This is a genomic window from Mycobacterium sp. NPDC050853 (assembly GCF_040653875.1).
In the GTDB taxonomy this organism is placed as follows: Bacteria; Actinomycetota; Actinomycetes; order Mycobacteriales; family Mycobacteriaceae; genus Mycobacterium.
Genome location: NZ_JBFAGW010000002.1, coordinates 1 through 57,671, shown reverse-complemented (window position 1 = coordinate 57,671; position 57,671 = coordinate 1). Strand labels below are relative to the sequence as shown.

Sequence of the window (57,671 nt, the reverse complement as noted above, 5' to 3'; positions counted from 1 at the left end):
ACTCAAGGCGCCGTGGCAGGACACGATGAATCGGGTGGTGATCTCGAATTCGCCGTCGGCGTCCACGGCACGTATCCGCCAGAGGTCGTTGATCTCATCGAAGACGACGCCACGGACGGTGGTGTTCAGCCGTGTCTTTTCCCTCAGCCCGAATTTGTCGGCGCAGTCCTGCGCGTATTGCCGAAGTTCACTGCCGGGTGCGAACATTCGGGACCATTTGGGGTTGGGAGCCTCCGCGTAGGAGTACGCCATCGAGGGGATGTCCACCTCAATGCCCGGATACGTATTGTGCCTCCAGGTTCCACCGACCCCGTCGGACTTCTCCAGGATCAGGAAGTTCTCGATACCTTTCTTACGGAGCCGGTTTCCCGCGGCGAGTCCGCCGAACCCGGCCCCGATGACGACCGCGACCAGATCAGGTACCAGCAGATCCTTGTACGCCGGGAGGGTATCGTCGCCTATCGCGCGAGCCGCGGAGAACGTCGTCATCGACCTTCCTTCTGTCCGGGAATGAGCTTCATCAGGTCGGTCATGCCGCCCTTGCTGGCGAAGAAGCGGCCCAAGCCGGGAGCGACCCGATTATTGAGGTACTGCAGGCGCGCCTCCGGTGTTACCGGAACGACCTGCTTGTTTTTCTGGACCGCGCGCACGATCTGCTTGGCCACCTTTTCGGGGCCGTAGCGACGCATCGCATACGCCCTGTCGCCGGCCTGTTGCATGCGACTTTCTTCTTCGGCGCTCACACCTGAAATCTTGCTTGTGGAAATGATGTTGGTGTGCACGATGCCGGGGCAGATGGTGGTCACGCCAATTCCGTGGGTGGCCAGGTCCGCACGTAGGCAGTCGGAGAACATGAAGACCGCCGACTTGCTGGTCGAGTACGCGGAGAACTTCTGTTGCGGCGAATACGCAGCCATGCTCGACAGATTGACGATATGCCCGCCAAGGCCACGCTCGGCCATCTTGGCGCCGAAGGCACGGCTGCCGTTCACCACACCGTAGAGATTGATGTCGATGACGCGCTTGAACTCCGCGGCCGGTGTCTCCAGGAACCCGCCCGCAGCGCCGACGCCGGCGTTGTTGACCAGTATGTCGGGTACGCCGTGGTTGGCGAATACCTCGTCGGCGTGCGCGTTGATGGCCGCTTCGTCGGCGACGTTGAGCTGGTAGGCGTGTGCGATGCCGCCGTCCTGCTCGATCAGTGCCACGGTCTCCTTGGCGCCGTCGAGGTTGATATCCGAGAGCACCACCTCGGCGCCTTGACGGGCGAACTCCCGGGCGGTTTCCCGCCCGATACCGCTACCGCCGCCGGTGATGACCACCAACTGATCCTCGAAAGGCTTGCGGCTCTTGCCCATCTCTGAGCGTCGCAGTGCCCGCGCCGGCGGTTTACCGCTTACCGCGTCGATCAGCTCGACGGTCGCCGCCGCCAGCACCTGCGGGTGCGAGAACGGCAGCCAGTGACCGCCGTCGACCACCCGACGCCAGGTCTGCTTGTTCCAGATGGGCTCGTCGTCGTAGCACGACTGCCTGATGGCAGGATCGCGCTTTCCGACGATGACCTGAACGGGGACGTTCGTGTAGCGATCTTCGGGGTGTAAGACGGCGGGAATGGCGTTCGCCCGATAGACGCGCAACGCCCTGGTGATATCGCTGCTGAAGGTGGGGCCGAGGTGGATCTGTTCAGCCGGTGCGCCTTCCCCTATGGAAAGACCGGTACGCCAACGCTTCTCGTTGACCAGCAGCTTCATGAGCAGGTTGGGGAGACCGGGCGTGCCGAACGCCAGCATGTAGAGAACAGATCCGATCTGGCCCAGTGCCAACGCCAGGTTCTTGGGGGTGGGATGCGCTAGGCGAGCCCGCACCCATTTGCTCATGTGGCTGGCGCACGGCGCGGACACCGACGTGAACGAGGCAAACCGGTGCTCCAGTTCGGGGTCGCAGATGGCCTCCCACGAGGCGGCGCTGCCCCAGTCGTGGGCCAGTACGTGTACCGGCTGGTCGGGACTGACGGCATTGGCCACGGCGACGTAGTCGCTGGCCATTTCGGTGAGCCGGAAATCACGGAAATTCTTGGGATTGGTGGTTTTTCCTGCGCCACGGTTGTCGATGGCCACCAACCGGAAGCGGTCCCGCAACAGAGGGGTCACGCCGTCCCAGAGATGATGCGTGTCGGGCCAGCCGTGCGTCAGCAGGATGGTCTCTCCGGTGGGGTTGCCCTGTACGAAGTAGGCCACGTGGATGTCGCCGTTGCGCACCACATGCTCGGTTATTTCGGTGGTGTCGTCCCCGGCCAATGTGGGTTTGGGATCGATGGTGCTCGTCATGGTGGCTTCCGTTCGCGCTTTCTGTTGTGGTGACTCCCGGTCACCCGGAATGAACAAAAATCACCGAATATCGGTGGGCTGCCTAGAGATCCAGAATCAAACGTCCACCTTCGGCGCGTGAGACACAGATCAGTATGTCTCCGGCGGCGCGTTGCTGGTCGGTCAGGATGGTGTCGCGGTGATCGGGTACGCCGTCAAGCACGCGTACTTTGCAGGTACCGCAGAATCCCTGCCTGCATGAGTAGGCGGTACCGGGGCGGGTGGCCAGTATCGTTTCCAGGGCGCTGCGCTCGGCGGGGACGGAAATGACTGCGCCGCTGCGCTTCAGCTCGACGTCGAAGGGCACCCCATTTTCGATGGGTGGTGCGGCGAATCGCTCGAAATGCAGCTCTGCACCCGGGTATTCGGCGACCGCGTCCCGTACCACCTTGAGCATCGGTCCCGGTCCGCAGCAGTAGACCGCCAGGTTCGAGTGGAGCTCCGGGATCAGGTCTTCGGCGGTGGGCAGCCCGAACTCGTCATCGGTGCGAATGGTGATGCGATCGCCGTAGCGAGCGAGCTCCTCGCGGAACGGAATCGACTCCTTGCTGCGGCCCACATAGGTCATCGTCCAGGGCAGCCACAGGTCGGAGGCGGTGGCCAGCATGGGCAGGATGGGAGTAATACCGATACCGCCCGCGATGAAATGGAACTGGCGTTTGGCCGTATTGAGATGTCCGGAAGTGGCCAGCGGGAAGGCATTTCGTGGCCCGTTTATCTGCAAAGTATCGCCGACTCGGACCTCGTCGTGCAGCTCGACGGAGCCGCCATTGCCGTCGGGGATGCGCCGTACCGCGATCCGGTAGTAGGAGCGATTGCGTGGGTCACCGCATAGCGAGTACTGGCGCAGCGCACCGGAGGGCAGGGTGACATCGAGATGTGCACCAGACCGCCAGCTGGGCAGCTCGCCGCCGTCCGGTGCGGTGAATATCAGGCTCACCACGTTGTCGTCGGCGGCCACCACCGATCGGCTGCGCACCACCAGGTGCAGCGTCCGGTCTATCAGCTCCGGCTCGGGAGGTTTGGGAGTAATCAGTGGCGCCAACCGCAACACGACCGGCATCGCCTTGTCCAGGGCCGTCAACACCGGCGGCGCCACGCGATCCATGAGCCGCATCAGGGTGTCCAGCCTGCCCGGGGCGTGCGGTGGCGACGGATGAGGTCTCGTCATGCGGCGGTGGCGGCTTTGGCCGCCGGAGACTTCGCGAGATAGGCGACAGCCTGCGCTGTGTCGCCGACGGCCTCCGGGGTGAAATCGGGCCGCAGATAGGCCTTGAACGCCTTTCCGAGCAGAGCGAAACTCAGCGTCGCCTCTCGCTTCATGGCGAGTCTTAGTTCTCGTGCAAACTGGCGTGCACCGAACTTAGGTAAAGACGGGTCCGCGCGGGCCAGCAGCCAGCCTCCGGTGACCAGTCCGCCGACAATAGGCACACAGCTGCCAAGGTAGTAGACCATCAGCCGCGTACGGCTGGCCCCGAAGTAACGGGCGAGATTCCAGGCGACGCTGCGGTGCTCGACCTCCTCGGCGCCGTGCCAGCGGAACATGTCGGTGATGACCGGGTCGGCCCCGAACTTCTCGAAGTCGAAGTTGAGTAGCCAATCGCCGGCGGTGGAGGTCAGATGTTCCAGACCGGCGATCATCGTCACGCCCTGGACCATGACGCGGTACTGGAGTTTCGGCGGCAGCGAGTCCATGCGTTTCTGAAATTGTTCGAACAGCTGCTCGGAGTGCTTGATCCACACGCTCAGGTCGATGCCGTGCTGGGTGAAGTACTCACGCAGCGCGTGGTCGTGGGTGTCTGAGTGCATCTTCTCTTGGCCGATGAATCCGATGACGTCTTCCCGCAGGCGTTCGTCCTTGATGTACGGCAGGGCACGGCTGAACACGTCGACAAACATCTGCTCGCCGACCGGGAGCATCAGGTTCAACGCCGAGAGGGCGTAGGAGGCGATCGGTTCGCCCGGAACCCAGGTCAGGGGGGAGTGTGAAAAGTCGAACGTGACGTTGCGAGCGTGCAATGCGACGTGGCCTGCGTCGACGGGCGGAGCCACGTCGGGAGTCTCCATGGAGATCGCAGTGGCGGTCAGTGCCTGTTCCCTCATCCTGTTTCTCCTGGTCAAGAGTCTTTATTCGTGCGGTTTGCTGAGCAAAACGGAGTCTATACGAATAGGCATACTGTTGGTATCGGATACATGAAGTATGACTAATGTGTAGGCGATGGGGAAGTAGTTAGGTGAACCTCCACGGAACCTCCACAAAAGGCTCCAGCGATCGCCACAAGCGTCAAATAGGCTGTTCATGTGCCCAGTCAGCGAAGAATCTTGGTTGTCGATGACGAGCCCACTATCTGTGCGTCCATCTCCGCGCGGCTTCGCGCCGAGGGGTATGCCGTAGATACCGAGGACAACGGCCTCGATGCGGTGCGGCATTGCCGCGAAAACCCGCCGGACCTGATGGTGCTGGACGTCATGTTGCCCGGGCTCGACGGCCTGGAGGTCTGCCGCCAGGTGCAGGCGCACGCGCCGATTCCCGTGCTGATGCTCACCGCGCGCGGCACCGAGACCGACATGCTGGTGGGCCTGGGGGTGGGTGCCGACGACTATCTGCCCAAGCCGTTCAGCATGCGGGTGCTGGTTGCCCGAGTCGCGGCGCTGCTGCGCCGCACCGAGCGAGCCGCGGCGCCGAGCACCGATATGCAGGTGGGTTACGTGCGGATCGACGTCTCCGAACGCCGGGTGTACCACCGGGACGATGAGGTGCATCTGACGCGCACCGAGTTCGATCTGCTGGCGTACCTAGCCGGCAATCCGCGGGTGGCGATCACCCGGGAGCGCCTGCTCGATCAGGTGTGGGGCTGGAGCGAGGGGCTGCCGTCGGGCCAGCGCACCGTGGACAGCCACATCAAGGCGCTGCGGCGCAAGCTTGGTCAAGAGCTGATTCGCACCGTGCACGGGATCGGGTATGCACTGGAGGTGCCACGATGAGTCAACTGCTGGAACTTCTACCGCGCCCGCTGGATCCGTTGCGCTCCTTCAAGTTCAAGACGGCGGTGCTGGTCGGGGTGGCGCTGCTGATTGCCACGTGCCTTCTCTGGATCACCGCAGAGTGGAAGCTGCGGTACGCGCTCACGCTCGCGTTGTTTGTGTCGTTTGGGGTGACGTGGTTTCTGGCGCACGGGATGACCTCTCCGCTGCGCGATATGACGGCAGCGGCCCGGTCGATGGCGCAGGGCGACTACTCGCGCCGGATTCGTTCGACCTCCCGTGACGAAGTAGGCCAGCTGGCAACGGCTTTCAATCACATGGCGGCCGAGCTGCAGTCCGCGGAGCGATATCGGCGTGAGCTGGTCGGGAATGTCTCGCATGAGCTGCGTACGCCGATCACGGCGCTGCAGGCGGTGCTGGAGAACATCGTCGACGGGGTGGCCGAACCGGACCCGGCGACGCTGAAAACCGCACTGGCGCAGACCGAAAGGTTGGGCCGGCTGGTCGATGATCTGCTGGATCTGTCGAAGCTGGAAAACGGATCGGTTCCGGTGCAACGCAGATCGTTCGCGGTGCGTGAGTTCGTGGACGACGCAGTCGCTGAGGTGAAGACGATCGGGCGACCGGTGCGCTATCACGTGACGGTTGAGCCATTCGATCTGAATGCGGTCGCCGATACCGCCCGGCTGCATCAAGTGGTGGCCAACCTGCTGGACAACGCCTCGCGGCACAGCCCGCCCGGGGGACAGGTGTCGGTGTTCGCGCGCACCGAGAACGACGCTCTGCTGCTGGAGGTCGCCGACACCGGGCCCGGCATCGCCGCGCACGAAAGATCAAGGGTATTCGAGCGATTCACCCATGGGGGATCGCGCGATGGCGGCACCGGTTTGGGGCTGGCCATCGCGCAATGGGCCGTCGATCTACACGGCGGTCGCATCGAAATCTTGGATGCACCCGGCTGCCGGGTGCGAGTCACATTGCCGCAGTTTGATTCAGATTCACAGGAGGGGAATTCATGACAACTGGTTCGATAGTGCCGCCGCAGCCGTATCCGATTCCGGGGGCTCCAGTTCCGGGTGCGCCCGCAGGGCCGCCCGTGCCGCGCCCGCCGGTGCCGATCTTCGGGCCGCCCACGCGGTTCCTGACGGCATGGCCGCGGGACATCCGCTCCAAGATGACGCAGGGCGCGCTGCTCAGCGGTATCGGCGCCGGGCTGGTCGCGGCGCTGTGCTGGCGGTCTTCGCTTCCGGGTCTGGGCTGGACGCTGACCGCGTTCGCGGTGGCGCTCGCAGCCTTCGCAACGCAGAGGGTGCAGTGGACGTCCACGCGCATTGGTGCGCTGCTACTGGCGCTGTGCCTGGTGGTAGTGCCGACCGTGCGTGATGCGGGATGGCTTGTCGCGCTGTGCGTCCTGACCTCGCTGGCACTGTTCGTCTACGCGCTGGCACCGGCGCGGACGTGGACAGGCTTGATCTACGGGCAGTTCGTGATGCTGAGAGCGCCTTTCCGGGTGGCGGGCTGGATGCGGCGCGGCAGCCGCACGATGTCACGCGGCCGCAAGATCAACCCGGACCGTGCGGCCATCGTCGTGCTGATCACGCTCGGCCTGGTGGCGGCATTCGGGGCCCTGCTGGCCGACGCCGATGCGCGATTCAGAGCGCTGATCAGCGGGGTGCTGCCGTTCGTGTCCTTCGGCGATGTGATCGGGCGCGTGGTGGTGGGCGTGCTGGTCGGCGGGTTCGCGTTGGGTGCCATCTACGTGCTGTCCAAGCCGCCGAGCTTTGACCGGCTGGCGCCGACGGAACCCAAGAAGCTGCCGCGCTGGGAGTGGAGCTTGCCGCTGGCAGCGCTGAATCTGCTGTTCATCGCGTTTGTGGGCGTGCAGATCTCGGTGTTGTTCGGGGGAGATGAGCATGTGCAGGTCACTGAGGGGTTGACCTACGCCGAGTATGCGCGGCAGGGCTTCTGGCAGCTGCTGTTCGTCACCATCCTGGTGATGGGGGTGATCGCGGTGGCGATCCGGGTGGCGGGTCGCGCCGATGACCGCGACAGGCTGTACCTGCGGGTGCTGATTGGTGGGCTTTGCCTGACCACACTGGTAATCGTGGCGTCGGCTATTCACCGGATGTCGTTGTATGAGAACGCCTACGGGTACAGCGTGGAGCGGCTGCTAGTGCGCTGGATCGAGCTGGGCATGGGGCTGGTGTTGATGCTGATCCTGGTCGCGGGCATCCGGATGAGCGCGCGGTGGTTGCCGACGGCGGTGGTGGCGGTCGGCGCGTTCGGGATGCTGGGGCTGGCGATCTTCAACCCCGAAAGCTATGTGGCGCAGCGCAATGTCGAATTCTTTGAGCAGACCGGAAAGATCGATCAGTGGTACATGGGGAGGTTGTCCTCGGATGCTTTCGCGGCGACGAAGTCGCTGCCCGAGGAGGTGCGGGTATGCGTGCAGGGGAGAATCGCGGAACAACAGCGGGCGACGGCCGCCTGGTACGAGTACAACGTGAGCCGGGAGAACATCCGGGCTGCTGAGGTCAAGCCGACCTCTTGCAACGTGGATCGCGACGGTAGGTGACCTGGCTTCCAGGGCCTTAGCAGCCGATCGGCTAGAGTTCAGTGCTGCTAGGGGCGGTAGCTCAGTTGGTTAGAGCCGTGGACTCATAATCCATTGGTCGCGGGTTCGAGCCCCGCCCGCCCTACTTCTGAATGGTTGGCCGGGGTTGATGTTCTGCACTGGGGTGCAGGTGGCCTGAGAACACACATCCGACGCAATGGCTTTAAGTCCTGGGGTCCGATTATGAGTGCTCCCGGTCGTCGTTTTGTTGTGGCGTCAGCGGGCTCCTTAATTCGGTGGGCGCAAAGCGGTGACTTGGCCTCTAACCTAGCTATCGAGAATAGATGCGACGGCGAAGCGATGCGCTGGCCTTATGCACACCGATCGGTACTTCGATCTGCCTCTGCTGCTTTTGCGTTCTAGCCGGCCTTCACAGTGGTGTCCTAACTTGGGTCGGAGGTTTCGCGCGATCTGCGGGCAGCGAGTGTTGATTGCGCGGTGTTGCAGTGACGTGAGTCGGCAAGCTGTGCTTGGCTGCTGCGTCTTGATGAAAGCCAGGTTGTATCGGCTTGCGGGGACTGATTCGTGCAATCTGATCGATCAGCTACCAATTGAGCCTAAAGTGGTGACCTCGTGGCGTGCGTCGTTAGGACGTACCAGCATCCGCTTGACTAGATGGAGGTGCGATGGCGGGCCGAACGGTCGATCAGCTCAAAGTTGACTACCCGGATGTAGATTGGCGGGAAAAATTCATAGAGTTCTGTGGACTGATGGAGGCTCTCGCAGACTGCATCATTTCTGACAACTATGTTGTCTCGGATGAGTTAAACGCGGCTATAAAGTTGAGCGAGGCCGGCAACAAGCTAATGGGCCGACTGCTTCGGCAAAAAGTAAATGCGAAGGACGCGCGCCTCATGTGCGCGCTAACTCTGGGGCATGATGAAATTTTCGTTGATATCGATGCGACCGACATCATCAAGCTCTCTGAGGCTATCGACGCGGGGATTAAGAAGGGTGCAATCAGATTCCCATTTATCTATGGCCGTGAATTCTATGATACCTATGCAGAAATGTTCGATGACGAGCGGGAATTCCTGTCCAACGAAGAGACTCTTCGACTTTTAGAGAAGCTGCCTAGCGGTGTCTTCCAATATGGAGTTTTTACGATTGGTCCCTACGGAGTATGCCAAAGCTCTGAGCCCCGGAAGATATCGGCAAGTCGACGCGTACCCGGTTACCACTGCTCGGTTCCCGCGTGCCTTGCGATCCATCCAGTTTCGTTACAAACGGGAAGCAACGCGTCAATAAATCGCGATCGTGTGAAGTTGGAAGACGCCCTCCAAAATATGCCTGCAGACGCTAGCGACTGGTGGCAATACGCTGCAGAGCTCAGCGGTGGAGCAAGCACTCGCTACGGCGACCAGCAGATTGCGGTATTGCTGCCACTAGTCGGCGATACGTTGTCGGATGGCGAGTTGCGGAGCCTGGTATCCAATCTGTTTGACAACACTAAGGGTCAGCTTCGTGAGGCCGTCTCGCCATTTCTGAACGTTGGCGACGCCAGATCATGTGTCGAGGCTCTCGGTAGGGCCGAGTTGCTTCAAATAGTTCTACTTGCAAGAGAAGAACCGATTGCTTGTGCTCTCGATCGGTTGGTTCGTGCGGGAGATATTAAGGTGCCGCGGGGTGATGTGCGCAGACCCGTCGTCAACCGCAACGTCCGTTCAGGCGCGTTCCGCCTGCATGCCGAGCTGGGGCATTACGGAGTCCGCTTCGTCTCGGATGATCCTGGTCTTGCACTGCTGCGAGAACGTCGACTCCTCAACAAGCTCTATGTGCGCGAACCGGGTACCGACGTTCAAGAGCTCGAGTGGCAGTTGCGGGGGATCGATATCGAGGATCTTGATGAAAAGTTAGAGCATTTTTACCAAACTAAGGCTCCTACGGAAGCGCTCAGACGCCTTGTCTTGGCACGCAAATCTAATGCAGTCACCGCCTGCCATGAAGTCGGGGTTGATCACGATGAAGGATTAACGGATACGGCCCTTATCGAGACGCTGCTCTGGAAACTCGGTTTTCCTATCGAGTCGGACGAGGATCCGCATAAGTCATTTTGGGAGCGGCACGAACGTCTCTGGGCGCTTACACAGTCGCTGACGGTGGCAAGCAGTTCGGAGCGTTTTCAAGAAACCGCAATGCCCTATTTCACGATACTTGAGGGTCTTCTGCTCGATTCTCTCGCGTTTACATCATGGGCCTTGCTTGTAGATCACACCAGAACGGACATGCCGTTCACTTACGATAACTCGGATGACCGTGAGGCGGGTCTGGCTCTACTGCAAAGTGCTTGGGTTATAGAATCCGCTGGCGGTACTTACGATATCGACTACACCGGTTCGCGCGTCGATCTTCGAGCTCTCATGGACGGCTTTCGGGTGCTCGCTAAGCATCTCGACCGCTGCCGCGTTACACCAGAACTTTACGAGCGTCCGGCCGCGGAGATTCCGGAGTTTGATGGTAAGACCGAACTTAAGCGTTACCTTTTGCGTTCAACTTTGCCGTTTCTTGACCTCTCCAGACCCAGTCAAGATCGCATCATAGAGAGTTTAGAGCAAATTTCGCAATCGATGGCCAAAGCTGAAGTCAACCAAGTCCGTAACGACTACATGCATTATCGTCGAATTGCGCCTAATGTCACCCGTATTGAGAATGCCCTTGAGGCGACCCGGCAAAGCGTTAGTAAGATCGAAAACATGGGCTTCTGTCGTCTTATGTTCTCCCCAGCAGCCGTGGTCCAAGATCGGTGGGGTCAACGAATCCATGAATTCATCGGACCTCGAAGCTACGAGCATTTCTTTGCGAGGCCTACAACACTTGATTGGATGGGCCTGCCGCGATTAGTGGAGGCCCAGTATCTTCTTCGCGCAGCAAGTTTTGGCGATCCAAACGAAGTTCTGAGGTTCACGCCCAGGTACCCAAGCGAGTTCTCGGAGATCTGGCAAGGGTTTCCCAACCGACGACGTCGAGGGCCCGGCTCCTTGGCGGCCGAGGATGCGCCTGCACATAAGTCTGACGTCCAGGCCTCGAGGTGAATTTGTCTTGAATCGATAGAACGTGAGCCGCTAGGTGCATCGGTGGTTCCGCCAGATACAAGTCGTCCATCGCAGGTGACCCACTGAAGCTGCCTCGCCCGGCGCGTTGGGCGAGCTGGCGTTGGTCTGCTCGCCATAGGCCCAACACTTCCCGAGCCAGCATCTGATCGGCTGCACAAATGGCCGCAAGCACCGAGGCCGCGAGTTGTCTGGAAGAGCGTCACGGATGGCAGGGTTGGGGCCGACGCTTAGTACAGAGGGACCTGCGATGGCCAGCTATGGTGCGCAACCCATTCGAACCGACAGTCCGATAGTTCCCGACCGTGCCATAGTGGGGTGTTATCGGTGAACCGGCATCTGACGCTGGCGGATCGGCTCGACCTAACGCAAGATAGCCGGCGCCCACCCGTTTCGCAGGTCTGTTAGCGGTGGCGAACACATATCCGAAACCAGTTGGATAGCAGCGGTTATCCACGACATCGTGCTAACGAATCGAATCGTCGCAAGTGCTACGCGATGAGCGTGGTGGTAGTTCAGAGCAGTCAGGCGATACGCCAGCTCCGGTAAAGCTGGTCTGCGTGATCTGTGTGACCGGCCCCAGCGATGCGATAGGACGGGAGCATCGAACACCTGCGCCATGCTGTGCGGCGTTGTGTGGCGATAACAGGCAAGGAAACCTGTGTTCAGGCTGACGGAAAGTCGAAATCTGACAGCGGGTGGGTTGCTTGGAGTAATTCCGAAGTGGTCGCCACCGCCTTCTCGGCGACGTCCTTCGTCATCTCCTTACCGCCGTGCACGGCCTTGTTTCGTGGCTCGATCACTTGCGGCCCGAACCGGTCGGGCAGTGCGGCGACCTTTAACTTCTTCGCAAGCTCTGTTAGGGGCCCAAGCATCCTGTGCTTGTCCATCAGCGCTTCGGCCATGTCGGGGTTGCTGTTGACCGCGAGATGCGCGTCGAGTCTTGCCGTGAGGGCAAGTTCCGCGGCCGTACCCGCGTCGAGAATGGCTCGACGATATTCCCCTGTGTTCAGGAGTGAGCGCGCATCCCGAAGCATCAGCCGGGCATCGGGTGGCTGCCTCGCTTCGCCGGTAAGCGACATGCACCTTTCCAGCTGAGCCTTAGTCAAAGGATCTCCGACATACGGCCGTAGTTGAGGCATCTGAACCCAAGAAAACCCTGGCTCCTGCCCGTACCGCGGCTCAGTGATCCACATAGTTGTCCGACTGAATGACTGACGCCGCTGTCTGCCGAGTTCGATCAGGTCCTGCATGCTTACCACTCCGATCCAGTCCGCCAGCAACGACCACCAGGTAGTTCGGTGTGTGACCAGATGGTCGCGAGTGTGCTGAAACTCGTCATCATCGCCTGCTGCGCCTTCTGTGATGAAGCGAAGTTGCTCCACTACGAAGTATTTCGGCGGGAGGACGGCAGTGTTCCAGTCTTCCGAGGGGTCCGGGTCGCTCCACTCTTGCATGGACCCCCATGCGCTATCACCGGCGTAATGGGCTTCTGCCGCATCCCTTTTATCTCGTTCGGCTCGGAAATTGGAGTGGGGCGCGATGAGATTGTGGTGATGCACGTCCGGATCAAACCTGGGGAGCCTCACCGTCAGCGGGAAGCAGGGCATACGCGACTCGTAGCTCTGATCCAGACACTCGGGCAGGACCAGAAATCCCGCGTCGCATGACATATCGCCTTCGATGCGCTCCTTGGTCACCTTTGTCTCCTCCCCTCCTGGTGTCGGCATGAGTCGCCGGCGTTGTGGCGCCTGGCGTCCTGGCGTTGCAGCCCGACGTGCCTCTTCATCCAAGCGCAGTTTGGCGGTCAGGGACAGGTCGCGGGCGGTGATGTGGGTCGAATCAACGGTCGATCGCGTTCCCTGGCAGCCGATCTGAGCATTTGGAGAGTAGCTAGAACAAGTACTGCCAATCAGCGTTTGGGATGAATCCCCTCTTCACGTTCTTGGCGATGTGCTCGTTCGTCACCTCAACAAGGGGCCACCGCCTGAACGTGAGACCCCCGCGATCAGGGTAGGTCTTCGTAATTCGGAAACCATCTGCTAGCGGCCGGAGAGTCTTGTCATTGATGGCTAGCTTTCCCCACAGCGATCCAATTAAATGAGCGAGCGGGGATAGTGGATCTTCGTCGTCGTAATCGTGACGGAGCCCAGACATCACGATGTCTTGCCCGCTCATAAGCTCGGCTATCTCCGGGGGTATGTTCTGCGCTAGCGAGAGCGGCATCCTCATCGAACGTAGAATTTCGCCCTTGACGATCGATGTTGAGCGAACCCAATAACCGAGATCGGCTACGCACAGCATGTCGAGCCCGTCACGAGGCGTTCTGACGTCCTTGTCGAACCCCTCAACCAAAGCCTTCACCTTGAGCTTCGGATCGTCGGCCTTCTTCCAGCTATGCGACTCGGCCAGAAGGCCGAAAAACATGGGTGGTGCCAGGTGATCCCGTGGTGTCCCCTCACGAATCTTCATACCCTGTCGGATCATCGCGGCTTGTTCATAAGCTTCAGCGATCTCTTTGCGGTTGACCGTGCGCTTCACGCTGAACGCAGCGGCGACTCCCGATGCCAGAACATCGCGCTTCTTCCGAAGTGGCTTCGGATAGTGGGGATGGAACACAACCAGATCGACCTCTCTCGACTTGGCAGGTCCATCTTCCGTCTCAAGCAGCAGGTACTTGCGCTTACGGATCTCATAGTCAGGAGGTAGCCAATCTGAGAGCACTTCATCCCAGACTGACTCAACACCATGGCCAACTTCTTGGATCTTGTTCGCTTGACGCGCTGCTTCTTGCTCACGTTCGTAGGCTTCAACGATGGACCGGTTCACGTCCTCCAGCCACTGGTGATGTTCGTGCTGCATGGCCCGATGGTAGCCAGCGCCGTCGATAGAACAACGGAGGTTTGAAGGGTGCGTCCATACAACCGGGCTTTGATCCGTGGAGACAGAGAGATACGGGGGGCTTCGGTGGCCTGTGCTGTAAGTGCGCTCTCACCCGTCGGGGGCATCGCTGCTCGACGGACGCAACGCCACCCACAGTCGGCATGACAGCGAGGCGATGAGATGCCTTGTCGCCAAGCCGGATACGCCCGCGTCTTCATCTCGGTGACCGAGAAGAAGTCGAAAGCGCTACGTAAGCATCGGGTCGATCGCCGACCGCGGCACCAGCACCTGCAACGCCCCGTATGAGTCGGGCAATATCGCGCCTTGGTCGAAGAAGAACATCACCCCGTCGTTGAGCACCGCGAAATTCTGGTAGTTGGCAGGGTTGTACAGCGAAGCCGGTGAGAACGGCAGCGGCGGTGGGGGAGGTGGCGTCGTAGTGGTGGCCGACGTGGTGGTAGTCGGCTGTCCCGAGGTTGTAGTCGGCGTGGGAGGCGCGACCGGCGGTGCCAGCTGTTGCTGCAGTTGAGCCTGGACGACCGGCGCGACGGTCTTCAGCGGATCGTCCACCTGCCATAGCGGCACATTTTCTTTGTCGTCCGCTGCGGCCGTGTAGATGATCGCCTTGCGATAGCTCTGGTCCCAGTTGTATGCCTTGTACGTCGTCTGCGGCTGCGCGCTGCCGGCGTTTTGGTACACCTTGAACACCACGGTCTGCGTGCCGCGCGGGGGAATCGCCGAGGTGTATTCCGTCGGCTTGATGGTCAACTGAGACGGCGTACTACGGGGCGCGCCAGACTTGGCCGTGTTGAGGAACGCGTCGCGCGTCTTGGCGACGTATTCGGCGATCGGCTTTTGGTCCGGGTAGTTCAGCGGAATGGTGATGTCGACGCTGTACCCGGTATCGGAGAGGCGGATCTCACACGTCTTGCCGGTATTGCTGCCCTTGAGGTCGGCGCAGTAATCGTGTGGCGCCGCCACCGCCACGCCAGCAGAACCGAAGATGGCGGCAACGGTGGCCAGCACGGACACGCTCACAGAGCGCATGGATAAGGAGGGCACGTACGCACTCTAACTTCGCAAGGTGAACCAGGTGCCTGGACCGGTGAACTGAGCCACCGAACTGACTGGGCCCTTGGAGTTGCCTGATATTCGGGTGGAAGCCCTCTCAGCGGCTTCATCACCTCGCTACGATCACACCGTTCTTGGATCTTGAAACCCCTACAAGGGAGCGGCCATGACGGGATCACCAGACAACGACTTCAACGGCAAGATCGCCTTGGACATCAGGGATTCCGAGCCTGACTGGACTCCCTACGCCGCTCCGACGGCTCCGGAGGGTGCCCCCAACATCCTGTATCTCGTCTGGGATGACACCGGGATCGCCACCTGGGACTGCTTCGGCGGCTTGGTTGAGATGCCTGCCATGAGCCGCATCGCCGAGCGCGGCGTCAGGCTTTCGCAGTTCCACACCACCGCGCTCTGTTCGCCTACCCGGGCATCGCTGCTCACCGGCCGCAACGCCACCACCGTGGGCATGGCCACCATCGAGGAATTCACCGACGGCTTCCCGAACTGCAACGGCCGTATCCCGTTCGACACCGCGCTGCTCTCGGAGGTGCTCGCCGAAAAGGGCTGGAACACCTACTGCGTCGGGAAGTGGCACCTGACGCCGCTGGAAGAAGCGAATCTCGGGGCCACCAAACGACATTGGCCACTCTCGCGCGGCTTCGAGCGGTTCTACGGCTTCATGGGCGGCGAGACCGACCAGTGGTACCCGGACCTTGTCTACGACAACCACCCCGTCACCCCGCCCGCCACCCCCGAAGACGGTTACCACCTGTCCAAGGACATCGCCGACAAGACCATCGAATTCATCCGCGACGCCAAGGTGATCGCCCCCGACAAGCCCTGGTTCTCCTACGTCTGCCCCGGCGCCGGGCACGCCCCACACCACGTCTTCAAGGAATGGGCCGACAAGTACGCCGGGAAATTCGACATGGGCTATGAGGACTACCGCGAGATCGTCCTCGAGAACCAGAAGAAGCTCGGCATCGTCCCGCCGGATACCGAATTATCGCCTGTTAACCCATATCTCGACGTGAAGGGCCCCAACGCGGAACCCTGGCCGCTACAGGACACCGTGCGTCCATGGGACTCGCTCAACGACGAGGAGAAGCGCCTGTTCTCCCGCATGGCCGAGGTCTTCGCGGGGTTCTTGAGTTACACCGACGACCAGATCGGCCGGGTTCTGGACTATCTGGAGGAGTCGGGCCAGCTCGACAACACCATCATCGTGGTGATCTCCGACAACGGGGCCAGCGGCGAGGGCGGCCCCAGCGGCTCGGTCAACGAGGTGAAGTTCTTCAACGGCTACATCGACACCGCCGAAGAGAGCCTGCGGTTCTACGACAACCTCGGCGGCACCGACACCTACAACCACTACCCAATCGGCTGGGCGATGGCTTTCAACACGCCCTACAAGCTCTACAAGCGCTACGCCTCCCACGAGGGCGGTATCGCCGACACCGCAATCATCAGCTGGCCCAACGGGATCGCCGCACATGGCGAAGTCCGCGACACCTACGTCAACGTCAGCGATATCACTCCCACGATCTACGACCTGCTGGGCATGACGCCCCCCGAGGCGGTGAAGGGCATCGCCCAGAAACCGCTTGACGGCGTGAGTTTCACCGCGGCACTTAAGGACCCAAAAGCACAGACCGGCAAGGACACCCAGTTCTACACAATGCTCGGCACCCGTGGCATCTGGCACAAGGGTTGGTTCGCCAACACCGTGCACGCCGCCACCCCGTCGGGCTGGTCGAACTTCGACAAGGACCGTTGGGAGCTGTTCCACATCGAGTCCGACCGCAGCCAGTGTCGCGACCTTGCGCAGGCCGAGCCCGCGAAACTCGAAGAGCTCAAACAGCTCTGGTTCGATGAGGCCGCCAAATACAACGGCCTGCCGCTGGCCGACCTGAACATCCTCGAAACCCTGACCAGGTGGCGCCCGTACCTGGCCGGTGAGTGCACCTCGTTCATCTACTACCCGAACACCGCCGAAGTCGGTCTCGGTGCTGCGGTAGAGATTCGGGGACAGTCGTTCTCGGTGCTCGCCGAGGTATCGATCGACACGACGGGAGCCGAGGGGGTCATCTTCAAACAGGGCGGCGCCCACGGCGGGCACGTGCTGTTCATGCAGGACGGGCGGCTGCACTACATCTACAACTTCATGGGGGAGAAGGAGCAGAAGGTGTCCTCGTCGGGCGCGGTGCCGCTGGGCGCGCATGTGCTCGGCGCCCGTTTCGCCAAGACCGGCACCGTCGCGGGCAGTCATACCCCAGTCGGCGACGTGACGCTCTTCATCGACGAACAGGTCGTCGGGTCACTGCCGGGCGTCGAAACCCACCCGGGCACATTCGGGTTGGCCGGGGCCGGCTTGTCCGTCGGGCGTAACAGCGGCTCGGGGGTGTCCTCGGCCTACAGAGTCCCGTACGCGTTCACCGGCGGGACCATCGCCCAGGTGGTTGTCGACATCTCGGGGGAGCCGTACGAAAACCTGGAGAAGAAGTTGGCGCTGGCCTTCTCAAAGGACTAGCCAAGGATTAGGCGGGCCACTCGGTGAGTTGTTCCCATTCACCGAACGGCGGCTTGTGCGCGGCAACGATCACGATCTGCCCGGTCACCGCAGACCCCGGGTGGTACTCGTCGACGGCGAATCCGCCCTGCCGGTCGTCGGGCGTCGCGCCATCCCAGATGTAGACGGGGCCAGGCTCGCTGGTCTCGATTGTCTCCGGCTCGCTGCCGCACTCGGATGCGGGCTCGTCCCGGCCCACGCCCGTGTGCTTGCCATCGGTGCGGCGCCAGATGCTGCTGCCTGCGCGGATCACAGGTTCACTCACGCACCGGATGCTACGCGCTGTCACGCCCCGTAGGCAGGCACAAATTGACGATGCGGTGAACACATAGAACGAGTAGGTGTCTACCCGAGCCATCGTCGCCGCACTATGTCACCGTGGAGGGGTGATGAAACGGCTTGGTACGTTGGCGGTCGCGTTCGCCCTGCTGCTGGCGACGGCCCCGCTGGCCGCCGCATGGGGCCCGCAGGGGCACAACATCGTGGGGGCGGTTGCCGATTCGGAGCTCACCCCGGCCGTGCGCGCCGAGGTCAGCCGACTGCTGGCCGGTGAGGCCAACCCGACGTTGGCCGGGGTCGCGAACTGGGCCGACCAAGTGCGGCCCAGCCGGCCGGACACCGCACCCTGGCATTACGCCGATATCGCCGAGAACAACTGCCAATACGTGCCCGCAATAAATGGTGACAATGGCAATAACGTCATCGAAGCGATCCGCAACCAGACCGCGATCCTCGCGGATCGGTCCAAGCCCGATGCAGAACGCCGGGAGGCGCTGAAGTTCGTCGTGCATTTCGTCGGGGATATTCACCAGCCGATGCACGACGGATACGCCCGCGACCGCGGTGGCAATGACATCCCGCTGACCTACAACGGCCGGTCCACCAATCTGCATTCGCTGTGGGACAGCGGATTACTGAATACCCGCGGTCTGAACGACGCCCAGTACACCCACGCGATTCTGGGCCTGCCCGCCCCGGATCTCGGCGGCACCGATCCTGTCGACTGGGCGCAGGCCACCTGCCAGATAGCGGTGGGCGCCTACCCGAGCACCTCGACCATCGGCGTCGACTACACCAATGAATACCGGCCCATTGCCGAGGCGCAACTGCGGCTGGGCGGTGACCGTCTCGCGCGCTTGATCAATGGCACGCTCGGCTAATGCGTGACAGCGCTGTCTGTCTGGGGTCCAATCCGAGTGGTCTACTATCGCTGAATTGGGGATCAGCAGTGACCACAGTTGGCTAGCTGCTGATCGGGTCGGGCAATGTCGGTTGACGCATGTCGATAGTTGCTTTGGTAAGGGCGATAAGTGGGCATCACAGGTCGGGGTCGGGTTTACGCGCGCCCGGGATTGCATCGTAGCGGCATACGGATCTACGAGGCCAACAATGAACTCCTGGAACGGGTTCGGCTGCGTCGGGTGGTCTCGTTGGTCTCCGCGGTCTGTATCACGACGATCGGCGCCGCAGCCATTCTGATGGCAGCCGCCGGTTTGTCGATCATTCCCGCGCTGTGTGTTTGCATCGCGATTCCGGCGTTCGGATGGGGAATCCGATTCGCACGGAACAAGCCCGTGACCTATCTGGAATCGATCGCATACGTCGTGTACTGGGACGTCGCCATTCTGATCGGCATCTGTGTGGTGACGGCCTCGGGCGCCGCTTTTTTGAAACTGGGATGGCTGCTGGGCGCTAACGTCTACGTGTCGGTGCTCCACGGCCGGGTGGCGGTCGTTGCCCAATCGCTGGTGACCGCGGCCGGGACGGTGTTGGCGGTCGCGGGAGCCGTGCTTCGTCACGATGCCAGCGTGGTGGTGCTCACGGCGATGGTGTGCACCATGCTCCTGGCCAATGTGATCGCAGGATGGCTGGTCTACTTGGGCAAGGCGCAGTTCGCCGAGCATGCCGTCGGGAAAGACCACCTCTCCCGTCATGACGACCTGACCGGTCTGCTGAACAGGCGCGGTCTGCAGGAGGCGTACGAGGTATGGGCAGGCGTGCCCGGAATGCAGGTAGCCGTCGCTGTCGTCGATCTGAATGCGTTCAAGTCGGTCAACGACACCTTCGGCCACCACGTCGGCGATGAGGTGCTGCAGCGGACAGCGCACCGCCTGCGCGCGGTGGCCGGACCAGATGCCCTGCTGGCCCGGCTCGGCGGCGACGAGTTCGGCATCGTCGCGCTCAACGACTCACCGCGTGACGTCGACTACCGGCGCGCGGTGGATGAGGCACTGTCCGGTGAGGACGACGAGGTGCCGGTGACTGCCAGTGTTGGCGTGGCCAGCACCGTGCTGCCGGAATCGGATCGCACAATGATCCATTCGCTTGCGCCTATCGTCCCGTACCTCCTGGTGGAAGCCGACGGCGCGATGTACTGCGCGAAGAAGTCCTGCGGTCTGGACCATCACCACGCGCACTGACGGCCGGTCGTCGCGCGCCCAATCCGTCATCGACCTGTCAGAGCCATGCCAAGACGTTGTAGCCAAGCTCAACGAGACGTAGTGGGACGCGACGGCTCGTCGGCTCGGTGAGGGGAAGTGGCGTGCCAGGTGGCGTTCGGCGGTGATCCAACTACAAGTTTGCTGTGAAGGTGGACGATTGTCGGTATTGGTCGGTACTCTTGATTCCGCGAGTTCTTTGCTTAGAAACGACGGGGACGATTGTGGCCGGATACGAAGCATCCACGGAGCGACTGACAGCAGCGGTAGGGCGCCACAGCCACGCTGCCCGATCTGTTGCGACCGATGAGTTGCCTGATCGTGATCTTGAATCGCGTGATGATGCTGGTGCCGATAGTGTTCGCCGCCTGGCATCATTCGCTGTCGGCTCGGCGCTGGTGGTCGGTGCGGTGGCCGCGCTCCACAATCTGTATCGCAGTGGGGATGGTGCTGCTGAGCTGGTCGGTTGGTCCGGGCTGTTGCTGCTGGGCATGACGGCTCTCGGTGGAGGCGTCAAGCTGGTGCTGTGGGGCGCCAGGCCCGTGACTGCCGCAGTGTCCGATGCGGTGAAGGGACGCTGCTCCGAGTCAGTGCGGGCGGTTATTGCGGCTCTCGGTGTGGTCGCTGGCTCGTTGGCGATGTGGTGGGTCTTCCGGGGCGGCTACACCAGCTGGTGGCAGAACCTGACCGGTGAGAGCCAGTGGTCGCTGTCGCTCGGTGTTGGCCAGATGCTTGTCGCCGTCGCGGCGGGAGCCGCTTTGTTTACCGGCGGCAAGTACTTGACCGGCTTGGCCAGAGAAGCGCTGACCGAGTCGGGGCTGCTAGTCGAACGTGATCGCCCAGCAGGCAAGGCCGGAGCGCAGGAAGCGCTGTGGCATCCCGGCCTGGTCGCTGCCCTTGTTGGTGGTGGTTTGGGGTTGGTGCTACTGACCGCTGGGGTCACCCCGCGGTTGTATGTGTGGATCACCGACCCGGATGTGTTCCCGGCCGTGGGGGCCATTGCTTTTGTGCTGCTATGGGCGGTCTGTTCGAATCTGGGTTGGTGGAAAGGTCTTGGTGGCCTGTGGAAGTGGGCTACAGATGCTTCGCAGAAGACGGCTGCGACTGCGGGTGTGGTTGCGGTGTTGATGTTTTCGGCCGGTGGTTTGGGTTTGGGGTGGTTCACTCCAGCGACGGTGCCGCAGGCACACGCGGCGTGCCCGCCTGATTGTGGTGGTCCGGGCGGTAGTGATGGTCCTCCCGGGGGCGGGCAGATGTTCCAGCCCCCGAGTCAAGGCGGACCTCAGATGCCTGACTATCAGGGTTCGAACTCTAGGTACCCGAGTCTGGACCAGAACAATGGCGTGAGTATCTACAACCAGCAGGCCGGTCAGGGGGCGACCTCGAACAACGCTGGCTCCCCGCAGCAGGGGGTGCAACCGGGACAGAACGCTGACGGCTCGTGGCAACGGGCAGCCAATGGTGAGCAGATGCCCAACTACCAAAACGCCACCCCGTTCACGCAGGGACCGGGCGCGCCGAATCCGGACTATCAAGGTGGGCAAGCTAATCCGGGATCGCAGGGCGGCCAGCCGAATCAGGGTGTGCAGCAGCCGGCGCAACAGCCGCAGCAGGCACCCCAGAACCAGCCGCCGGGGCAGAACAGCGGGCAGCAGCCGAACCAGTCGGATCAGCAGAAGATCGATGATCTGACCCGCCAGTTGCAGGATCAACAGACGCAGACCGGCCAGGACCGTCAGCGTCTCGATGACCTGACGAAACAGCTGCAGCAGAACAAATCGAATCAGAAACAGCAGCAGCTGCCGAAGTTCCCGTCCAAGGACGACAAGAAGGACCGTGATCAGCAAGAGCAGCAGGACCGCGATAAGCAGTCCGGCGACAACGATCTCGTGGCGCTGTTGATGGGTGCGGCCTCCACACGTCGCCGCAAGCAAGACGAACAGGAGCAAGGGCCTGACACCAAGGCTCTTGGGCAGGACGCATCGCAAGTGGCGCAGGGTCTTCCCGGTGATGTGCAGACGTATGTGCAGTCCGGGCAGGGCATTGCGCAGTCCTCGGGCCAGGCGGCACAGGGCTTCGGTTCCGCGGCGCAGGCTGGCGCCTCGCTGGCATCTTCGGCCCAGTCGGGTGCGGTGAACCCACAGGACGCCATCACCTTGGTTCAGGGTGTCTCCCAAGGTATTCAGGGCACCGCCGATGCGGTCAACAGCGGCAGCCAGATCGTGAAGACTGCCCAGAAGGAAGCCGACCAGGCCGCTCAAGCCGTCGGGGATGTCAACCCGCAACTGAAGCCGCAGATGGAGCAGATCACCAAGCTCAACGACCAGGCATCGCAGGTAACCGACATGGTCGGTCAAGGCGCACAGCTGACGTCGCAGGGAGCGGGCGCGGTCAACACCGTCTCCAGCATGGGGTCGGGTGGGCTGCCGGACACCAGTGGTACGGCCGAAGCAATGTCCGGTCCCGCTGGTCAGGCTACTGACGCCGCAGCGCAGGCACAGTCCGTCGAACTCATGTCCGGGACCGCGCCAGATCCGGGTGATCCGAGCACGGTCGTTCCCGCGGAACCAGCGGCACCGGCGCGCGGTCAGGCCATCAACCTCGGTCCGGTCGCCGGTACAGATTCGCCGACTGGTGCTATCGGAGCAGGTGGTACTGACCTGACGGAGATTGCTCCTAGCGGTCAAGTCGGTCTGGCTGGTGACACTTTCGCTGGGCCGGGTGCCTACAAGGGCGACTGGAGCCCGTCGATGGGTCTGCATGTCAAGCCAGGCACGCTAGACGACACCACCAAAGGCGTACAGTTCGATCGCTCGTTTGGGGCCAAGGACTCTCTGTACGCGGACAAGATGATTCCTGGCGCCGGGCACAGCCAATTGCCCGCAGGGACCATCAACGTCAACGGCACCGACTACGCAATGATCGACAATGTCGTGGACCTCAAGCCGATAGATTCACGGCTAGTGAAGATCGACCCCAATGGCGGTGGCTGGACGAGCGTCGCTGGGAGCACTCGTCCTGGGGACTATCTTGGCGGAACGCAATCGCAATTTAGCGGCTATCAATCCAGCGACGGCAACGTCTACATGCTCAGCGATGGCTTCGCCCGCGATCAAGGCCTGTCCCTCTGGAAAGCTGGTCCGAGTACGTTCACTGATCGCAGCACCTGGCAAGCCTGGGGACTGCAACCCGATGGCAGTATGGGCTGGCTCCCGGCTGGGCAACAAGGAGCCCCCATAAGCAACGGACAAACATATGGCGAGTTCAGCATGAGGGAAATCGAAGGGAAAACCGTCCTCTCCGGTTTTAACAGCACTCCGGGTATGGGTCAGGTTGAGGTTTTGGTCGCTAACAGTCCCGCTGAACTATTCACTAACGGTGTGAAGACTGTGATCGCGACACAGCAAACAGTTCCTCAAAATTATGGAGGTTACATCGTGCCCGGATCCACCTTGGATTCGATGCGTATACTGGTGAGTCAATGGAACACTAAGGCCAACACGCCGTACAACGTTCAAGAATTTGTCGCCAATGTTAACCGGTAGCGCGTCCTCGCAGCGGGGGAGAGGATTATTCCTAATGAGAAGTACCGTCGTCTACGCCAGCCTTCTGCTTAGCCTTCCTCTAGCGCTGGCTCCCATCACCCACGCCGAACCTCCACCGTTTCCCGACTTGGCTGCGTACAGCCCGGTAAATCCAGATGACTATAAAGTTGACGCATCTAGCCCGGGGCATCCCGACGCCAAGCAGACATATTTTATTTCACCCGATGGGGCGGTTTGTAGTTTCTTAAATTCGTCTGCTGGTTGCTCTGGTGATAATTTGCCTGGAATACAGCAGAAGGACAAGAATCCATATACTTTTGTTTCAACGAATGGCGGGATTCAGAAGGCATCCAATGCGCCCTATTCCGAGCGGACGATTCAACAAGCCAATAGTCTTCCGCCGCTTCATTCGATCACGGTTAATGGCGTTGTGTGTGGGGTCGATGATGCGGGCCTGACCGCTTGTAAAGACCCCCAGGGGCGGGGGTTTGTTCTGTCACCGCAGGGTTCGCACTGGCTACCGCACGTATAGCGGCGACAATGGCGGCGGTAACGGTCGCGACCGCCGCGGCGCTGGCCGACGTGGCCCAGGCTGAACCCCCGGGTTTCCCCGATGTGTCCGGTTTCGTTTCGGACAGTCCGGCTGACTATCCGCTACCGCTCTCGCGTTCAACCGACAAGGCGGTGCGATTCTCGACTCCATTCGGACATACCTGCGATATGGGGCAGAGCCGGTTCATCCACTGCTATGGCAAAGCACTGCCCGGATATGTGGATACGGAGGCTCTTCAATCCAAGCCGTGTGGGCAACAGGTAGTTACCGGCGGCGCACCGAGCAGTCCTGCGTACTTCCAGCCTGCCGAGATTCATTGTCGCGACGCCCAGGAGCCGGTTTTGCCGCCGGGACACAAGATTGAATTTAACGGAGAGTTGTGCGCGGTCGGACCCGATTTCACCGCATGCAGGGATAGTAGCCAGCCCGAGCCGCGCGGTTTCGTGCTGCGCCAGGACGGCAACAGCCTTCTCTTCTAACCCAATTCAGAAAGGAACAGCGCGGTGATTGGTGCCGCTAGCCTGTCTGGGAGAAGCGGCCGTTGCCGCCGCGTGGCCCGCTACAGGTACTTGCCGAAGTAGGCGGCGAGTTTCTCGACAGCAGGATCGACGTACTCCGGCTTGTCGTACAGGTCAATGTGTGTCGCGCCCTCGATCAAGAAGAGCTCCTTCGGCTCACCGGCCTTGGCGATGGCCTGCTCGCTGAAGTACAGCGTGTCCGCTTCCGTTCCCGCGATCATCAACAGCGGACGTGGAGAAATGAGATCGACATGGTCGTATGACGAGTACGCCGCGATAGAAACGATGCTCGACGCCACATACCAATTCGGGGAGTTCGAATGCTGCGCCCGGGGTGTGCGGTAGTAGTCGGATCCCTCTGCAAACAACATCGGGGTGTCAGCGGTAATCTCGTCGGCCTCGGGAACTATATGGGCGAGCGTTGGTTTGGCGCCTTGGGCCTCGGCACTGCGATCGGCGGCCGCCACAGCGAGCGCTTGTTGAAGCTGCTCCGCACTCTGTCCACCGCCGAGCCCGTCGCGGTACAGCGATCCGATGTCGGCGCCGCTGACCGCGGCGACCGCCTTGATCCGAACGTCGGTGGCGGCGGCGTTGGGAACGTACCCACCGGATGCGCAGATACCCAGCGCACCGATTCGCTCAGCATCGACACGTGGCACCGTCGTCAAAAACGACACTGCTGACCGAACGTCCTCCGCCCTGGCGAACGGATCCTCCAGGAAGCGTGGTTCGCCCTCGCTTTCGCCCTGATAACTCGCATCGAACGTCAGCGCCACGAAACCTTCCTCGGCCAGCTTCTGCGCGTACAGGCCAGCCGTTTGTTCCTTCACTCCGCCGAACGGGTGGCTCACCACAATGGCAGGCAGGCCCGCCTCATCGGTGTTGTCGGGGTAGTGCAAGTTCCCTGCCAATTGCAGACCTTTGCTAGGGAACCGGACGTTCTCGGGCATTATTCGCATCCTCTTCTGCTACGGATCTCTGCTACCGACCACCAACCAGCCGCTACCAACTCATCTTGGTTGAGATTTTGTTGTGCAACCAGGCCCTGTCCCTAGGTACTTTTTACCTACCCGTAGCAGGGTGATTCGGGGTGGCATGCTCTGCCCATGGCAGACATCGCAAAGGCCAATATCGAGCTAGGACCGTTTCTGCGGGCGCGCCGTGCAGAGCTGACTCGAGCGAAGGTGGGATTACCACCTGCAGCGGGGATAAGGCGAGTCAGCGGGTTACGGCGGGAAGAGGTCGCCCAGCTCGCGGGGATCAGCGCCGACTACTACGCGCGGCTTGAACAGGGGCGACTCTCCAGCGTCTCGGAATACACGCTGGCCGCGGTATGTGAAGCGTTGCGGCTCAATCCGGACCAGGAAACCTACGTCCGCACGCTGGCTCGCAAGCCCGCGATCCCCAACTCGACCGGCGATATGACGGTTGATGCTTCAACCCGCAACCTTCTGGCTCACCTCACTGATGTACCCGTGCTGGTGCTCGGCCCCTACTTGGACGTCCTTGGTTGGAACACCCTTGCGTCCGCGCTGTTTCTGGACTTCGCGCAACTGCCGCGTGAGCATCGGAACCTTGTCTGGCTGGCGTTCTTGGAAACTCAAGTTCGCGCAATGTATCTCGATTGGGAGTCAGTGGGCCGTACATGCGTGGCTTACCTGCGTATGGACGCGGCACGCCGCCCCAATGATCCCCGTCTGGCCGAATTGGTAGAGGAGCTGTCGGCACGCGATCGCGACTTTCAATCCTGGTGGACATCGCAGACGGTCGCGCACCACAGCACCTCCGGCCGCAAGCGTTACCGGCATCCTGTTGTCGGAGAATTCACCCTCGACTGGCAGATCTACCAGCGCACCGAGGCTCCCGAAACGATGTTGGCGTTTCTGGTGCCGACCCCGAATACCCAGTCGGACAACGCGCTTGGTGCCCTCGCGCGTATTGCAGCCCATCGACCGGAGTCAACATCCGGGACTGGTGCCTACCAGACGCGCACGTAGTCGACGAGCATCTCCGCGGGGTAGGAACCACCCGAGGGATCGCCGCCACCGGAGCCTGAGACCGCCAGGTTCAGCATCGGCTGGAGTGTGTATCCGGGATCGTTAAACGGCCAATCCTCAAGGGAATTCTGGTCGACCGTCAGGTACGGCTCCATACCGTCGTGGTAGTCCATCCAGAAGTACAGCCCGGCCTCGTTCCAGGTGCAGCGCCAGGTGTGCCAGTTGTTGTCCACCGGCATCGGCAGCGTCTCGAATGAGGTGCCGTCCAGGCGCGCGTGAATCGTGGTGCCCGACGGCCAGTCTCCGTTGCCGTACCACTCCACGAGGTCGATCTCGCCGCCGCGCTCGGGGTTGTCGTTCAGCAGCCACCATGCCGGCCATGCACCGTTGGTCAAGCAGTTGAACTTGATGCGGGCCTCGAAGGTGTGGCCGATGCCGCCGCGGAATGTGCCGTGCAGCTTGCCGCTGTAGTACTTGTTGCCTTCCTTGGTCGCACGGATCACCAAGTTGGAGTTCCCGTCGACGAAGATGTTGGTGCGGCTATCGCGGTACTCGCCCATGTTCTCGGGACGATCCCAGAACACCGGGTTCTTGATCTTCTCGCGGAACTTTGAGGCCACCCACTTGGAGCCGTCCGGCGCCGAACCCGCGGGTCCGTTGAACTCGTCGCTGAAGATGTAGCCCGTCGTCTGAGCATCGGGCGGAGCTGTCGGCGGACGCACCCGATCGGCCTGCGCCGTGGCGATAGGCAGGGCGGCGGCTGCGGCAATGCCGAAGCCCATGGTGAGTATCAACTTGCGGCGATCCATTTCAGGCACCCCGAAACGATAATGGTTGTACCTGGCCATTGGGCGCAGCCCCGGCCATTTTGGCTGCTAGTGGCGCGGCAGCATCCGTGCGAGCAACCCGTCCCGCAACCCGATGGTGTGAAACAGCACCGCGCTGACATGCGCGACCACACAGGCGAGCAACGCGTACGCCACCCATGCGTGCGTCTCGCGCAGCGTGCCGTACCACCCGATGCTGGTCGGCGCGATCGACGGAAAGCGCATTCCGGCGATCTCGACCGGCACTCCCGAGGCCGATACCAGCGCCCACCCGATCACCGGTTGCACCAGGAACAACGTGTACATCGCCAGCTCGGATCCCGCCGCGATGAAACGTTCCGGCTGCGCCAGCGACAAGGGCGGCGGCTTATGCCAGATGCGATTCCCGATGCGCAGTACCGCGAGCACCAACACCACCACACCGACGGCCTTGTGCCAGGCGAGCACCAACGGGTAATCGCCGAGCGACCCGACGAGCAGCGCGCCCAGCACCAGCATCGTGATGATCGCGACCGCCATTACCCAATGCAGAAGCTGTGCGGGAAGACCGAACCGAGAATCGTCAGCCATCACGCGTCCTGACCGAACGGTTCCACCGGCGCGGGAGTTTCTCGCGCCCGACGCCGGAACGACTCCGCGTAGATGGCCGCACGTGCCGTCAGGATCGGATCATCGGAGATCTCAATCCCGTTGGGCAGCACCGTCGGATCGAAGTTGGTATCCCGGATTCGTTCCTGCTCTTGAACAATCGCGTGCCCGAGCACCAGCGTCCCAACATCGATCTGTGGGCGGTCGGCTGGCCACGGCAGAGTGGGGTCATGCGTCGGGTCCTGTCCGGGCACACCGAGCTGTAGGAGCAGGCGATACCGCAGTTCGCCGCCCCGAATCGCCTTGGCCAGCGCCTCGAACATCCAATTGGGTCCGATCTTCGCCCCGGCACCCGCGTCGTTCCCGTCGGGGATCACCTGCCACCGCACCGGAGTCCGTGCACCGTCCTTGCCGACGGCAATGAAGGTGTTGAGGCTGTTGTACGTGGCCTCCGCGAACGACGATGCCTTCGGTGCGGCCTCGATCAGTTTCTGTGCGGCCGCTGCGGCGGGGTTATCCCGCATGAAGGCCGCAGCCCTGTCCTTATCGCCGGAAAGTCGCGCCGAGAGCAGCCCGTAGAACATCTCCGGCGTGGGTGCCATGAATACCGGTGCGGCAGCCATCGCGGTGCGCCACTGCTGCCTGCCGGGAAGCGAAAATTCAAGGGCCAGCGCCTGTCCGGAACCGGTATCCGGCTGGTGCGGGTTCGCCCCGCCCACCGAGAACCGTCCCACGACGGGATGGACGCCCTTGGCGAACACCGTCGCCGAGGACACCTCGGCCCCTGCCCCGTTGCTTTCGAAACGCCCGGACACCGCAAGAGCTTTGGCGTGGTTGCGTCGATACCCGACGAACCGTCCGCCGGTGGTCTCGAACAGGTTGATGAAGGAGCGTCCGGTCAACCGTGACCCGACCCGGCCCTCGAAGGCCAAGAACCCGCCCAGCCCCGTGACGGTGACGGCTCCGGCGGCTGCCAGGCCCATGAACATCCGGCGGTCCAGCTTTCGTGTGGCCACGAATCGAGCCTAATACTCGAATCTGTGAGTGCACCGGGGACAATGAAACGATGTTGAAGCGTCTCGTCCTCGTCGCCTTCGGTCTCGGATGCGTATTCAGCCAGGCCGCACCCGCCGGCGCCGACCCCGGTATCCCACCGGTCAGCGACGCCGCCCGCGCCGCCGGGCTGGTTGACGTGCGCACCGCCGTCCCCGACGCGATCATCGACCTGCGCTACGCCACCACCAACAACTTCACCGGTATCCAGCTGTACCCGGCCAACGCTCGCTGCCTGGTGCATGAATCCATGACGCCCGGGCTCAAGACTGCCGCCGACACCCTGCGCACCACCGGCGAGCGGCTGGTCTTCTGGGATTGCTACCGCCCGCATGAAGTCCAGGTGCGCATGTTCCAGGTGGTGCCGAATCCCAACTGGGTCGCCAAACCCGGCCAGTACGCGCGCAGCCATGAGGCCGGACGTTCCGTGGACGTCACCCTCGCCAACGCGCGGGGTCTGGTCGATATGGGTACCGGCTTCGACGATTTCTCACCGCGTTCCCTGGCCTACGCCACCGAGGGAGTAAGCGCCGACCAGCAGGCCAACCGTGCCCGGCTGCGTGGCGCCATGCAGGCCGGCGGGTTGCAGGTGTATTCGGGGGAGTGGTGGCATTTCGACGGGCCGGGCGCCGGGGTTGACCGGCCGTTCCTCAACGCGCCGGTCAATTGACGAGACGGTTGTTCCGTTTTCTCGGGAAAAGTCGAGTAGTCCAGTACCCAGTGCAATAGGTGCCTGTCGGAGTAATTTCCTTTTCGGGTCGATCGATCCGACTGGGAGGTTGCCATGCCTGCTTCACCGACTCCCATTGGGAGACTTCGCCGCAGCACCCTCCTCGTGGTGTTCGCCGGAGCCCTCGTGGCCGCCTGCGGCGGCGCTGGCGAAACCGTCACTCATACGGTGACCCAGACGGTCACCGATCAGACGACGGTCACCCGCGACGGCGGCTCCCATGGGAGTACCGGCGGCGGTTCGTCCTCGTCCGCGACGCCCAAGGACGACGGCCTTGCGTGGGTGCCGTACGGGCCCAAGGACCCTGCCTTCCCGACACCGGGATGGGACGTCTACGCCTACTTCCTCAAACACGACTGCGCGAGCCTGAAGAACGTCCAGAAACCCGAGGGCAATCTCTACGAGGCCGCGGTGGCCGTATGCCGTGCCGCGGTGAACGGCGAACAGAGCCAATGGAATGTGGCGGCTACGGCCTTCGCGGCGCGTGGCACCGGCATTGAGATCGGCCCGGCGCAGTGCGTCGACGACACCATCGCGGCCATGGTCACCACGCTGCTGGCCTGGCATGAGAAGCATCCGGGCACTCAGCCCGAGTTGACGTTCCCGCAGACCGACGGCCGGACCGCATGCTCGCGCGATAACAACAGCTTCGTGCCACCGGACGAGAACGGCGAGACTGATTCCTCCACAACCAGTTCCACGACATCGAGCACCACCACAACGTCATCCACGACCACCTCTAGCGCCACAGCCACCACCACACCGTCGGGGCGGTGAGTCAGTGGGAGAACTGCCAGTGCACCGACTGGTCCTCCTCCAGCACGATGATGCTGCCCTTCTGGATGGTCCACCCCTCGGTCATCAGGAACAGCCTGCCGCCGGACTCGGCGAGCAGCCGTAACCCGGTGGTGCGGTACAGCGTTTTGGGTCCGGTAGTGATCTGCTCGGTCCGCACCACGGGCGAGTCGATACCCAGCGGGCTCTCGCTGACCGCCGTCGCGCGGGGCAGTGTCGACACCGACTGTTCGTAGCGCTGCGCATACCCCCGGCCGACGATATCGGCGTACCCCTGCACCGCCCAGAACACCGCTGCCGCAATCACGATGCCGATGAGCACGGCCTCGAGCACATCTGGGGGGCGGGCAATGACATTGCGCGGCCGGGTGCGCTCCTGTCCCTGGCGGCTCAGGTGCCGCCCGTATACCGCCACCGCGGTGCCGACTGCGATCATGAGCGGCCACACCACCGTCCCGGGTTCCCAGCGGCGAGTCATCGAGGGCAGGACCACGCCGAGTATCGCGATACCCAGCCCACCGAACATCGCGGCCCGGCAGATCACCCGGACGGTACCGGTCACGCCGTCTCGCCCGATCATCTCGGTCAACACGCGATGCGCTGCCAGCCAGGCGATTCCGATGATCGCAGTGGCCAGGATCGGTAGATAGAGGGTGCTGATACTGCGCAGCACATAGTCCTGCGTGGTGAAGCGGAAAAGGCTTACCTCGATCCCCATCCACTGCGACTGCGCGTCACTGCGTGCCCACCCGAAATACAGCAGCAGTGCGGTGATCATCGTCAACGGGGTACCCACTGTGGTGATTACCGCGATAACAGGGCGCAGGACCGATACCGGGTCCGGTGGATCCTCGATGGCGGTCGGGGCGGGAGCGCCGTCGTCTCCCGGCGCATCGGCGGGCTGACGCGCTGGCTCCTCCGACGTTGCTCCGGTCGGCATGGCAGCATGCTACGCGCGGCGGCCTGACCTGGGAGGAAAATTCCCTTGTCTCCCAACGCTGCCGCATCTAGCCTGGCTGACGTCCTTATCCCCGACGGAAGGTACGACATGGAGCTGTGAGGTCTGGTCTCAAACCCACCTCACTCGAAAGGCTCTCTTTTGTCTGCCGTCATTACGTCCAGCGCTCTCACCTACATTCACGCCGACGGTGCCGTCGCCCTCGACGGGCTCGACATGTTGGTTCCGGCGGGCCGTTCCGGCCTCGTGGGAGTCAACGGCTCCGGTAAGTCGACGCTACTCAAGCTCATCGCGGGGGAGCTGCGGCCGACATCGGGCAGCGTCCATGCCTCGGGCCACATTGGTTATCTGCCACAGGATCTCACCATCCGTGCCGAGGAATCGGTACCTGACCTGCTTGGCCTCACCCCCGTCCTGGCGGCCATCGAGGCCATCGAAAACGGGTCCACCGATCAGCTGCACTTCGACACCGTCGGGGATGACTGGGATCTCGCCGACCGGGTCGCCGCCGAACTGGAACGCCTTGGGCTGCCCAGGGCCGTGCTGGAACGCAGGCTGGGGGAACTGTCCGGCGGTGAGGTCATCCGGCTCGGTATCGCCCGGCTGCTGCTGCGCCGCCCGGACATCCTGCTGCTCGATGAGCCCACCAACAACCTTGACGGTGAATCCCGTTCGCATCTCTACGATCTTGTCGAGACCTGGCCGCGCACTCTGTTGGTGGTCAGCCACGACCGGGAACTGCTCGAGCGCGTCGAGCGCATCGGCGACCTGCGCGACGGTTCCATCGCCTGGTACGGCGGCGGCTACGGCGTCTATGCCAACCAGGTGGCCGCCGAGCAAGAGGCTGCCGCGCAAGCGATCTCGACGGCCAAGTCCGAGGTACGCCGTGAGCGTCGCGACCTGGCCGAGGCCGAACGCGTGATCGCGCAGCGCAAGCGGTACGGCGCCAAGATGCAGGCCAACAAGCGTGAACCCAAGATAGTCATGGGCCTGCGCAAGCGGTCGGCGCAGGAATCGGCTGCCGCGCTAAAACAGACCCAGACCGACCGGCTGGATAAGGCCCGCGAGAATCTGGATGAGGCGCAGACCCGGCTGCGTGCCGACCGCTCCATCCGCATCGACCTGCCGGGTACCGAGGTCCCCGCCGGGCGCGACGTGCTCACCACCCACAACCTGGTGCTGCGTCACGGGGTGGCCGCCGCGTTGGAGCTGCGCGGACCGCAGCGCGTCGGGCTGGTGGGCCCCAACGGATCGGGCAAGACCACGCTGTTGCATACGATCGCCGGGCGGATCGCCCCGGCGGAAGGTGTTGTCACCGTGCATGTCCCGCTGGGACTCCTGCCACAGCGTCTCGATCTGCTGGACGACGGGCTCAGCGTTGTGGACAACGTCGCCGCGCGGGCGCCACATGCCGATATCAACACCATCAGGGCGCGGCTGGCCCGGTTCCTTTTCCGGGGCAACGCCGCCGACCGCCTGGTGGGCACGCTATCGGGTGGTGAGCGGTTCCGGGCGACGCTGGCCGCGGTGCTGCTGGCAGACCCGGCACCACAGCTGCTGCTGCTCGACGAGCCGACCAACAACCTGGACTTCGCGTCTTATGACGCGCTGGTCTCGGCGCTATCCGACTACCGGGGCGCGGTGATCGTCGCCAGCCACGACCTCGGTTTCCTTGAGGACATCGGGGCCGAGCAGGCGGACTGGGGGGCGGAACCGGTAATGGGGTAGTGCAGTACGCACGCCAGGGGGATGACTCCGCACGCACGCTGAGCTCGTCATGTCCAACACCGCGCACGTGCGGCTATGTCAAGGAGACTCACGATGTGTTTCATTATCCCCCAAGATGTTCTGCTGCGATTGGCCGACGATGATAGCGTCGCCGACGATTCGCGGACGGCCCTGGCGGCTACGGCCGCGTCCGAATCGGCCTGGCGGACACTGCGCGACGCGCACACCGAGGCCACCCAGGCCGGATTGTTGGCCCGTGCCGATGCATTCGCCGGAGTAGCCAAGGCGCTGGCCACGGCCCCGGGCACCCCGGTGTTCGACTGCAAGCACACCACCTCGCTACCCGGTATCACGATCGCGAATCCAGGCACCTCCACCGATACCTCCGCCAAGCACGCATTCACCGAAACCGCATCGGTTGCAAAGTTTTACAAGGAGTGCTTCGGACGAAATTCCGTTGACGACGAAGGCATGACCCTGGTGTCCTCCGTGCACTACAGCGTCAACTACTCCAACGCGTTCTGGAACGGTTCGCAGATGACATACGGCGACGGTGACGGCCAGATCTTCGTCGACTTCACCGCGTCCAACGACGTGATCGGCCACGAGCTGACGCACGGCGTCACCCAGTACACGGCGGGCCTGCTCTATAAGAACGAGGCCGGTGGCCTCAACGAGAGCATGTCGGATGTGTTCGGATCGATGTTCCGGCAGTGGAGCGCCGGCCAGACCGTGGATCAGGCCGACTGGCTGATCGGCAAGGACATCATGGGTCCGCGTGCGATCGCCAAGGGCTTCACCTGCCTGCGCGATATGGCGGATCCGGGTGCCCGGCACTGCCTCTCGCCGCAGCCCTCGCACTATCGCGACTATGTGCCCGGCAGTGACCCGCATGAGAGCAGCGGTATCCCCAACTACGCGTTCTACCTCGCGGCGACCAAGCACGGCTCGTACTCCTGGCAGGGTGTGGGGACGGTCTGGTACGAGGCCCTGACCAGCCCGAAGGCCCGTCCGAACATGAAGATGAAGGCCTTCGCCAACCTGACTCGCGAGATCTCCGCAGCCAACGCGGCCGCCGAATCGGTACATAAGGCGATTGACGACGCGTGGACCGCGGTCGGACTGTAGCGTCGGCGTCATGGTGGAGTACCTCATCGACCGGAGGGGCGGATTCACCGGCCTTCCGGCAAGCGGGACGGCTACCGACCAGAGCCTGGACCCCGAGGCTCGGCGTGCACTGGATGGATTGTTGGACAGCCCCGGATCGCTGCCAGGCGACCCGGGGGCTGACCGCTTCACCTACACGGTGACCCGGGTCAGCGGGTCTGACCGGACCACCCGGAACATCCCGGAGAGTTTGTTGCCCGACGCCGTCCGGCAGGTTGTCCAAGAACGGATCTGACGGGCGGCTCGAGCGGCCGGACCTGACAGTTCACCGCTCACGAGCCGAGCGAGCATGCACGCTGCCGGGTAGGGTGATCCGTAATGTGCACGCGTTTCATCATCCCGCCGGCCGTACTGTCGCGACTGGCCGAGGATGGCGATATCGCCGAAGACTCGCGAGTGGCTCTGTTGTCCACGGCGGCATCCGAATTGTCTTGGCGTACTTTGCGAAATGCGCACACGCGAGCTACCCAGGCCGGGTCGGTGGCCGGTGCCTTGGCCAAGGTCCCCGAAACACCGGTATTCGATTGTCGGCAGACCACGTCATTGCCGGGCGTGGCCGTGGCCGAGCCCGCCACCTCCGATGACGCCACCGCCCGGCGGGCATTCACTGAAACGGCAGCGGTCGTGCGGTTCTACCGGGAATGCTTCGGGCGCAACTCCGTTGACAACGCGGGGATGACGCTGGTCTCATCCATTCATTACGGCGTCAAGTACACCAACGCATTCTGGAACGGCTCCCAGATGGCGTACGGCGATGGCGACGGCCAGTTGTTTCTGGACTTCACCAAGGCCAACGATGTGATCGGTCATGAACTGACACACGGGGTTACGCAATTCACCGCGGGCCTGAACTACGAGAACGAGGCCGGGGCATTGAACGAGAGTGTCTCGGATGTATTCGGTTCGATGTTCCGGCAATGGCAAGCAGAACAGACCGCGGACAAGGCCGATTGGCTGATCGGCAAGGACATCCTGGGGCCGCGTGCCCTCGACAAGGGGTACACGTGCCTGCGGGATCTCGCGGAACCCGGCGCCGGCCACTGCCTCTCGCCGCAACCGGCTCACTATCGCGACTATGTTCCCGGCAGTGACCCGCATGATGGCAGCGGCATCCCCAACCACGCGTTCTACCTCGCGGCGACCAAACACGGCTCCGCATCCTGGGAGGCCGTGGGGACGGTCTGGTATGACGCGCTGACCAGCCCGAAGGCAAGAAAGAACATGACGTTCAAGGCCTTCGCGAAACTCACCCGGCAGATCGCTGCCGCCCGCCCCAGCGCCGGGTCGCCCGCAACAGCGATTGACGAGGCTTGGGCAGAGGTCGGGCTCTAGTCGCCGGTGTCCCAGTAGTTGGGGCAGGAGACGTCGACGTAGACGGTCGTATTCGCCTTGACCTGCGTGCCGGAACGATCGGGGTTGTTGATCCCGTTGACGGTGCAGAACTCCAGCGGCGTCAGAGTGTTGCCCTGCACCCAATTGATCTGGACCTCGTAACCCTGGCTCTCCAGTTCCGAGATGGTTTCGCTGGCCGAGCCCGAACCGGCTATTGGCCAGCTGGGGTCCGCGGCAGCCGTCGGCGCTAGTGACAGCGCAATTACCAGCGACACAAGCACCGCACCTAATCGCATGACGAACCTCCGCCTCCATGTTAGCTCGCTCGGCTGAGGCAAGATGGGACCTCACATCCCATGAAGGAGAGACCGATGACGTTCTCGTCCGAGCACGAAGACTTCCGCAGTACCGTCCGCCGGTACATCGAGGAGAAGATCAACCCCCACGTCGACGAGTGGGAACGCGAGCAGATGATGCCGCTGCACGACGTGATCGCCGATATGGCCAAACTCGGATTCGTCGGTCTCGAATACGACCCCGAGTACGGCGGGCAGGGCGCCGATCACCTCTTCACCCTGGTGCTCGCCGAGGAACTCGGCCGGGTGGACCACGGCTCCTTCCCGATGGCATTCGGAGTTCACGTGGCGATGGCGACCCCATCGCTGCACAAGCACGGCAGCGACGAGCTCAAGCGCGAGTTCCTGGCACCGGCGCTGCAGGGTGAGCAGATCGCCGCCATCGCGGTGACCGAGCCGGACGCCGGTTCTGACGTGGCCGCCATCAAGACCTCCGCGCGCCGCGACGGTGGCGACTGGGTGATCAACGGCTCAAAGATGTTCATCACCAACTCTGTTCAGGCCGACTGGTTGTGTGTGTTGGCCCGCACCTCCAATGAGGGCGGCTACGGGGGGATGAGCCAGATCATCGTCCCAACCAAGACTCCCGGATACGAGGTCCGCAAGCTCGACAAGCTCGGCATGCACGCCTCCGACACCGGTCTGATCACGTTCGACGATGTGCGGGTGCCGGTGTCACACACCATCGGCGAGGTGGGGCGGGGGTTCCAGCAGCAGATGTCGCAGTTCGTGATGGAGCGCATGTTCGGCGCCTATGGCATCCCCGCCAGCGTGAACAGGGCGTTGCAGCGCACCAAGGAATATGCCTTGCAGCGCCAGGTGTTTGGCAAGCCGCTCACCAAGAACCAGCACCTGGCCTACCAGTACGCAAACCTGGCCGCGCGGGCCGACATGCTGGAGACCTATACCCGCGATGTCGCCGCCCGGTACATGGCGGGAGAGAACGTGACGCGGAAGGTGACTATCGCCAAGCTCACCGCCGGGCCGCTGGTCCGCGAGGCCGGTGACTGGTGCCTGCAGGTGCATGGCGGCATGGGGTACATGACCGAGACGTGGACGTCGCGGTTCTTCCGGGATCAGCGTCTGCTCAGCATCGGCGGCGGAGCCGACGAGGTGATGATGCGGGTGCTATCCCAAATCGACGGATTCGCCTGAGAGTCCAGGGGGCGCCGGGCTGCACACCTCAATGTGCCCGCCTCTGAGCGACAATCTGGCGTCCCCAGATAAATGTCGCTCATAGCCGGGCACTCGAGACATGTCCCCGAAATCGGCCCAAACCTCAGACCCGCGCCAGCTCCTCTTCCACCGATGCAGTGTCGGCCACACTGACACCGATCAGCGTTAGGTCCTGTAACCGTTCCGGAGTCGCCTGCGAGGTGGCGTCCTCGACGAGCACCGCGCGGAAGTCGCGCTCGGAGGCGTCGAACAGCGTGCCGCGCGGGCAGTTCGGCAGGTTGCAACCCGCCACCACCACGGTCGAGACGGCCCGCGAGCGCAGATGTTCCTCCAGACCGGTGCGGTAGAAGGCGCTCCAGCGCGGTTTGAACAGAATGTGCTCGGCGGGACCGATCTCCTGGAAACCGCCCGCCAGCAGCAGCTCCGGGTCCAGCCGCTCACCGTTCGGTAAGAGCTCGGCCGGGATCTGTGAACCGTCACTACCCGGCGCTGCGACCTCGCGCCCCGCGAGAATCTCTGCGCGACGGGGCAAATCGGTGTCGGTGCCGCCCGGTACATAGAGCCGCACCACGTGCACGATGGGCCGACCGGCCCTGCGGAATGCCGCAACAAGCCGACCGAGCTGGGGTATCCGATCGGCGGTCCCCGGCACCGTCATGACACCGGAGACGAACTCGACCTGCACATCGATGACCACCAGCGCGGCCCGGTCCCACTCAGGAGCGACGAAGCTTGTCACACCTGCACAGTAACCGGCTGCACACCCCAAATTTCTTCGCAGTACTGAGCGATGGCGCGGTCCGAGGAGAACTTGCCGCTGCGGGCGGTGTTGAGGATCGACATCCGCGTCCACGCCGTCACGTCATGCCACGCTTCGGATACTCGGTCCTGGCACTCGATGTACGCGGAGTAGTCGGCCAGCACCAGGAATGGGTCGTGGCCGCGTAGCGAGTCCACCACCGGGCGGAACACCTCCGGGTCGCCCCCCGAGAAGTGCCCGCCGCCAATGAGATCCAGCACCGCGCGCAGCTCGTCGTTCAGCTCGACAAAATCCTCGGGCCGGTAGCCGTCGTGCACCAGGCGCTGCACCTCGTCCACGGTCAGCCCGAAGAGGAAGAAGTTCTCGGGCCCGGCCTCCTCGCGGATCTCGACATTGGCACCGTCGAGGGTGCCAATGGTGAGCGCACCGTTGAGCATGAACTTCATGTTCCCGGTGCCCGATGCCTCCTTGCCTGCCGTCGAAATCTGTTCCGACAGATCAGCGGCCGGGTAGATCAGGTGCGCGCTCTTGACGTTGAAGTTCGGCAGGAACGCCACCTTGAGGTACTGGCTCACGTGCGGATCATTGTTGACGGTCTCGGCGACCGCGTTGATGAGCTTGATGATCCGCTTGGCCATGAAGTACCCGGGCGCGGCCTTACCGCCGAATATGAAGGCGCGCGGCGCGATCCGCAGATCCGGGTTCTGCTTGAGCCGGTGGTACAGCGTGACGATATGCAGCACGTTGAGGTGCTGACGCTTGTACTCGTGGATCCGCTTGACCTGGATATCGAACATCCAGTTGGGGTCCAGATCGACCCCGGTGGTCGACAGGACATACTCGGCGAGCCGGGCCTTGTTGAGGCGCTTGACCTCTCGCCACTGCATCCGGAAGGACGAGTCCTCCGCGTAGGGTTCCAGCTCACGCAGCCGGTCCAGATCGGTCAGCCAGCCCTCGCCGATGGTGTCGTCGAGCAACTCCCGCAGCCCCGGATTGGCCAGCGCCAGGAACCGGCGCGGCGTCACCCCATTGGTCTTGTTACTGAACCGCTCGGGCCACAGCTCGAAGAAGTCCTTGAGCACACTCTCTTTCAGCAGCTCCGAGTGCAGCGCGGCGACACCGTTGACCGCGTGGCTGCCGACGGTGGCCAGGTGCGCCATGCGCACACTCTTGCCGCCCTCCTCGCCGATGAGCGACATCCGCCGCAGTCGGGCGTCGTCACCGGGGAAGCGCGAGCGCACCTCGTCGAGGAAGCGCCGGTTGATCTCGTAGATGATCTCCAGATGCCGGGGCAGGGATTCCGCGAACAGTCCCAGTGGCCAGGTCTCCAGCGCCTCGGGCAGCAGCGTGTGGTTGGTGTACCCGAACGAGGCCACGGTGATCTCCCAGGCCTCATCCCAGCTCAGCCCACGCTCGTCGAGCAGCAGCCGCATCAGCTCGGCGACACCGATCGACGGGTGAGTATCGTTGAGCTGCAACGAGAATTGCTCGGCGAGCTCGGTGACGGGCCGCTCGGCGACATCCTCCAGGATGTGCAATACCCGCTGCAGCGAGCATGAGACGAAGAAGTGCTGTTGCAGCAGCCGCAGCCGTTTACCGGCCTCGGGCTCGTCGTTGGGGTAGAGCACCTTGGTGACAGTCTCGGAGGCCACCTCGTCCTCGACGGCCTTGTAGTAGTCACCGGCGTTGAAGGCGTCCAGCTCGAAGGACTGCACGGCGCGGGCACTCCACAGGGTCAGCGTGTTGCAGGTGTTCACGCCATAGCCCTGGATGGGGGTGTCGTAGGGGATGCCCTTGAGGAAGCGCTGCGGGATCCAGCGCGCACGGAAGTTTCCGGCCCCGTCCAGGTACTGCTCGGTGTGACCGCCCCATCCGACGAGGAAGTTGAGGTCGGGTTTGGCTATCTCCCACGGATTTCCGTTGTCCAGCCAGTTGTCGGTCTTCTCGACCTGCCAGCCGTCGCGAATCTCTTGGTCGAAGATCCCGTACTCGTAGCGGATGCCGTAGCCGATCGCGGGTCGGTCCAGGGTGGCCAACGAGTCCATATAGCAGGCCGCCAGGCGCCCGAGGCCACCGTTGCCCAGTCCCGGCTCCTCCTCGCATGCCAGCACCTCATCGAGGTCCTGACCCAGCGCCGACAGGGCGTCCCGGGCCTGGGCCTCGATCTGCAGGTTCAGCAGGTTGTTACCCAGCTGCGGGCCCATCAGGAACTCGGCGGACAGGTACACCGCCACCTTGCGGCTCAGGTCCAGATAGGTCTGCATGCTGGCGATCCAGCGCTGCTGCATGCGATCCCGCACCGCGAGGGCCAGTGCGCGGTAGTAATGCGCGGGAGTGAGCACGCTCGCCGGGCGCCCGATCGAGTACCGCAGGTGGTCGATGATGGCCCGCTGCAGCGGTTCGGCGGTCAGTCCGGTGCGGGAGTGTTCATCCATGCCCACACCGTGCCATCGGATGGCGCATAGGGAAACCGGAAACAGGCGACCAGCAGGTTACTGCGGGGTGACCACCACGCGCACTCCGGACGGCTCACTCGCCGCCCACACGGTTTCGATATCGGCCAACGGCCGGGACAGCGTCTGCAGGTGCAGGTCTCTGCTCTCGACCATGGCGAACAGCTTCGGCAGGGCTTCGGTGCGGGCCTGTAGCAGGGACTCGGGCGGGACACTGCCGATGCCGACCCCGCACAGGGTGATGCCGGTGCTGCGCAGGGTGGAGGCGTTGACGCTGACGGTCTCGCCGGTCATCGCGCCGATCTGCACGAAGCGGGTGCCATGGAAGTGCGCCGACGAGTGGCTGGCCGCCAGTGCGTTCAGGGTCTGCTCGGCGGGGGAGCCCCACAGATAGTCCAGCACGGCGTCGAACGGGCGCTTTGTGTGCTGCGCGATGACGTGTTCGGTGAGGTCGTCGCTGCCCAGTGCGATGACATCGTCTGCGCCCACCGTACGCAGCCAGGCCAGCCGCTCGGCGTTACGGCCCGCCACCGTCACGTGTTCGGCCCCGAATACGGATTTCGCCAGTTGCACCGCCAAGGATCCGGTGACCCCGGTACCGCCCAACACCAGCACGTGCTGGCCGGGCTGCACCGCGGCGGCATAGGACAGGGCCAGCCAGGCCGACAGTCCTGGATTGGGTATCGCGGCGGCGGTCACCGAATCGACGTGCTCGGGCACCTCGACGGCACCCGCGGGGTAGACGATGGTGCGTTCGGCCATCAGGCCGTACGGCGCGATAGCCCCGGTGTACACGCGTCTGCCGTCGGCAAGCCTGGCCACGCCATCGACGCCGGCGATTGCCGGAAGGCGAGTTTCCATGCTGCTGTAGTGCTTTCCGGAGATGACGGCCCGGGTGAGGTTGGTCAGGGCGGAGGCTTCGACGGTGGCGACCTCGGCGCCCACTGCGTCCTCGGGGGGTTGCGGATCCGGGAAGTCGGTATAGGCCGGTTGCTGTCCCCACTCATGCACGACTGCTGCCTTCATGGCTCACTCCTCAAGTTTCCGTAGAAATAGTTTCCATCGAAACCATCGAAAACAATGTACGACACCCCCGTCCGGATGGCAATATGGTTTCCATGAAAACCAAGTTGGCGCTGATCGGCAGCATCAACACCCTGGTGGGTGCGGTGGGGGACAAGTTCGAGTCGGATGACGACGGGGACGCCGAGCGGGATTTTATGGCATCACGGCTTCCGCCGCGGATGGAACATCTCATCAGAACCCTGCCGACACTGTCGCTGCACCTGCTGGCGGCGATCGCCGACGGGCCGGTCAGTGTGGTGGGCCTGGCTGCACGCTCGGGTCAGCTCAAGGGCACGGTATCCAAGCATGTGCAGCGGCTGGTGGACGCGGGTTGGGTGGAGCGCGCGCCGATCCCCGGTAACCGCAAGGAGATCGAGCTCACGATGACCGCCGATGGGCGTGCGGTCGCCGAGGTGCACCGTCAGCTGCACGACGAGATGGAATGCGGTGTAAGCGATTTCCTGCAGCGGTACAGCAATGCGGACCTGCAGGTCGTCCAGAAGGTGTTGCAGGATCTACTGGCCGCAGGCAAGGACGGGGTGCGGATTGCGGCGGCCGGGCGATAGGCGGTTCCTTGCCAAGAACCGTTAGTCCGCTATCCAGTTTCCGTGGAATTGGAACGGAATCCGTGACGGAAGGTGAACTGTGGCTAGCTTTTCCATCGACTGGGCGTCGATAATCAGCATGTTGCTTAGATGGGTGCTGCGGTCGTATTCATACCCGATCAGCACCCCGTCGGCCTCGTCGGAGTTCTTGGAGCGTGGAACCGGTGAAAACTCTCCCGGTATGTGTCCCGCCTCCAATTTGTGTTCCGTGGTGCCGCCGTGGGTGAGGTCGTAGCGGATCAGCGAGGCCCGAGCGTCATCGAGGCTTTCCAGGGTGTCGATGTCGGTGTCTCCGATACTGGTGGTGAAGCCGTATCGGTGCGGCAGGCTGACCCTGCGCGGGTCGACCATCGGGAACTCCTGCAGACGTTCGTCGGTCCAGGATTCCTTGACAGCGCCAGTGACGAGGTCGATCTCCCATCGGTGTAGCCGGGGCCGGCCCTTGTCAAGCACATCGGCAACTCTGTATTCAGAGTCCTTGTCGGGGCCGGTGATTCGGCACGCGTCAACGATGATGGAGTCGTCCTCTTCATGGGCGTTGAGGGTGTGGAACACGTAGCACGGCTCGATATCGAACCAGCGGACCGTGGCCGGGCCGCTGCGCGGGATCACGCCGATCCGGCTGGGGTGTGATGGCTTCCAACGTATGGGCACTTCCGCGTTTTTGGGGCGTGGGGCCCTGTTCACCAGCGGTCCGGCCAGTGCTGGCGGCTCGAACCGGCCGAGAACCCCCGCCGCAATGCGACTAAGGAATGGCGGCGCATAACGACGGGTCAGCAGCGAGAGATCCAGCACCAGTGGACAATCAAAGATCATCACGTAGTTCTCGCTCAGTGCGATGTCGTGCAGGAGAGGCCGTCCGGGCACGTCGAGCGGGACCCTCTTGCGCACCGCTCCGTCAGTGCCAATCACCACGTAGTGGGCGATTGCGGGGCCGACGAGCTGGTAGGTGACGGCGTGCAGCTCACCGGTGACCGGATCGAGTTTGGGATGGCCGGTATAGCCGCCTTCCAATGTTCGGCCGAAATCACAGGTTCCGACGGTCTCCAGCTCATCGGTCAATTCATAGGGCGCGACGCCGCCCTCGGCGCCGACGATCGTCCTACCGCCGAACCCGAACACGGTCGTTTGTGGCGCGACCAGGGACGTGCCGACGCGGTGATTGACCGGCTTCGGCCTCTCGCCGAGCAATCTGGACACTTTCGGTGTGCGCACCCACCGACTGCGGTACCACTCGGCGCGGCCGTCGCGCAGCCGAACGCCATGCACCATGCCGTCGCCGGTGAGCCCGAAGACCGAGTAGTTGTTCGGGTCATATTGTCCGGGTAGTGGATTGGGTCCGGTGCGCACATATCTCCCGTTGAGAAACTTCGGGATCTCGCCTGTCACCTTGAGTGTGGTGGCGGTGACTTCGCGATCGACGGGCAGCACGTGCTCGTCGGAGAGTAAATCTACTTCCATGATGACACCCATTTCCTCTACACCGTTGTAGCTAGAACGTATAGTCAAGCTCGACGGTAGACCTTGTGAATGGGTGTGACAAGAGCCAATTTGGCTACCAGGTGTCGGCGGTCGGGGGCTACAGGTAATACGTGGCAGCGCCGCCGGCCACGATAAAGGTCGCGCATGCGCGCACCGCGACCTCCGGGTCAATTCCGTGCGCAATCGCAGCCATGACGCCGGACCGTATGGCGCTGGCGGACATGGTCGCCAACAGCAGGCGTCGCTGCGGGTCGGCAGCACCCTTCGTATCCAATGGCGCGAGGGCGGTCGTGATCCGGGTGACCGCGTCGGTGAGAACCTGCTCATTGAACCCAGGGATCCGAGGTGCCGTGGAATCGGCGAGTAATCGCATTCCGAGTGGGCGTGATGCGGCATGGACGAAGAACGGTTCCAGCGCGGCACTCAACGAGGCGACCGGATCATCGAGGTTGACCATTTCTGGTGCTGACACATTGTCGAAGATGGCGCGCATCAACGCCGCCTCACGGCTGACAAGCCGTATGAGTAGTCCCTCCTTGGAACCAAAATGTGCGTATAGCGTCTGTTTTGTGACCTGGCCGGATGCCACTATCTGCTCCATGGTCACCGCGCTGCAACCATATTCGGCAACGACCGGCAGCACGAGATCGAGCAGCTCATCGTCGGTCGGACGGTAGCCGGGGCTGCGCCCTGTCGGTCGCGACGTGCTGGATTTACGTGGTGGCACTCAAATACCGTAACCGCCCGGCATCCCCGTGCGATGAATTCACGCGGTCAGTCGAGCACTTTGATCGAGAGCGTCGGCTTAGGTGCTTTCCCGTGCTGCACCCGATCCCACGCGGCATCGATGAGTGGCTGCAGAAGCAACGCGCCCATCTGACGAACCAGCACGGAGACAACCTGAGTCGATTCGGCACGAGCCGTCGGGGCCATGCCCTCCTTGCGCAGTGTGGACACCTCATCGCGGGTCAGCCCGATCAGCGCGTCCAGCAGATGCATCTGTGAATCGGAAGGCTCCAGCACGGCTCGGCGCACGTAGTTGACGACGGGCGGGTTCGCCTCAAGCATGTGCGTCACCGCGCTGTCGCGAGCTGCCGCAAGCTTGCGCGGGTCCTTCTCGCCGCTGACGGACCGCAGTGTGTCGACGAAGTAGTCGACGACGAGCTGGTCGACGGCCTCGCGCAGGCCTGCCTTGGTCTTGAAATGGTGCTGTACCAGCCCGAGGGTCACCCCGGCCTCGGATGCCACCGCACGCAACGAGATTCGCTCTTCGCCGTACTGGGCGTAGAGATCCAGCGCCGTATTCCGAATACGCGCCTTTGCGGTGAGGTCCTCATCGGTCGCGCGCGGGTTTGCCATGGGGCCCATCATACCGCAGCCCTTTACAAATGAATCTGAAACAATACACTTGTATTGACTCGACGAGGAGGTCCAACACATGTCCGAACTTTTCCCGGCCTACCGTGCGTCCTGGGAGACCGACGCGCACCGCGACCTGCGCAAGCATGCCGCCGAATTCCTGCGTAAGGAGTCCACGCCCAACCAGGAACGCTGGAGTGCGCAGCACCAAGTGGACCGCGAGTTCTGGAACAAGATGGGCGACGCCGGGCTGCTGGGCCTGGACCTGCCCGAGGAGTATGGCGGCGCCGGCGGCGATTTCGGCCTCTCCGCGGTGGTCGGCGAGGAGCTGGCGCTCGCACAGGACACCTCGACCGGTTGGGCCGTGCACTCGCCGATCGTCGCGCACTATGTCAACACCTACGGCAACGAGGAACAGCGGGCCCGCTGGATGCCGGGCATCATCAGCGGCGACCTGGTACTGGCCATCGCGATGACCGAACCCGGCACCGGCTCGGACCTGCAGGCGGTGCGCACCACCGCGATCCGCGACGGCGATCATTACGTCGTCAACGGCTCGAAGACGTTCATCTCCAACGGCACTCACTGCGATCTGCTCGTCATCGTCGCCAAGACCGATCCGTCCCAAGGTGCTGCCGGAGTCTCCCTCATCGTTGCCGAGACCAAGGACCTGCCCGGTTTTCAGCGGGGGCGCGTATTGGAGAAGGTGGGCCAGCACGGTCAGGACACTCGCGAGCTGTTCTTCGCCGATATGCGGGTGCCGGTCGGCAATCTGCTCGGCGAGCAAGAGGGACAGGGGTTCTATCAGCTCATGTCCCAGTTGGCCCGCGAGCGGCTCATCATCGCTGCGGCCTGCTCCGGTATGGCCGAGGGTGCGCTGGTGGAGGCCATCAAATACACCAAGGAGCGTGAGGCATTCGGCAAGCCGCTCATCAAGTTCCAGAACACCAAGTTCCAGCTCGCCGAGCTCAAGGCCGAGGTGCTGTCCATCAAGACCACGGTGGATTACTGCATCCAGCAATACCTCGACGGCAACAACGACCCCGCGACCGCCTCGATCGCCAAGCTGATCGCCGCGGACAAGGGCGTATCCGTGGTCGACCGGTGTGTGCAGTTCTTCGGGGGTTACGGGTACATGATGGAGTACCCGATCGCGCGGGCCTACGCGGCTGCCCGGGTCAACAAAATCTACGGTGGCACAAGCGAAATCATGAAGGAAATCATCTCTCGGTCTTTGTGACGAGGCGCGGGTAAGGAGTGGCAATGAAGCAGCACAACAAGGTTTTCGTCGTCGGCGTCGGCATGACCAAATTCGAGAAGCCGGGTCAGCCAACAGAACATGCGGCGGGTTGGGATTACCCGGCCATGGTCAAGGAGGCCGGCACCAAGGCGCTCGACGACGCCGGTGTCCGGTACGAGCAGATCGAGCAGGCCTTCATCGGGAACGTCTACGGCGACTCGTGTTCGGGCCACCGGGCGCTCTACGAGCTGGGCCACACCGGCATCCCGATCTACAACGTCAACAGCAACTGCTCCACGGGATCCACCGCATTGTTCATGGCGGCCAACGCTATTCGCAGCGGACAATCCGATGCGGTGTTCGCGGTGGGATTCGAGAAGATGGAACCCGGTTCGCTCGGCATGAAGTTCGCCGACCGGGAATCACCGCTGGGTCCGCAGCTCACCGCGCTCGGCGAGATCAGCCAGCCGCAGTTCCCGATGACCGCGTGGATGTTCGCCGCAGCTGCCGAGGAATACATGCGCGAGTACGGCCTGACCGCCGAACAGCTGGCCTGGATCGGGTACAAGAACCACAAGCACTCGGTCAACAACCCGTACAGCCAGTTCCAGGACGAGTACTCGCTGGAGGACATCCTGGCCTCGCGGACCATCGTGGGGCCGCTGACCAAGCTGCAGTGCTCACCGACCTCCGACGGGTCGGCGGCCGCGGTCGTGGTGAGCGAGGAATTCGTGGACAAGCATGGGCTGGCCGATCAGGCCGTGGAGATCGTCGGGCAGGCCACCGTCACCGACCGCGCCGACACCTTCGATGGCACCGCGGCGGGCATCGTCGGCGCGCATATGAACAAGGCGGCGATTGACACGGTGTACGAGCAGGCGCAGATCGGCCCCGGGGATATCGACGTCATCGAACTGCATGACTGCTTCTCTGCCAACGAAATTCTGGTCTATGAAGCGCTTGGGCTGTGCGATCAAGGTGGAGCAGGGAAGTTGATCGACAATGAGGACACCACCTTCGGCGGGAAGTGGGTGGTCAACCCGTCCGGCGGACTGATCTCCAAGGGACACCCGCTGGGCGCGACCGGACTGGCCCAGTGCGCCGAATTGAACTGGCAGCTACGGGGTCTGGCGGACAAGCGCCAGGTCGCCGGCGCTGCCACCAAGGACGGTGTCGGGTTGCAGCACAACATCGGGCTCGGTGGTTCAGTGGTTGTCACAGCGTATCGTCCGGCGCAGCGTTGACCGGGCTCTGATCCATAGGATGGCGCGATGACACAGTCTCGAGGGCGCATCTGATGACCCGCCCGACGACGCTCTGCGAGGCGTTTCAGCAGACCGCCGCGGAGCAGCCCGATCGGGTTGCGCTGCGCACCGTCGGTGACGTTGTGACGATTACCTGGCGGCAGTATCGCGACCGGGTCCGCGAGATCGCCACCGGCCTGGCCGGGCTGGGCGTTGGCCCCGGGGACACCGTCGCATTGATGTTGACGAATAGCCCCGAGTTCCATCTCTGCGATACCGCGGTATTGCATTGCGGGGCAACACCATTCTCGGTGTACAACACCAACCCGTCCGAGGTGCTGGCCTACCAGTTCGATAACGCCGACAACCGGGTGGTCATCTGTGAGCAGCAGTTTCTGCCGCAGATCCGGGCCGCCGTCACGCAAGGCGGCAAGGTCGAGCACATCGTCTGTGTGGACGGTGCAGTCGCGGGGGCGGTGCACTTGGAAACTTTGGTGCCCGCTGCCGATTTCGACTTCGAGAACACCTGGCGTTCGGTGCGCCCGGATGACCTACTAACCATCGTCTACACCTCGGGCACCACCGGCCCACCCAAGGGTGTCGAGCTCACCCACACCAACTTCATCGAGAACGCCCGCATCACCGAGGAGATGGGGCCGATCGGGTTCGACGACCGTGCCGTCTCCTACCTTCCCGACGCGCATGCCGCCAATCGCTGGTTCAGCCACTACCAGAATCTGTTGTACGGGTTGCAGGTCACCACGGTGGCCGATCCCAAGCAGGTTCTTACCGCGCTGGCTGATGTGCGCCCAACGATGTTCCTCGGCGTACCCCGGGTCTGGGTCAAGGCCAAGATGGGACTCGAGGCAGCGCTGGAAGAGGCCAGCCCGCTGCGGCGTGCGTTGGCGCGCTGGGCCATCGGCGTCGGCCGACGCCGGGCGCGTGCCGAATCTGAGGGACGGCGTCTCGGGCCGCCCGACCGAGTGCGCCACGCCATCGCCGAGCGGCTGGTGCTGTCCTCGATCCGTACCCGCATTGGCCTGGATCAGGTGAAGGTCGGAGCCAGCGGTGCGGCGCCCATCCCTGTCGACGTACACGAGTACCTCCTCGCCCTGGGGATTCCGATCAGCGAGGGCTACGGAATGACCGAATGCACCGCTGCGGGCACCATCAGCCGCGCGGACCGGATCAAGATTGGCACGGTTGGTCTGCCGGTCCCCGGCGTCGAGGTATCACTCGGTCCTGATGGCGAGGTGCTGTTGCGCGGTAAGAGCATCATGCGTGGATACCGCAAGATGCCCGAAAAGACCGCCGAGACCGTCGATTCTGATGGGTGGCTGCACACCGGGGATATCGGCGAGTTCGATGCGGACGGATACCTCAAGATCGTCGACCGCAAGAAGGAAATCATCATCAACGAGGCCGGCAAGAACATGTCGCCGACCAATATCGAGAACGCGATCACGGCGAACACACCACTGGCCGGGCCGGTTGCGGTGATCGGCGATCGGCGGCCCTATAACACCGCGCTTATCACGCTGGACCCCGACGCCTTGGCGCGGTTCGCCGAAAAACACGGCCTCAGTGGGCCGCACGGCGAGCTCGCATCGGATCCCGCGGTGCGCATAGCGGTCGACGAGTGTGTGCAAAACGCCAACCGCACCCTGTCACGCGTCGAGCAGATCAAGACTTTCACCGTGCTACCCGAGGTCTGGGAGCCCGGATCGGACTGTCTTACGCCGACGAACAAGCTGCGGCGCAAGCCGATTGGAGAGAAGTACCGCGAACTGATCGAGGCTATGTACTAGGCGGCGTACACCAGACCCGACCGCGCGAATCGGCCGGCGGGGGAGAACCGGTCCAGGATGGCATCGGCCGGCTCACCGGCCCACTCGGTGATGAGCTCCTTGGCCGACTCGATCGAGGTAACCCGTTCGAACGGCTTCGGATCGTCGAGCAGGCTGAACAGCTTCGACGCGAATCCCTGGTGGACATGACCGGCCGCGAAGAACAAGTCGCCATAATCGTGCAGCTCGTCGTCGCCGAGATAGAGCCTCGTCACCAACTGCGCGGCACGAGCACGCCGGTCGTAGAACTCCTCGAATGCCTCGGTGAGCCATGCGGTGTCGAAGGGCCCGTCATGCGCGGCGGCCTTGTGGACCAGAGCGGCCGCCTGGACCAGGCCGCCCTGCGCGCCCTGCCCGGCAATCGGGTCATAGGCCACCGCGGTGTCACCGAGCGCCGCGACGGGATGCCCGCTGGCGGTGTGACCCACCCCGTGCCGCACCAGCTGCGTCACGGCACCGGTGATCCACGAATGCGGATCCTCCTCGATGACGTTGAGCGACAACACCTCCGGTAGGTCCCAGTCGAGATAGTCGCGATGCACACCGGTCACCGCCTGCAGGGCGGAGGCAGCGCTGTCGACGGCGGAGTACCGCCGCTCCCACTCGCTACCGGGTTTGGCCCAGGTCAGGAACGACCATGACGGTCCGGCGTCCTTATGCAGATACGGACCCCACCACGCCTCACCCTGATCGGTGATGAACGAGAACGCGCTGTGACGGCCACCGGCGGGGCCGCGATGCGCGAAAACCTCTGGCCCATGACCCAACCCGGCAACCGTCAGCATCAACAGGCGGCGCTGTGGGCGGTCGTACACCGTGCGAGCGGTATCCACCGGGAACAGCGACGACAATCCGCCACGGCCGGTCGCCACCAGCGTCAGATCGTGCGCGGCGGCGATGGAGTCGAGCCGTTCCGGATCCACCCGCTCCACGATGAACTGCCCGCCCCGTTCCCGGAACTCGGTCAGCCGGTCATCGGCCTTGAGCCGGGTATCCACTGCGACGCCGCGCGTACCCGCGTCGAAGTCGGCGTCGAAGGCGATCAGCTCGGTTCGCGCGGCATCGCTGCCGTCGACCAGGCGCACACTGAGCCCGGTCGAGGTGGGCCCCGGTTCCAGGTAGCTAGACAGCCCCAGGCCCGCCTCGGCACGTTGCGCTTCGCCGAAGATCAGCGCGGTGCCGGTCGCGGGCACATCCTGCCGCAAACTCCGCTGATCACGATCGCTGTAGATGGTGACGTCAAAACCTCTGTCCAGCAGTCCCAGTGCGGCCGTAACGCCGGTCTGACCGGCACCGATGATGGCCGCCTTGCGTCCGTGTCGTGTCGTCATGCCCGCCACTATCGGCGTGCCACCTTGTGCGCGAAAGGCACCTGCTCACGGTGATTGCAAGGGTCATAATCGGGTGTGCAAAATCGGCAGCAGCTAGAGCCAGGGTTTCAGTACCTTCTGGTTACCGATGCGCTTCGAGGCGCGGGGCAGTTGAGGCAGCTCAAGGTGGGCATCGGGCTCTTGTGCTTCTCCATCGTGGTTCTGGCGGGAGCCAACCAGTTCAACCCGTTAGGGCCCCAGGGGGTGTGGCCACGCACTATCCAGGCGATCGCGGCCGCGATGGCGGTGATCGTCGGCCTGTGTTGGATCATGTTTTCCTGGCCGAGTCGGCGCGGCATGGTGGCGTTCGTGATGTGGGCGGATGTGACGTTGGCGATTGCGGCAGCCATGTTTTCCGACCCGACGGCCAGGCTCTGTGCGGTCGCATACCTTGGCCTGGTCGGGCTCCTGCCCACCTTCTTCCTGGGTAGGCGCGCCTTGGTGATCCACTGTGCGTTCGCCCTGGCGTTGTTCGGCGTGCTGGTGGCGATGAACGTCCTGGTTGACGGTGCGACGTTGTCCGCGCAGTTCACCTACGGCGCACCGGCGCTGTCCGCGGTGGTACTGATGCCGGTCATCATCCAACTAGTCCTCGAAGGAGGCCGAGACTCAATCATGGCCGCGGCAGTCTCCGCGAACCGAGATCCGCTCACGGGTCTGTTGAACCGTCGAGGCGTGACAACCGCGATTGACCTGTTGCACCGCGGTCGCATCGACGCCGTCGACGTCGTCGTGGTCTTGATGGATGTGGACGGGCTCAAAGAACTCAATGACACCCGCGGTCATGGCGCCGGCGATGCGATGTTGAAAGCAGTGGCAGCCATGCTCACGGCGAACACACGGGTCGGTGAGATCGCCGCGCGCATCGGTGGTGACGAATTCTTGGTGGTGGCGTTCCCTGGCCGTGCCGAGAATGTCGACGGCACCATTCGCCGCGTCAGCACTCCGCGCGCGGGGATTGACTCCTGGAGCATCAGCGTCGGTGCCGCGTGGCAGTCCCAAACCGGCCGTAAACTTGACTTGGATTCGCTTGTCCAGCAAGCGGATTACGAGTTATACAAGGTCAAAAGCTCTCGTGGGATGCTGGATACCCAACACTGAGTGCGTACCGGTCAGCCCTCGGGTGCGGCGTAGGTCTGCCGCCCGGCGAGATAGGTGGCCCGCACCGTGATATCCCGCAACGCGTCCGCGTCGACAGCATGCGGGTCTGCCGACAACACCACTAGATCGGCGTACTTGCCCACCTCGAGACTGCCGATTTCAGTATCGAGATGCAGCTGCCAGGCCGCGTCGATGGTCTGCGCCCGCACGGCCTGCGCGACGCTGAGCCGTTGTTCAGGGGCCAGCACTTGGCCAGATCCCTTCGCCTTGCGGGTGACTGCGGCGGCGATGTTGCCCAACGGATCTGGCGGGGTGACATTGCCGTCGTTGTGGAAGGAAATGCGCAGTCCCGCGTCCACCGCCGACTTCGCGGACATCCAGTGCGCACCGTGGTCCGCACCGAACAGCTCGTCGATGAGCGGATCTCCCCAGAAGTAGACGTGTGCGATGAACAGGCTTGGGTGCACACCCAGGCGTGCCGCGCGCTGGAACTGTGCGGGGGTCATCGCACCGACATGTTCGAGGCGGGAGCGCGCCGAGACGGGGGACTGGGCCTTCTCGTATGCGTCCAGAACCACGTCCACCGCGCGGTCGCCGTGAACGTGGCAGGACAGCTGCCAGCCCTGTGTGATGAAGGCCGTCGCCAGTTCGGTGACCTGTTCGGGCGTGTAGTTCATACCGCCGTGGTGGTGCGGTTCCAGGCCCATGCGGCGCGTCGCCTCGGTGTCCAGATAGGGGAACGAGGTGAAAATGTTTCCCTGCCAAGGTGATCCGTCTGCCCAGAGCTTCATACCGATCTGGGCGAACATCTGGTCCGCGCCGACAGCGGACCCCGCCACATGCGCCGGGTCCTTGGCCAGTTCGGGAGTCCCCATTTCGTAGGCGCGGATACGCAGCGTGACGTCAGGGTCGGCGGCCAGCCTGCGGTACAGATCGCCCTGCTGGGTCGCGCTGTAGCTGTGCTCGCTGGCCGTGGCGATTCCCGCTGCCGCCAGCTGCCCGCAGGCCCACTGCAGGTTTGGGTAGGCATGGGGCTCCGCGACATTCCGCAGATACGGCGTCACCAAGGTGATCAACGCCGCCGTCTCCCGGACCTCACCGGTGAGCTCACCATCGGGCCCGTGCACATACTCGGCGCCGACGGGGTCGGGAGTGTCCTTGGTGATACCGGCGAGCCGGAAGGAGGCGCTGTTGGCGTAGGCGGCATGCCCGCTATTGGCCACAATGACTACCGGATTATCCGGTGCCAACGCGTCGAGCTGTGTGCGCGTGGGCAATTGGAGATCGGGTTGCAGCAGCACGTCGATGCCGTATAGCAGCACCTGCGCGCCCTTCGGTGTGGCTTCAACGGTATCGGCCAGCTTCTGCATGACCTCCTTGCCGGTGGGAACAACGAACGGGCGGACATCCACGGCGGGTGGACCGAGCGTCGCGGCGATCTGGCTCGGGTGGCTATGGGCCTCCACGAACGCCGGAAGCAGCGCACGTCCGTCGAGTTCGACCAACTTCGTCTCGGCGGTGCGCAGCTTCATCACGTTCTGCCGTGTACCGACGGCTGCGATCTTCCCGCCGGCTACGGCGAGCGCCTCGACCGTGGTGCCCTGACCGTCGACCGTCACCACGGGGCCGCCCACGAAGATCAGATCGGCTCCGGCGTCAGGACCGTCGGGTGCGGTGCCATCGTCGCACCCGGTGAGTGCGGCCAAACCGGTTGTGGCAGCGGCCACGGTGGCACCTCCGATCACAAACCGCCTCCGGTTGATAGACAACGGAGAATCCTGTTACAGCACCACCACGGAGCGCAGTACCTCGCCGTGATGCATCTTCTCGAACGCCTCCTCGATGTCTCCGATCGCAATGCGTTCGGAGACAAAGCGATCCAGCGGCAGGCGGCCCTGCTGGTACAGGCTGACCAGGGTGGGGAAGTCGCGTTCGGGTAGGCAGTCGCCGTACCAGGAGGACTTCAACGAGCCGCCGCGGGAGAAGAAGTCGATCAGCGGCATGTCCAGGCGCATATCGGGGGTGGGCACACCCACCAACACCACGGTGCCGGCCAGATCGCGGGCATAGAAGGCTTGTTTCCAGGTTTCCGGGCGGCCCACCGCGTCGATGACGACATCGGCGCCGAAATCGTCGGTGAGTTCCTGCACCGCGGTCACCACGTCCTCGACATTGCGGGCGTTGATGGTATGGGTGGCACCGAAGTCCTTGGCCCAGGCCAGTTTTGTGTCATCGGTGTCGATGGCGATGATCTTGCGCGCCCCCACCAGGGCGGCGCCCGCGATCGCGGCGTCCCCGACACCGCCGCAACCGATCACCGCGACGCTGTCATCGCGTCCGATATTGCCGGTGTTCACCGCCGCACCGAGCCCGGCCATAACCCCGCACCCGAGCAGCCCCACCACCGCGGGATCCGCCGAGGGATCGACCTTGGTGCATTGACCCGCGTGCACGAGGGTCTTTTCGGCGAACGCCCCGATGCCCAAGGCGGGGGTGAGTTCGGTGCCGTCGGTCAGCGTCATCTTCTGTGTCGCGTTGAAGGTGTCGAAGCAGTACTGCGGGCGGCCGCGCTTGCACGCGCGGCACTCTCCACATACCGCACGCCAGTTCAGGATCACGAAATCGCCTGCCGATACCGAAGTGACACCCTCACCGACGGTTTCGACGATGCCTGCCGCCTCGTGGCCGAGCAGGAACGGGAACTCGTCGTTGATGCCGCCCTCGCGATAGGTGAGATCCGTGTGGCATACCCCGCACGCCTGCACCTTCACAACCACCTCGCCGGGGCCCGGGTCGGGGATCACGATGTCCACCAATTCCACCGGAGCCTTCACCGACCGAGCGATCACACCGCGCACCGTTTGAGCCATGCCGAGACACTATCGTCATCCCTGTGAGTGCTCTTGACCTTGTCGCCGATTGGCCCGTGCCCACGGTTTCCGCCGCGGTGGTGGGGCCGGAGGGGGTCAGGGCCCAAATCGGCCCGGTGACGCACCAATTCGCTCTCGCGTCGGTAACCAAACCGCTTGTGGCCCGGGCGGCGCAGGTAGCGCTCGAAGAGGGGGCCATCGACCTCGCCACCCCGGCCGGGCCTCCCGGCTCGACCGTCGAGCATCTGCTCGCACATGCTTCGGGGTTGTCGCTGCTCTCTGACGCCATCATCGCCAAGCCGGGCACGCGTCGCGTCTATTCGAACTATGGCTTCGCAGTGCTGGCGCATGCGGTGGCCGCCGGGGCCACCATCGAGTTCGGCACGTATCTGCGTGAGGCTGTGCTGGAGCCGCTGGGTATGGGAGACACGGTGCTGCCCGGCGGGGCAGAAACCGCCGGGTATGGGGGAATATCCACGGTCAACGACCTGGTGGCCTTCGTCGGTGACCTGCTGCGGCCACGCATTGTGACTCCCGAAACGCATCAACGTGCCACCAGCGTCGTCTTCCCGGGATTGGACGGGGTGCTGCCCGGCTACGGCGTGCAGCGGCCCAACGACTGGGGTCTGGGCTTCGAGATCAAGGGCACCAAGATCCCGCACTGGACCGGCGCCGAGAACTCGCCTGCCACCTATGGGCACTTCGGGCAGGCGGGCACCTTCATCTGGGTGGATCCGGCCATTGACCTGGCGCTCGTCGTGCTCACCGACCGGTCCTTCGACGGCTGGGCCAACCAGGTGTGGCCGCAGCTCTCGGACGCGGTGCTGGCGGAATTCGGCTGAGATTCCCGCGTGAGCGGAAGGCCGGCCACAAATTCTCAGGAAGCCGTTACCTCAAAGTCGTCGGTAGGACTGGCGCAACACGCGCATCACGGGGCACAATGGTGTCACAAGGCACATTGGTGTAATTCGGTAACACGCTCTAGAAGCTTCACGAGCCGTTGGGGAAGACGTTCTCGTCGAAGACAAAGGAGCACTACGAATGCACGCGTCGCCTCAGTTCGCCGACTCGACAACCGGCGTGGTGTACCTCCATGCCTCACCGGCAGCGGTATGCCCGCACGTCGAGTGGGCTTTGTCGTCAACCCTGTCATCGATGGTGCCCGGACGCGCCGGTGAAACGGTCAAGCTGCGCTGGCAGGCCCAACCGGCCATGCCGGGGCAGCTGCGTGCCGTCACCAACTGGGTGGGTCCGGTCGGTACCGGTGCGCGTCTCGCCAACGCCCTGCGCTCATGGCCGGTGCTGCGCTTCGAAGTCACCGAGGATGCCAGCGAGGGCGTGGACGGTCAGCGGTTCAGCCACGTTCCGCAGCTCGGCATGTGGAGCGGCAGCACGAGCGCCAACGGCGACATCATGGTCAGTGAAATGCGGTTGCGCGGGCTGATGGATTCCGATTTCGGCAGCATCACCGCCGAACTCGACACCATGCTGGGCACGGCATGGGACGACGCTCTGGAGCCCTACCGCAGTGGCGGCGACGGCGCCGAGGTCACCTGGCTGCGCGGAGTCGGATAGAGCCTCAGCTCTTGCCGGCGTTACCGATCACCCGGCTGACCAGAAAGCCGATGTAGGCGAGGCCGCCGAGGCTACCCACGATGCGGGTACGCCGGAACGCCAGTGCCAGCCCGAGCAGCAGTTCGGTGACGCCGTTCTGGTAAACCCAGCGGCGGGTGTCCTCCGGGAAGGCGACCTTGGAGAGAGACTCGAACGGCTGGGGCGCGACGAAATGCGCCACACCGGTGGCTGCCAGTCCTGCGCCGCCCGCCCGGAAGCCGATACCTGTGAGGCGAATGCCGAGACGCACCAGAGTCTGGATAAGTGCCGAAAGCCGCTGGAACAGGCTCGGGCCGACCTTGGTCGTGACGAGCGTCGCGGTCGGCTGACCGTCGACAAGCAACTTAAGTGCCTTCTTACGCCGCAGTGCCATTCCTCAGACTCCCTTGTCGATTATGTGAATGAAACGTCACTCTAACAGTGAGGGCAAGAGCTAGGCATCGGCTTGCCGGGCGGTGACGTCGATACCGAACGTCTCTACCAGGAAGCTCACGATCGCGGGTGTCACCCGACGCGGCCAGAACCGGAGGGTGGCCAGTGTTCCGACCGAAATCACTTGCGCACCAACGATATCGATCGCCAGATTGTGAGCATCGGCCGCTGGATGCAGCGGATCGGCGGACAGCGAGAGGATCATCGTCGGCGCACTCACGGCCCGGCGTACCGCACGTGGTGGTGCCATCCGACCCACCAGCATCCCCTTCATGAATGCCGCAGACCGCGCCGGCGAAGCGGTCAGGAATTCACGGATCAAGCCGAGGGTGGGCTGTTCGGTTTCGGGGAACGATCGGGCTACCGCGCCGGCCAGCCACACCAGTGGCCGACCAAGGGTGAACAGGGTGAGCCCGGCTGACCACAGATACCCGGCCGCGCCGATGCCCCGCTCTAGGAACGGTCCCTCTAGCAGCAAGCCGGCCACCCGCTCGGGTGCCAATGCCGCCGCCTCCACCGAAATGTTGGCGCCGACCGAGGTTCCGCCGAGCACCGCACGCTCGACCCCCAGGGCATCCAGGGCGCCGATGAGCTGACGTCCCAAGGCCTGTGAGTTATAGCGGTCGGGCTCCAGCGGGCGCTCGTCCGCGGTGGTGCCGAGCAGATCCAGGCAGATCACTCGAAAACCGCGCTCGGCCAATTCCTTTGCCCACGCATGCTCCAGATAATGCGAGGTGAGGAAGGCGTGTGACAGCACCACAACACGGTCCCCGGAACCGAACTGGCGATATGCCAGCCGGTGTCCGTCGACGGTGAGTGTGGTGCCGACTGTCACAGTGGGATGTTTTTGTGGCGGCCGCGGCGGTTGGGGGCTTCGGCGAGTGCGCGGGTGAGGACGGCGCGGGTTTGTGAGGGTTCGATTTCTTCGTC

51 protein-coding genes and 1 tRNA gene (1 of these 52 running past the window's edge) are annotated in these 57,671 nt (G+C 63.3%); 26 read left to right on the top strand and 26 right to left on the bottom strand.

Features of this window, described 5'->3' with window-relative positions:
* From AB0H22_RS08540 to AB0H22_RS08525, 4 genes are all read right to left on the bottom strand, one after another.
* A protein-coding gene (locus AB0H22_RS08540; protein ID WP_358146256.1) for an NAD(P)/FAD-dependent oxidoreductase crosses the window boundary here: on the bottom strand, positions 1–489 show its start. The gene continues 1,095 nt to the left of window position 1, outside the view; only the first 489 of its 1,584 coding nucleotides appear in the window; its start codon is at positions 487–489; its stop codon lies off the left edge, out of view.
* Positions 486–2,327, bottom strand: coding sequence for an SDR family oxidoreductase (locus tag AB0H22_RS08535; protein WP_358146254.1), 1,842 nt, complete (start codon positions 2,325–2,327; stop codon positions 486–488). Before AB0H22_RS08535 ends, AB0H22_RS08540 begins: the two co-directional genes overlap by 4 nt.
* An 82-nt stretch (positions 2,328–2,409) precedes the next feature.
* Positions 2,410–3,483 (bottom strand): PDR/VanB family oxidoreductase, encoded by a 1,074-nt coding sequence (locus tag AB0H22_RS08530; protein ID WP_358146686.1) that lies wholly within the window; start codon positions 3,481–3,483, stop codon positions 2,410–2,412.
* 50 nt (positions 3,484–3,533) lie between these two features.
* A complete protein-coding gene (locus AB0H22_RS08525; RefSeq protein WP_358146252.1) occupies positions 3,534–4,469 on the bottom strand; it encodes a metal-dependent hydrolase in 936 nt (311 codons plus the stop codon).
* A gap of 219 nt (positions 4,470–4,688) precedes the next feature.
* Here AB0H22_RS08525 and AB0H22_RS08520 point away from each other — a divergent pair, with 219 nt between their 5' ends.
* The 5 genes from AB0H22_RS08520 (at position 4,689) to AB0H22_RS08500 (ending at position 10,997) form a co-directional block, all read left to right on the top strand.
* Positions 4,689–5,351, top strand: coding sequence for a response regulator transcription factor (locus AB0H22_RS08520; protein ID WP_358146685.1), 663 nt, complete (start codon positions 4,689–4,691; stop codon positions 5,349–5,351).
* Positions 5,348–6,370 (top strand): HAMP domain-containing sensor histidine kinase, encoded by a 1,023-nt coding sequence (locus AB0H22_RS08515; protein ID WP_358146250.1) that lies wholly within the window; start codon positions 5,348–5,350, stop codon positions 6,368–6,370. Before AB0H22_RS08520 ends, AB0H22_RS08515 begins: the two co-directional genes overlap by 4 nt.
* A complete protein-coding gene (locus AB0H22_RS08510) occupies positions 6,367–7,926 on the top strand; it encodes a DUF4173 domain-containing protein (protein WP_358146248.1) in 1,560 nt (519 codons plus the stop codon). The genes AB0H22_RS08515 and AB0H22_RS08510 overlap by 4 nt, the downstream gene beginning before the upstream one ends.
* 50 nt (positions 7,927–7,976) lie before the next feature.
* Positions 7,977–8,050, top strand: a tRNA-Ile gene (locus AB0H22_RS08505).
* Positions 8,051–8,591: 541 nt separating this feature from the next.
* The gene (locus tag AB0H22_RS08500) at positions 8,592–10,997 is read left to right on the top strand and encodes a hypothetical protein (protein ID WP_180751857.1); all 2,406 of its coding nucleotides are present in this window, start codon (positions 8,592–8,594) and stop codon (positions 10,995–10,997) included.
* Positions 10,998–11,680: 683 nt separating this feature from the next.
* Here AB0H22_RS08500 and AB0H22_RS08495 read toward each other — a convergent pair.
* The 3 genes from AB0H22_RS08495 to AB0H22_RS08485 form a co-directional block, all read right to left on the bottom strand.
* A complete protein-coding gene (locus tag AB0H22_RS08495; RefSeq protein ID WP_358146246.1) occupies positions 11,681–12,715 on the bottom strand; it encodes a hypothetical protein in 1,035 nt (344 codons plus the stop codon).
* Between the two features lie 193 nt (positions 12,716–12,908).
* A complete protein-coding gene (locus AB0H22_RS08490) occupies positions 12,909–13,877 on the bottom strand; it encodes a DUF6602 domain-containing protein (RefSeq protein ID WP_180751859.1) in 969 nt (322 codons plus the stop codon).
* Positions 13,878–14,144: 267 nt separating this feature from the next.
* Positions 14,145–14,960: an RsiV family protein gene (locus AB0H22_RS08485; protein ID WP_358146244.1), complete on the bottom strand. Its 816-nt coding sequence runs from the start codon at positions 14,958–14,960 to the stop codon at positions 14,145–14,147.
* 175 nt (positions 14,961–15,135) lie between these two features.
* Here AB0H22_RS08485 and AB0H22_RS08480 point away from each other — a divergent pair, with 175 nt between their 5' ends.
* The gene (locus tag AB0H22_RS08480) at positions 15,136–17,499 is read left to right on the top strand and encodes an arylsulfatase (protein WP_358146242.1); all 2,364 of its coding nucleotides are present in this window, start codon (positions 15,136–15,138) and stop codon (positions 17,497–17,499) included.
* A gap of 7 nt (positions 17,500–17,506) precedes the next feature.
* Here AB0H22_RS08480 and AB0H22_RS08475 read toward each other — a convergent pair whose 3' ends face one another.
* The gene (locus AB0H22_RS08475; protein ID WP_358146240.1) at positions 17,507–17,803 is read right to left on the bottom strand and encodes a hypothetical protein; all 297 of its coding nucleotides are present in this window, start codon (positions 17,801–17,803) and stop codon (positions 17,507–17,509) included.
* A 124-nt stretch (positions 17,804–17,927) separates the two neighbouring features.
* Here AB0H22_RS08475 and AB0H22_RS08470 point away from each other — a divergent pair, with 124 nt between their 5' ends.
* From AB0H22_RS08470 to AB0H22_RS08450, 5 genes are all read left to right on the top strand, one after another.
* Complete coding sequence (locus AB0H22_RS08470; protein WP_358146237.1) at positions 17,928–18,698, top strand: S1/P1 nuclease; 771 nt, start codon at positions 17,928–17,930, stop codon at positions 18,696–18,698.
* 150 nt (positions 18,699–18,848) lie between these two features.
* Entirely contained in the window at positions 18,849–19,958 is a 1,110-nt protein-coding gene (locus AB0H22_RS08465; RefSeq protein WP_358146235.1) for a GGDEF domain-containing protein, read from the top strand.
* A 386-nt stretch (positions 19,959–20,344) separates the two neighbouring features.
* The gene (locus AB0H22_RS08460) at positions 20,345–23,521 is read left to right on the top strand and encodes a DUF4185 domain-containing protein (protein ID WP_358146684.1); all 3,177 of its coding nucleotides are present in this window, start codon (positions 20,345–20,347) and stop codon (positions 23,519–23,521) included.
* Positions 23,522–23,555: 34 nt separating this feature from the next.
* Complete coding sequence (locus tag AB0H22_RS08455) at positions 23,556–24,053, top strand: hypothetical protein (RefSeq protein WP_358146233.1); 498 nt, start codon at positions 23,556–23,558, stop codon at positions 24,051–24,053.
* A gap of 8 nt (positions 24,054–24,061) precedes the next feature.
* Positions 24,062–24,553 (top strand): hypothetical protein, encoded by a 492-nt coding sequence (locus AB0H22_RS08450; protein ID WP_358146231.1) that lies wholly within the window; start codon positions 24,062–24,064, stop codon positions 24,551–24,553.
* A gap of 80 nt (positions 24,554–24,633) precedes the next feature.
* Here AB0H22_RS08450 and AB0H22_RS08445 read toward each other — a convergent pair whose 3' ends face one another.
* Positions 24,634–25,542: an alpha/beta hydrolase gene (locus AB0H22_RS08445; protein WP_358146229.1), complete on the bottom strand. Its 909-nt coding sequence runs from the start codon at positions 25,540–25,542 to the stop codon at positions 24,634–24,636.
* Between the two features lie 156 nt (positions 25,543–25,698).
* On the opposite strand from AB0H22_RS08445, the gene AB0H22_RS08440 reads away from it, so the two are divergent.
* Positions 25,699–26,589: a helix-turn-helix transcriptional regulator gene (locus AB0H22_RS08440; protein ID WP_358146227.1), complete on the top strand. Its 891-nt coding sequence runs from the start codon at positions 25,699–25,701 to the stop codon at positions 26,587–26,589.
* Here the strand turns inward: AB0H22_RS08440 and AB0H22_RS08435 are convergent.
* From AB0H22_RS08435 to AB0H22_RS08425, 3 genes are all read right to left on the bottom strand, one after another.
* Positions 26,571–27,398, bottom strand: coding sequence for a glycoside hydrolase family 16 protein (locus tag AB0H22_RS08435; RefSeq protein WP_180751939.1), 828 nt, complete (start codon positions 27,396–27,398; stop codon positions 26,571–26,573). The genes AB0H22_RS08440 and AB0H22_RS08435 overlap by 19 nt on opposite strands.
* 66 nt (positions 27,399–27,464) lie before the next feature.
* Positions 27,465–27,986 (bottom strand): cytochrome b/b6 domain-containing protein, encoded by a 522-nt coding sequence (locus tag AB0H22_RS08430; RefSeq protein ID WP_358146225.1) that lies wholly within the window; start codon positions 27,984–27,986, stop codon positions 27,465–27,467.
* Positions 27,986–29,020 (bottom strand): catalase family peroxidase, encoded by a 1,035-nt coding sequence (locus AB0H22_RS08425; RefSeq protein ID WP_358146223.1) that lies wholly within the window; start codon positions 29,018–29,020, stop codon positions 27,986–27,988. The genes AB0H22_RS08430 and AB0H22_RS08425 overlap by 1 nt, the downstream gene beginning before the upstream one ends.
* A gap of 50 nt (positions 29,021–29,070) precedes the next feature.
* Between AB0H22_RS08425 and AB0H22_RS08420 the strand changes: the two genes are divergently transcribed.
* Both AB0H22_RS08420 and AB0H22_RS08415 read left to right on the top strand, forming a co-directional pair.
* A complete protein-coding gene (locus AB0H22_RS08420) occupies positions 29,071–29,727 on the top strand; it encodes a M15 family metallopeptidase (protein ID WP_358146221.1) in 657 nt (218 codons plus the stop codon).
* Positions 29,728–29,841: 114 nt separating this feature from the next.
* Positions 29,842–30,564: a hypothetical protein gene (locus AB0H22_RS08415; RefSeq protein ID WP_358146219.1), complete on the top strand. Its 723-nt coding sequence runs from the start codon at positions 29,842–29,844 to the stop codon at positions 30,562–30,564.
* Position 30,565: 1 nt separating this feature from the next.
* Here the strand turns inward: AB0H22_RS08415 and AB0H22_RS08410 are convergent, their stop codons facing one another.
* Positions 30,566–31,522, bottom strand: coding sequence for a hypothetical protein (locus AB0H22_RS08410; protein WP_358146217.1), 957 nt, complete (start codon positions 31,520–31,522; stop codon positions 30,566–30,568).
* Positions 31,523–31,681: 159 nt separating this feature from the next.
* On the opposite strand from AB0H22_RS08410, the gene AB0H22_RS08405 reads away from it, so the two are divergent.
* From AB0H22_RS08405 to AB0H22_RS08390, 4 genes are all read left to right on the top strand, one after another.
* The gene (locus AB0H22_RS08405; protein ID WP_358146215.1) at positions 31,682–33,268 is read left to right on the top strand and encodes an ABC-F family ATP-binding cassette domain-containing protein; all 1,587 of its coding nucleotides are present in this window, start codon (positions 31,682–31,684) and stop codon (positions 33,266–33,268) included.
* 93 nt (positions 33,269–33,361) lie between these two features.
* Positions 33,362–34,396, top strand: a complete 1,035-nt coding sequence (locus tag AB0H22_RS08400) for a M4 family metallopeptidase (protein ID WP_180751868.1) — start codon at positions 33,362–33,364, stop codon at positions 34,394–34,396.
* A gap of 10 nt (positions 34,397–34,406) precedes the next feature.
* Entirely contained in the window at positions 34,407–34,670 is a 264-nt protein-coding gene (locus tag AB0H22_RS08395; protein ID WP_180751869.1) for a protealysin inhibitor emfourin, read from the top strand.
* Positions 34,671–34,753: 83 nt separating this feature from the next.
* Complete coding sequence (locus tag AB0H22_RS08390; protein ID WP_358146212.1) at positions 34,754–35,767, top strand: M4 family metallopeptidase; 1,014 nt, start codon at positions 34,754–34,756, stop codon at positions 35,765–35,767.
* Here the strand turns inward: AB0H22_RS08390 and AB0H22_RS08385 are convergent.
* Complete coding sequence (locus AB0H22_RS08385) at positions 35,764–36,063, bottom strand: hypothetical protein (protein WP_180751871.1); 300 nt, start codon at positions 36,061–36,063, stop codon at positions 35,764–35,766. The two genes, AB0H22_RS08390 and AB0H22_RS08385, sit on opposite strands and share 4 nt — an antisense overlap.
* A 75-nt stretch (positions 36,064–36,138) precedes the next feature.
* On the opposite strand from AB0H22_RS08385, the gene AB0H22_RS08380 reads away from it, so the two are divergent.
* Positions 36,139–37,278, top strand: coding sequence for an acyl-CoA dehydrogenase family protein (locus AB0H22_RS08380; protein ID WP_358146209.1), 1,140 nt, complete (start codon positions 36,139–36,141; stop codon positions 37,276–37,278).
* A gap of 124 nt (positions 37,279–37,402) precedes the next feature.
* On the opposite strand, the gene AB0H22_RS08375 is transcribed toward AB0H22_RS08380, so the two are convergent.
* From AB0H22_RS08375 to AB0H22_RS08365, 3 genes are read right to left on the bottom strand one after another with little or no spacing between them, the layout of a single operon-like run.
* Complete coding sequence (locus tag AB0H22_RS08375) at positions 37,403–38,038, bottom strand: isochorismatase family cysteine hydrolase (protein WP_358146207.1); 636 nt, start codon at positions 38,036–38,038, stop codon at positions 37,403–37,405.
* Positions 38,035–40,494, bottom strand: a complete 2,460-nt coding sequence (locus tag AB0H22_RS08370; RefSeq protein WP_180751874.1) for a glycogen/starch/alpha-glucan phosphorylase — start codon at positions 40,492–40,494, stop codon at positions 38,035–38,037. The genes AB0H22_RS08375 and AB0H22_RS08370 overlap by 4 nt, the downstream gene beginning before the upstream one ends.
* Before the next feature lie 57 nt (positions 40,495–40,551).
* Complete coding sequence (locus AB0H22_RS08365) at positions 40,552–41,538, bottom strand: zinc-binding alcohol dehydrogenase family protein (protein WP_358146204.1); 987 nt, start codon at positions 41,536–41,538, stop codon at positions 40,552–40,554.
* A gap of 92 nt (positions 41,539–41,630) precedes the next feature.
* Between AB0H22_RS08365 and AB0H22_RS08360 the strand changes: the two genes are divergently transcribed.
* On the top strand, positions 41,631–42,143 hold the full coding sequence (locus tag AB0H22_RS08360) for a MarR family transcriptional regulator (protein ID WP_358146202.1): 513 nt from the start codon (positions 41,631–41,633) through the stop codon (positions 42,141–42,143).
* 21 nt (positions 42,144–42,164) lie between these two features.
* Here AB0H22_RS08360 and AB0H22_RS08355 read toward each other — a convergent pair whose 3' ends face one another.
* From AB0H22_RS08355 to AB0H22_RS08345, 3 genes are all read right to left on the bottom strand, one after another.
* A complete protein-coding gene (locus AB0H22_RS08355; protein ID WP_358146200.1) occupies positions 42,165–43,643 on the bottom strand; it encodes a carotenoid oxygenase family protein in 1,479 nt (492 codons plus the stop codon).
* A gap of 118 nt (positions 43,644–43,761) precedes the next feature.
* A complete protein-coding gene (locus AB0H22_RS08350; protein WP_358146198.1) occupies positions 43,762–44,391 on the bottom strand; it encodes a TetR/AcrR family transcriptional regulator in 630 nt (209 codons plus the stop codon).
* Between the two features lie 47 nt (positions 44,392–44,438).
* Entirely contained in the window at positions 44,439–45,023 is a 585-nt protein-coding gene (locus AB0H22_RS08345) for a TetR/AcrR family transcriptional regulator (protein WP_180751883.1), read from the bottom strand.
* 79 nt (positions 45,024–45,102) lie between these two features.
* Here AB0H22_RS08345 and AB0H22_RS08340 point away from each other — a divergent pair, with 79 nt between their 5' ends.
* The 3 genes from AB0H22_RS08340 to AB0H22_RS08330 are packed head-to-tail and all read left to right on the top strand — an operon-like array spanning position 45,103 to position 49,315.
* A complete protein-coding gene (locus tag AB0H22_RS08340) occupies positions 45,103–46,263 on the top strand; it encodes an acyl-CoA dehydrogenase family protein (RefSeq protein ID WP_180751884.1) in 1,161 nt (386 codons plus the stop codon).
* Positions 46,264–46,286: 23 nt separating this feature from the next.
* Positions 46,287–47,507, top strand: a complete 1,221-nt coding sequence (locus tag AB0H22_RS08335; RefSeq protein WP_358146195.1) for a lipid-transfer protein — start codon at positions 46,287–46,289, stop codon at positions 47,505–47,507.
* A 53-nt stretch (positions 47,508–47,560) separates the two neighbouring features.
* The gene (locus AB0H22_RS08330; RefSeq protein ID WP_358146193.1) at positions 47,561–49,315 is read left to right on the top strand and encodes a long-chain fatty acid--CoA ligase; all 1,755 of its coding nucleotides are present in this window, start codon (positions 47,561–47,563) and stop codon (positions 49,313–49,315) included.
* Here the strand turns inward: AB0H22_RS08330 and AB0H22_RS08325 are convergent.
* Complete coding sequence (locus tag AB0H22_RS08325) at positions 49,312–50,685, bottom strand: styrene monooxygenase/indole monooxygenase family protein (protein ID WP_358146191.1); 1,374 nt, start codon at positions 50,683–50,685, stop codon at positions 49,312–49,314. The two genes, AB0H22_RS08330 and AB0H22_RS08325, sit on opposite strands and share 4 nt — an antisense overlap.
* A gap of 75 nt (positions 50,686–50,760) precedes the next feature.
* Here AB0H22_RS08325 and AB0H22_RS08320 point away from each other — a divergent pair, with 75 nt between their 5' ends.
* The gene (locus tag AB0H22_RS08320) at positions 50,761–51,825 is read left to right on the top strand and encodes a GGDEF domain-containing protein (protein ID WP_358146189.1); all 1,065 of its coding nucleotides are present in this window, start codon (positions 50,761–50,763) and stop codon (positions 51,823–51,825) included.
* A gap of 11 nt (positions 51,826–51,836) precedes the next feature.
* On the opposite strand, the gene AB0H22_RS08315 is transcribed toward AB0H22_RS08320, so the two are convergent.
* Positions 51,837–53,594 (bottom strand): amidohydrolase, encoded by a 1,758-nt coding sequence (locus AB0H22_RS08315; RefSeq protein WP_358146187.1) that lies wholly within the window; start codon positions 53,592–53,594, stop codon positions 51,837–51,839.
* A gap of 12 nt (positions 53,595–53,606) precedes the next feature.
* On the bottom strand, positions 53,607–54,695 hold the full coding sequence (locus AB0H22_RS08310; RefSeq protein WP_358146185.1) for an S-(hydroxymethyl)mycothiol dehydrogenase: 1,089 nt from the start codon (positions 54,693–54,695) through the stop codon (positions 53,607–53,609).
* 23 nt (positions 54,696–54,718) lie between these two features.
* On the opposite strand from AB0H22_RS08310, the gene AB0H22_RS08305 reads away from it, so the two are divergent.
* Both AB0H22_RS08305 and AB0H22_RS08300 read left to right on the top strand, forming a co-directional pair.
* Complete coding sequence (locus AB0H22_RS08305; protein WP_358146183.1) at positions 54,719–55,537, top strand: serine hydrolase domain-containing protein; 819 nt, start codon at positions 54,719–54,721, stop codon at positions 55,535–55,537.
* Positions 55,538–55,736: 199 nt separating this feature from the next.
* The gene (locus AB0H22_RS08300) at positions 55,737–56,270 is read left to right on the top strand and encodes a DUF3145 domain-containing protein (RefSeq protein WP_180751892.1); all 534 of its coding nucleotides are present in this window, start codon (positions 55,737–55,739) and stop codon (positions 56,268–56,270) included.
* A 4-nt stretch (positions 56,271–56,274) separates the two neighbouring features.
* On the opposite strand, the gene AB0H22_RS08295 is transcribed toward AB0H22_RS08300, so the two are convergent.
* The 3 genes from AB0H22_RS08295 to AB0H22_RS08285 form a co-directional block, all read right to left on the bottom strand.
* A complete protein-coding gene (locus tag AB0H22_RS08295) occupies positions 56,275–56,682 on the bottom strand; it encodes a hypothetical protein (RefSeq protein WP_358146180.1) in 408 nt (135 codons plus the stop codon).
* Between the two features lie 60 nt (positions 56,683–56,742).
* Complete coding sequence (locus AB0H22_RS08290; RefSeq protein WP_180751894.1) at positions 56,743–57,576, bottom strand: alpha/beta fold hydrolase; 834 nt, start codon at positions 57,574–57,576, stop codon at positions 56,743–56,745.
* On the bottom strand, positions 57,573–57,671 hold a 99-nt coding region (locus AB0H22_RS08285; RefSeq protein WP_358146683.1), incomplete at its 5' end, for a hypothetical protein. The genes AB0H22_RS08290 and AB0H22_RS08285, both read right to left, overlap by 4 nt.

Coding starts and splice junctions, on each gene's coding strand:
- AB0H22_RS08430 (WP_358146225.1), bottom strand. CDS start 27,986: ATGGCTGACGATTCTCGGTTCGGTCTTCCCGCACAGCTTCTGCATTGG.
- AB0H22_RS08490 (WP_180751859.1), bottom strand. CDS start 13,877: ATGCAGCACGAACATCACCAGTGGCTGGAGGACGTGAACCGGTCCATC.
- AB0H22_RS08355 (WP_358146200.1), bottom strand. CDS start 43,643: ATGGAAGTAGATTTACTCTCCGACGAGCACGTGCTGCCCGTCGATCGC.
- AB0H22_RS08440 (WP_358146227.1), top strand. CDS start 25,699: ATGGCAGACATCGCAAAGGCCAATATCGAGCTAGGACCGTTTCTGCGG.
- AB0H22_RS08435 (WP_180751939.1), bottom strand. CDS start 27,398: ATGGATCGCCGCAAGTTGATACTCACCATGGGCTTCGGCATTGCCGCA.
- AB0H22_RS08380 (WP_358146209.1), top strand. CDS start 36,139: ATGACGTTCTCGTCCGAGCACGAAGACTTCCGCAGTACCGTCCGCCGG.
- AB0H22_RS08530 (WP_358146686.1), bottom strand. CDS start 3,483: ATGCGGCTCATGGATCGCGTGGCGCCGCCGGTGTTGACGGCCCTGGAC.
- AB0H22_RS08480 (WP_358146242.1), top strand. CDS start 15,136: ATGACGGGATCACCAGACAACGACTTCAACGGCAAGATCGCCTTGGAC.
- AB0H22_RS08510 (WP_358146248.1), top strand. CDS start 6,367: ATGACAACTGGTTCGATAGTGCCGCCGCAGCCGTATCCGATTCCGGGG.
- AB0H22_RS08345 (WP_180751883.1), bottom strand. CDS start 45,023: ATGGCAAACCCGCGCGCGACCGATGAGGACCTCACCGCAAAGGCGCGT.
- AB0H22_RS08525 (WP_358146252.1), bottom strand. CDS start 4,469: ATGAGGGAACAGGCACTGACCGCCACTGCGATCTCCATGGAGACTCCC.
- AB0H22_RS08500 (WP_180751857.1), top strand. CDS start 8,592: ATGGCGGGCCGAACGGTCGATCAGCTCAAAGTTGACTACCCGGATGTA.
- AB0H22_RS08450 (WP_358146231.1), top strand. CDS start 24,062: ATGGCGGCGGTAACGGTCGCGACCGCCGCGGCGCTGGCCGACGTGGCC.
- AB0H22_RS08535 (WP_358146254.1), bottom strand. CDS start 2,327: ATGACGAGCACCATCGATCCCAAACCCACATTGGCCGGGGACGACACC.
- AB0H22_RS08390 (WP_358146212.1), top strand. CDS start 34,754: ATGTGCACGCGTTTCATCATCCCGCCGGCCGTACTGTCGCGACTGGCC.
- AB0H22_RS08395 (WP_180751869.1), top strand. CDS start 34,407: ATGGTGGAGTACCTCATCGACCGGAGGGGCGGATTCACCGGCCTTCCG.
- AB0H22_RS08385 (WP_180751871.1), bottom strand. CDS start 36,063: ATGCGATTAGGTGCGGTGCTTGTGTCGCTGGTAATTGCGCTGTCACTA.
- AB0H22_RS08330 (WP_358146193.1), top strand. CDS start 47,561: ATGACCCGCCCGACGACGCTCTGCGAGGCGTTTCAGCAGACCGCCGCG.
- AB0H22_RS08325 (WP_358146191.1), bottom strand. CDS start 50,685: ATGACGACACGACACGGACGCAAGGCGGCCATCATCGGTGCCGGTCAG.
- AB0H22_RS08335 (WP_358146195.1), top strand. CDS start 46,287: ATGAAGCAGCACAACAAGGTTTTCGTCGTCGGCGTCGGCATGACCAAA.
- AB0H22_RS08295 (WP_358146180.1), bottom strand. CDS start 56,682: ATGGCACTGCGGCGTAAGAAGGCACTTAAGTTGCTTGTCGACGGTCAG.
- AB0H22_RS08470 (WP_358146237.1), top strand. CDS start 17,928: ATGAAACGGCTTGGTACGTTGGCGGTCGCGTTCGCCCTGCTGCTGGCG.
- AB0H22_RS08445 (WP_358146229.1), bottom strand. CDS start 25,542: ATGCCCGAGAACGTCCGGTTCCCTAGCAAAGGTCTGCAATTGGCAGGG.
- AB0H22_RS08420 (WP_358146221.1), top strand. CDS start 29,071: ATGTTGAAGCGTCTCGTCCTCGTCGCCTTCGGTCTCGGATGCGTATTC.
- AB0H22_RS08515 (WP_358146250.1), top strand. CDS start 5,348: ATGAGTCAACTGCTGGAACTTCTACCGCGCCCGCTGGATCCGTTGCGC.
- AB0H22_RS08310 (WP_358146185.1), bottom strand. CDS start 54,695: ATGGCTCAAACGGTGCGCGGTGTGATCGCTCGGTCGGTGAAGGCTCCG.
- AB0H22_RS08400 (WP_180751868.1), top strand. CDS start 33,362: ATGTGTTTCATTATCCCCCAAGATGTTCTGCTGCGATTGGCCGACGAT.
- AB0H22_RS08360 (WP_358146202.1), top strand. CDS start 41,631: ATGAAAACCAAGTTGGCGCTGATCGGCAGCATCAACACCCTGGTGGGT.
- AB0H22_RS08455 (WP_358146233.1), top strand. CDS start 23,556: ATGAGAAGTACCGTCGTCTACGCCAGCCTTCTGCTTAGCCTTCCTCTA.
- AB0H22_RS08370 (WP_180751874.1), bottom strand. CDS start 40,494: ATGGATGAACACTCCCGCACCGGACTGACCGCCGAACCGCTGCAGCGG.
- AB0H22_RS08415 (WP_358146219.1), top strand. CDS start 29,842: ATGCCTGCTTCACCGACTCCCATTGGGAGACTTCGCCGCAGCACCCTC.
- AB0H22_RS08340 (WP_180751884.1), top strand. CDS start 45,103: ATGTCCGAACTTTTCCCGGCCTACCGTGCGTCCTGGGAGACCGACGCG.
- AB0H22_RS08300 (WP_180751892.1), top strand. CDS start 55,737: ATGCACGCGTCGCCTCAGTTCGCCGACTCGACAACCGGCGTGGTGTAC.
- AB0H22_RS08410 (WP_358146217.1), bottom strand. CDS start 31,522: ATGCCGACCGGAGCAACGTCGGAGGAGCCAGCGCGTCAGCCCGCCGAT.
- AB0H22_RS08365 (WP_358146204.1), bottom strand. CDS start 41,538: ATGAAGGCAGCAGTCGTGCATGAGTGGGGACAGCAACCGGCCTATACC.